Source organism: Arthrobacter sp. 05L421 (genome assembly GCF_056397785.1).
This window is the reverse complement of sequence record NZ_JBFTOC010000015.1, coordinates 55,981-106,577: the sequence shown is the minus strand read 5'-3', so window position 1 is coordinate 106,577 and position 50,597 is coordinate 55,981. Positions and strand designations below refer to the sequence as shown.

The window sequence follows — 50,597 nt, the reverse complement described above, 5'->3', positions numbered from 1 at the left end:
GGCACCACCGGCATCTCCAACCTCGGCCAGCCCTGCCCCAAACACCACCGCCTCAAACACGGCTCCGCCTGGACACCGGCCGGGGCCAGCAAGGACAGCCCGCCGGGCTGGACCTCACCGTCCGGACGGCACTACCCCAGCGAACACCAAGACTGGGAACCACCCGAATGGCCGGACGACATCCCGGTTACGGGCGAAGGACCGGACCACGGCCTGCCCGCGGATCGAGTCCGCCATCCGGACCAGGGCCTTGAACTGGACCCAGGCCTTCAATCGGACCCGGCGCGCGCCAGCCAGGATCCCGGCCAGAACCCCGGTCAGGAAACCTTGGAGAATCCAGATCAGCCATGTGTCCGGGAACCCGGCCCGGATCCCGCACCGGAACTGCCCCCGGACCCCTTCCCGGACTGGCACCAATTCACAGCCGCGCACCCACAGCCCGCCGCGGAAACTGAGGATCCCGGCTGGCCAGAACCCCTCGACGACCCCTACCCGGAAAGCTTCCAGTTCCAATGTGTCTGATCGGCCGGTGGCGGGCCCTCTTAGCGTGATAATCCAATCAAGTTGGGGGCATGCTTCCTGCCGTTTGGTGGCTCGGACGCGGAGGACCAGAGATCACCGACTACAGAAAGAGTCCGGTGCTTCATGCGAAGGAACAAGCCCGCCGCCTCCGAATTCGCTCATTTGAGGTCCGTCCTAACCTCAGAACTGCCAAAGGCCCCCGCGCGGTCTTGGATCCGTGGCCGTCTTCCGTCCAACAGCCACCGGCCGTCCACTGCCCCCTGTCCGTCGCACCCGTGCAGGACTACGATTTTGCCCGTTGACCTAGCACACGGAGACCAGCACAGGCAGGGGCAGAAGCAGAATGAGGAAAACACTGTGACCGAAGGGACGAGGCTAAGCGGGCCGCACTGGCGGCGAGTGATTGCAGCACTCGCCAACAACGACGCGCGGACCGCCTACGCGCAGATCGTCCTGGGCGCCAAGCTCCCCGACGTCGTTGCTCAGCTGAATGACCAACGACGCAACCGGGCCATCACTGCCCTGCTGGAGTCAGGGCTCGTTGAACGGAATGCTGCCGACGAGCTGGAGGCACCTGAGGCGATCTTCCGCGACCTGCTCACGCAGCAACCCCGGCGACAGGCGCAGACCGGATTGGCTCGCTTCATGCGGCTGGGCAGGATCGACAGGTATCCAGCCAACATGACCGAGCGGCGGGAGCTCCTGGCCTGGATTGTCACTGAAGTCATCGAGCCGGGCGAACACCTAACGGAAAGGCAGGTAAACGAACGGCTTCTCAGTTATACCGATGATGTCGTGATGCTCCGCCGCTACATGATCGACTTCGGACTATTGGAACGAACGCCCTCCGGCTCCTCGTACTCGCGGCGCGGCGACACATAGGTCCTAACCGGCGAATGCGCTGATTCTGCGTTCGCAGCCGAACGCTTGAGCCGACGAAAACTATGCCCCGGCACTTTGATAAAGCCTTGCCCGTTCGTCGAGAACGGCCATGGCCGTGACTAGGCGCCCGGGGAGCGGAACCAATGCCTCCCGGAGCCAGAAGGTGTCCGTGTAGGCATGGAACCGGTCCGGCTTGACGTGCAGTTCCTCGGCTACGGCCAACACGTGATTGTGAGCCGCAGAGTAACGTGCCGACGACAGCTGGTTCCGTCGCCGGTGCAGCTCCAAGCGCACGTCCATATTGGCCAGATCGAGGGCCGCCTCTGCTTGGGCTCCCTCGTCAAAATCCAGCAATCCGAGCGGGGACCGGTCATCTGCTGCGATGATCTGTTTGGCGTGCAGGTCTCCGTGGGACCACCCCAGCGGATCCGAGGCCGTCCGAAGCAAATTCCTCGTCACATGCTCTGCCGCGGCCCGTAAGGCGCCGCCTTGGGGCGACATTTCCGGCACGTTTTCAAAGTGACGCAACCAGCGGTTCACGCATCGCCACACATCCGCTGCTTCCACCTCTGCCGAGCGGAGCGGCAGGCTGCTCAGAACGCTGCGTGCGGCGCTGCCGTGCGGTGCGCTCAGCTGGGCAACCCATGAGCGCGCCCATTTCTCCCATGCCGCCACAAACGTTTCATCGCTGGTGGAGTCATCCTCACTCAGCTCGTTCAGGGTCGGTCCCGGGACGGCGCCGAAGACGATGACATCCTCGGAGCTGCGAAGGATCCTTGGGGTCACGAAGGTGCCGGCGGCGCCCAGGAGAATTTCCACGTGTGCGCAGCGCTCGGCGGACGCGATGGCCTGCCCTGGCCGGAAGATCTTGCTGTAACGGTCCCCCGCGCGGACCACCGCACGCCGATGGGGTCGATACGTAACGAGGTCGCCTTGCTGCGCTTCCGCCCGCAAGGCGGGCAACTCAGGATCGTCCAACGGTGCGAGTTCAAAGCGCCCGTGACGCAGATAGGCTCCACGGAGGGCGCGGGTCCGGCCCTGGCTGACGACCTCCAGCAGATAGTCCCCTGGACTTTTGTCGAACCAGGCCCGGCTGACGCGCCAAGTCGTGCCCGTAGCGTCGTCGGCGTATTGCAGACCGGGCAGGTACCACGTCATGGGATCAGCTCCAGCGGTGGAAGTGCCACTACAGATTGTGTGACCAGCATGGACGAAGACAATGAGGTCCAGATGAAAGTCGCATTAAGGAACACTTATGCATGGACGCCGTCATCGGCTGTGGGCTCCAACGGCTTAGCCACGGGAGTCGCTTTCCTTTTTCATGAAGTGGTCCACACCGGTGCATCCCCCATCAGTGATAGATGCCCCGGTGATGAAGGATGCGTCAACGCTGAGGAGAGTGCCGCCTCACGAACGATTTTTTCATCCAGTCCATGCTTGGTTATGCAGGCATTTGCCTGCATGCTGGTGCTATGACTGACGTGTTCCGGGCTCTCGGAGATCCGACCCGCCGCGCGCTGCTTGACCGCCTCCACGAGCGGAACGGTCAAACCCTGTCCGAGCTTTGCCAAGGGCTGGGCATGACTCGGCAGTCCGTAACCCAGCATCTGGAGATCCTGGAGGACGCCAACCTTGTCGCCGTCGTGCACCGCGGCCGGGAACGGCTTCACTACCTCAACCCGGTGCCGCTCCAAGAGATCCAGGAACGCTGGATCAGCAAGTTCGAACGGCCGCGAATGGATACGGTCAGCACCATCAAGAAGCGAGCAGAGGAAACAGCAATGACAAAACGCCCTGATTGCGTCTATGTCACCTACGTCGGCGCATCAGCCGAGACTGTCTGGGACGCACTGACAAGCGAGGAGCTGACGGCGCAGTTCTGGGGCCACAGCAACGTCTCCACCTGGGAGCCGGGTCAGCCCTGGAAGCACGTCCGCACCGGTGGCTCCGGCATCGCGGACGTCATTGGCCGCGTCGTGGAAAGCGAACTTCCCACTCGCCTAGTGATCACGTTCGAGGACCCGGCCGGGGGAACTGCGCCCGCCTCGCTGGTCACCTTCACCGTCGAGGAATACAAGGACATCGTGAAGCTTTCAATCGTGCACGAAAACATTCCCACCGCCGAAGATGCGGAGGCCGCTGCCCTGGGCTGGGCTGCTGTCGGCTCCAACCTCAAATCGCTGCTCGAGACCGGCAAGGTCCTGCCGCGGGCGCCCTGGGATATGCACGCCGAAGTGCGCGACGCCCAGGTGCGCGCCAGGGACTAGACGATATCCAACGGGTCGACTCCATCCGCTCATGGCAGGTGCTGCGTACGACCCGGGCGCTGTCAGCACAGTCGTAGGTTACTTTGGAGACCGGACACTAGTGGCCTGGCCCCGGGCCCCGAAGGAGGACTGAGTGGACAGTGATGCTGGTTCGTGGTTCCTGAGTCGCGCTGAACGGGGGAATCTGGGCACAGAAGTGCATGCGGGCGGCGCCGGCTCCCTGACCTGGTCAGAAGGCAATCTCGTGCGTCCCCTGATTCATGGAGCAACCTACTTCGCCCGGCTGCATGAGGAGTTGACGGCCCTGCAGGCGGGAGACCGCGTGTGGTTCACCGACTGGCGTGGCGACGCCGACGAACGGCTGCTGGCGGACGGACCGTCGATCGGCGACGTGCTCGCGGAGTTGGCCCGTGCGGGAGTGGAAGTGCGCGGCCTGGTCTGGAGATCCCACGGAGAGCGCGTATCGGCCCCGATCAGCGGCCGATCCAACGAGCTCCTGGGTCGTGAAATAAACGAGGCCGGCGGAGAGGTCCTGCTGGATCAGCGTGTACGCCTGTTCGGTTCCCATCACCAAAAAATGTTCATCATCCGACGTCGAGACAATCCGTCGCGGGACGTCGCCTTCGTTGGCGGAATCGACCTTTCCCACAGCCGTCGAGACGATGCCGACCACGCGGGAGACCCGCAGGCGGTCACCATGGATTCCCGGTACGGGAAACGACCACCCTGGCACGACGCCGCCCTGGAACTGCGTGGACCCGTGGTGGCAGATCTGCTGGCAGTGTTCGCCGAACGGTGGAACGACCCCCATCCCCTGGACCGACGCACCCCCTACCGGATGCTGCTGCAACGTCTGGCCCGCATGCCCCGGCACCCCGAGCCGCTACCGGCCACTGCGCCGCCGCCACCACCGGCGGGCCCGCACGCCGTGCAGCTGCTGCGCACCTACGGCGTGAAACGTCCCCCGTTCCCGTTCGCGCCTCAAGGGGAGCGCAGCATTGCCCGCGCCTACGCGAAGGCCTTCGCCCGCGCCCGCTCGCTGATCTACGTCGAGGATCAGTACCTGTGGTCGACAGAGGTGGCGGCCGGAATCGCGGAGGCCCTCGAACGGAATCCAAAATTGAAGGTGATTGCCGTTGTGCCTCGCTACCCCGACTCTGATGGGCCTCTCGCGGGGCCGCCTAGCCGGATCGGGCAACTGCGTGCCATCGGAATGCTGCGCCGCGTCGCCCCTGACAGGGTCGGCGTGTTTGACCTGGAGAACCGCTTGGGAACTCCGATCTACATCCACGCCAAAATCTGCATCATCGACGACACCTGGTTCACCTGCGGCTCAGACAATTTCAACCGCCGATCCTGGACCACCGACAGCGAGCTCACCTGCGCCGTGTTCGACACGACTGCCGACAACCGGGACGCGGCCGCCACAGACAACGGCCACGACACTTCCCGGCCGTTGGCCCTTCGCCTCCGGCTCCAACTGTGGGCCGAACACCTGGGCCTGGACCAGAACGATCCCCAGCTTCATGACCCGGCGGCCGGGCTCGAGCTTTGGAACACGACGGCGGACGCTCTGGACCGCTGGCATGAAGCTGGCCGCCCCTCCCCGCGACCCGCCGGACACGTGCGCCACCACACCCCAGAGCCAGTGTCGGCCCGCCAACGTCTCTGGGCAGATCCGATGAGCCGCCTGATCGTGGACCCGGACGGCCGCCCCCACCGGCTGCGCGGAACTACCCAGTTCTAGGCAAGCAAGTCTGGTGCAAGGGTCGCGCGGACCTCCGACAGCCGACTTCTCAGTCCAACTTCCGGGTACCAGTTCAGGCACGGCGCGGCTCTTCGGATCGATACTTCTCGACCTCCACCGGAGGCGGCGATGGCATGAATCCGCGACCCTCCCCTTTCCTGTGAGAAGCGTCTCAAATAAATACGGCCGCAGCCGGGAACCGGCCACAGACAGGTAAAGTTATCTATTCGTAACATCTCCTGACTGAAATGTGTGTGAATATGCCTGAAGAGTCCGCTAATGACGACAAGCCGAAACAGCTCCTCGGACTAAGTGGCACCCACACTATTGGCTCGGCCTTGGCCGCGGTGACCTCTGCCTTGGTGGGGTCCTTTCTAGGCGTTGCCGGGACGCTTATCGGAGCCGCGCTCGGCTCTATCGTCGCAACGGTGGGCGCCGCTCTCTACGCCCGAACACTCAGTTCGGCCGCCACAGTGGCAATGAAAAAAATCCCCCAGCGCCGCAGAGGCGGACTGCCCGCTGACGACGGGGATCTGCTGGTCGCCAGCGCGCCGGCCGAGAGCCACGAACCTCGAGCCAAACGTGTGAGGAGGCAGCTCACCCCCAAGACCTGGATCAAGGTCGGGGCGGTCAGTGCTGCCGCATTCGTTATCGCGATGGTCGGTGTCACGGCGATCGAATTCGGAACCCACAAGCCCATCTCCAGCCTTGTCTCGTCGACGTCGACATCGAACATCGACGGCGTCGCGACGGGGCAGACGACGACCCTGGGCAAAGCATTGAGCGGCAATGCGACTGTCCCGGACAAGACAGACGAATCGGCTAAGGACCTGAAGGTAGTGCCTGGGCAAGTCAAGCAAGGCGCTAACGAAAAAGGTGGCCTGACCACGGACGGTAGCGCCAGTCGCGGGGACAGCGGCTCGGCCGGAACTGCAGAGCCGGGAGCCGACCAATCAAGCGATACCACGCCGGCGGATCCCGCCCCCGGAACCGAATCGAGCCCGGCGCCTGCCCCCGCGACCGAACAGACCCCGGCGCCCGAGGTGTCCTCGGGATCGGCCGAGCAGCCCGCACCGTGATGGCGAAGTTACGGACGCAGGCCGGATAGGAAACCCCTCTTATTTGGATGGTTCCGAAGGGGTCACCTAGATCACCTCGAGCACGCGTTTGTGGGTGGGCGGGGGATGGGCGCGATCCAGGTCAGCCAGGTCGCGGGGCGTGAGCCGAACGTCGAGGGCTCGGTGGCATTCCTGGACATGGTGCGGGCTTGAGGCCTTTGGAATCGCCAGGACGAGCGGCCGCCTGAGCACCCAGGCGAGGGCGATCTGCGCCGGGCTGGCGCCGTGTTCGGCTGCGATGCGGACCAGCACGGGATCGTCCAGCATTCGACCCTGTTCCAGGGGCGAGTACGCCATCAGCGGGATGCCCCTCCCGACGCAGCGGGGCAACAGATCGAACTCGATGCCCCGGCGGGTCAGGTTGTACAGCACCTGGTCGGTCGCGACCTTCTGGCCGCCGGGCAGGCGCATAAGGTCTTCCAGGTCCGCCACGTCGAGGTTGCTAACGCCCCAGTGCCGGATCTTTCCGGGGCGCTGCAGGTATTCGAAGGCTTCGAGCGTTTCGTCCAAGGGAGCAACGCCCCGCCAATGCAACAGATATAGGTCGATCCTGTCCGTTCCAAGGCGACGCAGGCTGCCCTCGCAAGCCGCGACGGTTCCGCGCAGCGTGGCGTTCTGCGGCAGGACCTTGGTGACCAGGAACGCTTCGTTGCGGCGTGCGCCCAAGGCCCTTCCGACGAGTTCCTCGGCGGCGCCGTTGCCATACATCTCGGCGGTATCGACCGCGGACATCCCCAGGTCCAGGGCCATCTGGATCGCCGCCGTCTCGCGCGCGGCGTCGCCGGGGCGCTCACCCATTCCCCACGTTCCGATTCCGAGCACCGGGACAGCTTCACCGGACGGAAGAACTATCTCGCGCATCGTATCTCCCGTCAGAAGATGCCCGTTCCCGGGGGAAGCACAGCGCCCCGCTTTTCGCAGTGGACCACAGCGGACCGCGCCCCCGGCTGTTCCGGACAGACGAAACATTGTGCCGGCCGCCCGGCCACGGCTCACTTCTACCACAGGTCCACCGGCCCTGCCGGATGGTCGGGCCGTGCTGCTAGCACCACGGACGGTGACCCTGTCCGGCGGCAGCGTGTTTTTTCAATCTACTCCGCCGGAGCAGGACACGATAGGTGGCCTAAATCCGGGATCGGCGCCGCGCGGCTTCTGCGGTCACGGTGGAAGTCCTGGACCGGGCCGACGACGAGGCGACCGTGGGCTCGGAAAATACCGAGCGTACCGAGTGCCAGCCGCTGCATGCGCCCGCTTTCCCCGAATGGGCTAGGCCGCCGCCGCCAGGGCTGCAGCGATGGGCTGGCTGCCGTCACGGAACCCAATAGTCCGGCCGATTGCGGCAGGCAGCTCCAGGGCGGCCGCAGCGACGAGGGCGACGTTGGCGCGGGCGGTTTCGGCAGCCTGCCAGGTCTCGTTGACGTGGACGTCAATCAGGCCGCTGCCCGGCTTGTCCGTGAGCGCGCCGGGGCCGAGGATGGTCCAGTCCAGGCTGGTGCCTCGCAAGTAGGAGTCAGCGGCGGCCTTGGCCTCCGCGTAGTGGAAGAAAGGGTTATCCCGGGGCACTCCGTGGTCCGGTCCGGCTCCAAGATAGGACACCATGACGTAGCGGCCGACGCCGGACTGGACAGCAGCGTCCATGGAGCGGATCGCGGCGTCACGGTCCACGGCGTAGGTCCTCCCGGGGTTTCCGCCGCCGGCACCGGCTGACCATACGACGGCGTCGTGACCCGCGAGCGCCTCGGCGATTTCCGCCGTCGTCGCGTTCTCCACGTCCAGGACGACGGGGGTGGCGCCGGTTGCCGCGACGTCGGACGCGTGGTCCGGATTGCGGAAGATGGAGGTGACCTCCTGCCCGTCCGCCGCCAGGGCCTTGGAGAGTTCCCTAGCCACTTTTCCGTGGCCGCCGATGATTGCGATTCGGGTCATAGACCCATTCTGTCCCACGTTCCGCCATCCCGGCACCCATTGCGCTATCAGATTCGGCGGCGTTGCCGGCGGCTTGGCGTCCAAAAGTGAAAGCGCAACAGGGTTATGTGACAGTGATCACGACGTCGTCCACCCACCTGCCGGGCGCAGTGACGATGCCGGGCGCAGGGTTCTGGTTCTGGCTTGCCCCTGTCTTTGCCCGTGGCACCGCTTTTGGCCTGACCATACTTTACTGTTCCACCTCATACACGGCTGCGACGTCTTCCCGACCGCGACCGGCCCTGACAGTTGCCTTGAGGCGTTCGCGCACTGCTTCCAGGAAAGGCAGCCTGAGTTTCGCGTTCTGCAAGGTCAGCTCGAGGTCCTTGAGGGCAAGGTCGACGGCGAAGCCTGCCGGATACTGCTGCTTCTCCATGAGGTCGATCTTGGCGAACGCATAGGGCATCGCCAACGGGGTGGCTTGAAGGGTTCTCACCAGGGTCTCGTGGGGGACTTCCAGGGCTTCGCACACTTTTAGTACGTCGGCGGTCGCGACAGTTGATGCTGCCAGCCATGTGTTCACGGCCAGTTTGAGGGCGCTGGCCTCCAGCCCGGCCCCGACAACATTAATTTCCTTGCCGAGGACCTTCAGGACCGGGCGGGCAACGTCCACGGCGGCGTCCTGGCCGGAAACCAGCCAGAGCAGCGCCCCCTGCCGGGCCTGGGGGGTGCTTCCCGAGACCGGCGCATCGAGGAAGGTGATGCCGTGGCTGGCCGCAATGTCGCGCAGCTTATGTGCGTCGGCCGGCCCGACGGTGCTGACCTGAACCCAGACGGCGTTGGAGCTCATGGCCGGCAGCATCTCTTCGGCCACGGCGGCCACGGCCGGTCCGTCGCGGAGCACGGTCAGCACGATATCCGCGTCTGCGACGGCCACCGCGACGGTTCGGGCCGCCAGCACTCTGGCCGACTCCGCAGCGACCTCTTCAGCCCGGGCCGCGGTGCGGTTCCACAAACAAACGTCAAAACCACTTTCGGCTAAGCGGGTAGCCATGGCCGCTCCGAGCGCACCTGCACCAATTACTGCAACGGTTGTCATGGTGATCTCCTTTGACGGAATTTTCTTGGAATGAGGAATTTTCTTGGAATGAATTGTCCGGCCGAGGCACGGCCTGTCATAGCGTCGGTGCCTCCGGCACTCCGGGAGCTGCAGTCGGCGGTGTTGCAGCTCAGGGAGGGTCCACACAGCAGCTGGTGGCGCGCAGGGTCGACTTTACCTCGCCACCGCCCTCCAGTGCATTGGCCGCACATGTCGCGGGGCATTGCATTTATAGCGGCATCGACACGAATCCAGCTTGGCTTTATCAGCCCTGCCGGAGCGGACCGGAACCAGTCTCCGTCAATGGCCCCGCGGCAACGTCGCAGGCGACGGGCAGCATGGCGAGTTTCATCGCCACTCTGTCGTCGGCGACCCGGATTGTGTAGGCTCCTGCCATGGCTCGGCGCAGCTTTCTTCAGTGGCCGGTCGTCCGGCAGTTCAGTACGGGCGACCTGCTGGGCCGCGGCCCGGCGGTAACCTCCCCGCGGACGAGGGAGATCACGCCGCGGACGGCCACCGCAGACCGAGTCGTGCAGAGCGTGTGCCCGTATTGTGCCGTGGGCTGTGGACAGCGGGTCTACGTCAAGGACGAAAAGGTCGTTCAGATCGAAGGCGATCCCGATTCGCCTATTTCCCGTGGCCGGTTGTGCCCCAAGGGCTCTGCGAGCGAGCAGTTGGTCAACTCGCCGGGCCGGCAGACCGAAGTGCTCTACCGCGCGCCACGCTCCACCCAGTGGCAGCATTTGGATCTCGAAACTGCCCTCGACATGGTGGCGGACCGCTTCGTCGATTCCCGCCGCAGAACGTGGCAGCAGGAAGACGAAGAAGGCCGGCTGCTTCGCCGCACGATGGGCATAGCCTCACTGGGCGGGGCAACCCTGGACAACGAAGAGAACTACCTGATCAAGAAACTCTTCACGGCTGCCGGCGCAGTGCAGATCGAGAACCAAGCACGTATTTGACACTCTTCCACGGTTCCCAGTTTGGGAGCCTCATTTGGACGCGGTGGTGCAACGCAATCACTGCAAGACATGGCCAACGCCGACTGCATCATCATTCAGGGTTCCAACATGGCCGAATGCCATCCTGTGGGATATCAGTGGGTTGCAGAGGCCAAGGCCCGCGGAGCGAAGGTCATCCACATCGATCCCAGGTTCACGCGCACCTCGGCCGTCGCGGACAAGCACATTCCCATCCGGGCCGGCTCTGACGTCGTCCTCCTGGGCGCGCTGATTAACTACGTCATCACGCACGACCTGTGGTTCAAGGAGTACGTGAGCGCGTACACCAACGCGGCAACGCTGGTTCATGCCGATTACCGCGACGCCGAGGATCTGGGCGGACTGTTCTCCGGCTATGATCCGGAGACGGGAGCTTACGATAGGGCGTCATGGTCGTACGCGGAACAGGGCGGAGGCACTATCGACGACGCTGGGGCTGGCACCGAGCACGGCTCCCATGCGTCGGATCGTGCCGCGGGAGACCAGTTCGGCAGCGGCGGTCCAGCCCTGGAACACGCCCAGGTGCAGCGTGACGATACCCTGCAGGACCTCCGGACCGTTTTCCAGATCTTGAAGCGGCACTACGCCCGTTACACCCCGGAGATGGTCCAGGACATGTGTGGCATCGACGTCGCGGACTTTGAGTATCTGGCCCACGCCATCACGGAAAATTCCGGGCGCGATCGGACAACGTGCTTTGCCTACGCTGTCGGCTGGACCCAGCACTCGCTCGGAGCGCAGTTCATCCGGGCCGCCGCCATCCTGCAACTTCTGCTCGGCAATGTGGGCCGCCCGGGCAGCGGAATCATGGCCCTGCGCGGCCATGCAAGCATCCAAGGTTCCACGGACATTCCGACCTTGTTCAACCTGCTGCCCGGGTACCTGCCAATGCCCAGCGTCGGGCGCCATGACACCTTCAGCGAATACCTGGATGCGGTCGCGTCGAAGAAGCAGAAGGGCTTCTGGGCGGACGCCGACTCCTACACCATCAGCCTGCTGAAGGCCTGGTGGGGCGAGGCCGCGACCGCGGAGAACGACTGGGCCTACGATTACCTTCCCAGGCTGACCGGAGCGCACGGCACGTACCAGACGGTGATGGACATGCTCGCGGACAAGGTGGAGGGTTACTTCCTGCTCGGACAGAACCCCGCCGTGGGCTCGTCCAACGGCCGCATGCAACGTCTGGGCATGTCGCATTTGAAGTGGCTGGTGGTGCGCGACTTGAATCTGATCGAGTCGGCGACCTGGTGGAAGGACGGCCCGGAGATCGAATCGGGGGAACTGCGCACCGAAGACATCGAGACCGAAGTGTTCTTCCTGCCTGCAGCAAGCCACGTGGAAAAGGCCGGCTCGTTCACGCAGACCCAACGGCTGCTGCAGTGGCGGCACCAGGCGGTGGCACCGCCTGGTGAGTGCCAAAGTGAATTGCAGTTCTTCTTCGAGCTGGGCCAGCGGATCCGCGAAAGACTGGCGGGTTCGGAGGACGAACGCGACCGTCCGCTGCTCGACCTCACCTGGGATTACCCCACCGACGAGCACGGCGAGCCCGACGGCGAGGCGGTGCTGGCCGAGATCAACGGCCGCCACCTCAGTGGCCCGGACGCGGGCAAACCGCTCTCCGCGTATACGGAGCTGCGCGCCGACGGTTCCACGTCGGCGGGCTGCTGGATCTACACCGGCGTCTACGCCGACGGCATCAACCATGCCGCCAACCGGAAACCGGGCCAGGAGCAAGGACCTGCCGCCTCGGAATGGGGCTGGGCGTGGCCGGCCAACCGCCGGATCCTCTACAACCGGGCGTCGGCTGACCCGGCCGGTAAACCGTGGAGCGAGCGGAAGAAATACATCTGGTGGGACCAGGAACAGGGACGGTGGGTCGGAGACGACGTGCCCGACTTCCCGGTTGACCGTGCTCCGGGCAGCCAGCCCGACCCCGATCTCGGTGGTCCGGCCGCCTTGACCGGAGATGACCCCTTCATCATGCAGGCAGACGGCAAGGGCTGGTTGTTCGCGCCTTCGGGCGTCGTCGACGGTCCTCTTCCCACCCACTACGAACCGCAGGAATCGCCGGTGGCCAACGGGCTTTACCCGCAGCAGCAAAATCCGGCCCGGCTGGTGTACCCCCGCGCCGACAACCTCAGCGCACCAAGCGCCGGTACCAGTGGCGCGGACGTCTATCCCTACGTCTTCACCACGTACCGGCTCACTGAACACCACACTGCCGGCGGAATGAGCCGCTGGTTGCCGTACCTCTCGGAGCTGCAACCGGAAATGTTCTGCGAGGTCTCTCCCGAGCTGGCCGCTGAGCGCGGACTCGAGCCCTACGGGTGGGCCACGATCATTTCGGCCCGCTCCGCCATCGAGGCGAAGGTGCTCGTCACCCAACGGATGAAACCCCTGGCCGTTGGCGGCCACACCGTCCATCAGATCGGGTTGCCCTACCATTGGGGCGTCGGAGCGGATGCTGTCGTCAGCGGTGACGCGGCCAACGACCTGTTGGGCGTGACGCTGGACCCCAACGTCCAGATCCAGGAATCCAAGGCCGCCTCCTGTGACATCCGCCCGGGCCGCCGGCCGCGCGGGGCGGAGCTCCTTGACCTGGTTGCTGAGTACCAGGCCCGGGCCGGAGCGACGACCGAGACCGGGAACCGACTGGTTACCGATCCGGGCGCAGAAAGCCTGGACCTGGGCCGCCGAGCGGATGGCCGCACCGACGGCCGACCAGGATGATGGGCATCTTCACTGCCGGTCCGGCGGGGCCACACCATGCACCGCCTGCTCCGCCTGCACAGCCGGTGCGCTCTGGCAGCGTTCCGGATACCGACTCGACGTTGGAGGATTAGATGGGCCAGCTGTCCGGACCGACCGACCCCGCCGCCGATGCCCGGTGGGAGGATCTGCAGCCCCGCAAGGGGTTCTTCACAGACACCTCCATCTGCATCGGCTGCAAGGCGTGCGAAGTGGCCTGCAAGGAGTGGAACCACAACCCCCAAGACGGGAACCTGGAGCTGCTGGAATCTTCCTATGACAACACCGGAGGGCTCGGCGCCAGCACCTGGCGGCATGTCGCCTTCGTTGAACAGGGCCAGGAACGTATTACCGAGGCGCGGGAGTCCGGGCGCGCGCTGGTCAACCTCGGCATGCCCCGCATCGGCCCGCCGCCGACGGCAGCGTCCGCCGGGCCGGACCTGGCGAACGTGGATACGACGCCGCCGGACACGGCAGACTTCCGATGGTTGATGTCCTCCGATGTCTGCAAGCACTGCACGCACGCCGGGTGCCTGGATGTCTGCCCGACCGGAGCGCTTTTCCGCACGGAGTTCGGCACTGTGGTGGTCCAGGACGACGTGTGCAACGGCTGCGGAACCTGCGTCGCCGGGTGTCCGTTCGGCGTGATTGAGCGCCGCAGCGACGGCATGGTGGCGGTGGCCGCCCAGCGGGAGGAGCAGCACGCCAAGCATCCGGCCGTCCCCAACGTCGGCGTCGCCCAGAAGTGCACGCTGTGCTACGACCGCCTGGTCAACGATGAGACGCCCGCTTGCGCTAAAGCTTGTCCGACGACATCCATCAAATTCGGCAACCACGACGACATGGTGGAGACGGCCCGGGAACGGGTGGTCTCCCTGCACGAGCAGGGACTCACGGAAGCCAGGCTCTATGGTGCGAACGAACTCGACGGCGTCGGCGGAACCGGAGCGGTCTTCCTCCTGCTCGACGAACCGGAAGTGTATGGACTTCCGCCCGATCCGAGAGTGCCCACAGCCGATCTGCCGCAGATGTACCGGCGGGCCGGTATGGCCGTCGCCGGCATGGTCGCCGCTGCGGCTCTGGCTTTCCTGGGAGGGCGCGCGTGACCCACTCTGAGTTCGACAGCTTTCGGCCGCCCGAGCCTGCCCGCCGTCGCCGGGCTGGCGGCAAGCGCGGCACCGGACGCCGCGACGCCGGTGACGGTTCCCGTGAAATGCCTATGGTCCCGGAGCCGGAATTCACCTCGTACTACGGCCGTCCGGTGGTCAAGCCGGCACCCTGGACCGAAGATGTGGCCGCCTACCTGTTCCTTGGCGGTGTCGCAGCCGGTTCCGCACTGCTTGGTCTCGGCGGCCAGCTGACCGGGCGGCCGACGCTGCGCCGGAATGCCCGGCTGAGTGCCTTGACGGCGGTGAGCTTGGGTGCTGTTGCCCTGGTGAAGGATCTGGGCAGGCCGGAGCGCTTCCTGAACATGCTGCGGACCATCAAGCTGACCTCACCGATGAGTGTGGGCTCGTGGATTCTGAGCGCGTTCAGCGTCGGCACGGCAGTCTCGGCGGCAGCGGAAGTCGATCGAATGACCGGGGCGCGGTTGCCGCTGGGTCCGTTGCGGAACTTGCTGCAAGCGGTCGAGGGACCGGCGGGCTTCGAGGCCGCGCTTTTCGCCGGACCGCTGGCGGCGTACACGGCGGTCCTGCTCGGTGACACGGCCACACCCACCTGGAACGCCGCGCACGAGGAATTGCCATTCGTTTTCGTGAGTTCCGCGGCCCTCGCTTCTGCCGGGCTCGCGATGATAACGACTCCGGTCCGAGAGGCGGGTCCGGCCCGAAAACTTGCTGTGCTGGGCGTGATGGGTGACGTGGTTGCCATGCGGGTGATGGAGCACCGGATGGACCCGGTGGTGGCCGAGCCCCTGCACCAGGGCAAGGCAGGTGTCATGCTGAAATGGAGCGAGCGGTTGGCGGCTGCGGGCGGACTGGGGACACTGCTGGGCGGACGCAACCGGGCGGTGGCCGCGGCGTCGGGACTGGCACTGCTGGCCGCCTCGGCGCTGACCCGGTTCGGCGTGTTCGAGGCCGGCCTGTCCTCGGCTCGGGACCCGCGTTACACGATCGAACCGCAGAAGAACCGCCTCGCCGCCCGCCGCGCCGCCGGCATCACCGGCGACTCGATCACTACTGCCGGCTGACGGGTCTGCCGTGGTACAGGGGATCCTGGGGTCAGCGGATCTCGATGCCCTGGCCGATGACGGTATGCCCGATCACTGGATAGCCGGGCACCTCGCCGACGACGAGCAGGCCGCCGGAGGTCTGTGCATCGGCCAGCAGCAGCAGGTCGTCTTCGGTGACGCCCGCGGCGGGCCGTAGGTGCGGTCGAACCCAATCGAGGTTGCGCCGCGTCCCGCCGGAGACAAAGCCGTCCCGCAACGCCTCCCGGGCGCCCTCGACGAGTGGCACCGCCGTCCGGTCGATCACTGCCCCCACTCCGGAGGCGCGGCACATCTTGTACAAATGTCCAAGCAGGCCGAAGCCTGTCACGTCCGTGGCCGCACGCACGCCCGCCGCCACCGCGGACTCGGCGGCGTCGCGGTTCAGGCGCGTCATCGTCGCTACCGCTTCCGCGAACACTTCGCCGGTCTGCTTGTGCCGGTTATTGAGCAGTCCGACGCCGATCGGCTTGGTGAGCGTGAGCGGCAGGCCGGGCTGGGCGGCGTCGTTGCGCAGCAACCGGTCGGGATGAGCAACGCCGGTGACCGCCATGCCGTACTTCGGCTCCGGATCGTCAATCGAATGCCCGCCAATCACCGGGCACGCCGCCTCGGAGGCGACGCTCAGGCCGCCGCAGAGTACTTCAGTCATCAACTCCAGCGGCAGCACGCCGCGGGGCCAGCCGACGAGGTTGATCGCCATGATCGGGCGGCCGCCCATCGCGTAAATGTCCGAGAGCGCGTTGGCGGCAGCGATCCGGCCCCAGTCAAAGGCATCGTCGACCACGGGAGTGAAGAAGTCGGCGGTGGACAGCACCGCCAGGTCGCCGCGCACCAGGACGGCTGCTGCGTCGTCGCCGCTGTCAAGACCGACCAGCACGTCCGCGCCTGGCTGGCCGGTAAGGCCGCGCACCGCTTCTTCGAGCTCGCCGGGCGGAATCTTGCACGCGCAGCCACCCCCGTGGGCATAGCCGGTGAGCCGGACTGCGCCGACGCCGTCCTCGTTAAGCTGCGGAATAGACGTCTGGGTCTCTTTCACTCCCCTAGGTTACCCCCGTGGGCGATCTGCTAGATTGATCCCGGAGGCGTCCGGGTCCTGGTGGGCCCCCCGGTCTTCAAAACCGGTGAGGCTGAGTATCTCGGCCTGGCGGGTTCGATTCCCGTCCGCCTCCGCCAACCACCGGCACGCAATGCCGCGGAAGGAAGAGGGACTGTGGACCAGGTCGATCCCCGCCGCCTGATTCCGCGCACCGACGATCTGCTGGCCCTGCCGGCCATCCGCGCGGCCCGGAAACGCCTGAGTGCACGGCTCATCCGCGAACTCGTCCGGCAAACCCAGGAGCAGGCGCGGCGCGGTGAACTCGATCCCGGCCAGGTGGAACCGGCCCTGCTGGCCGCCGTCGCTGCCCGCACAGCGACCACCCTGCGCCCGGTACTCAACGCAACCGGCGTAGTCATCCACACCAACCTCGGCCGCGCCCCGCTGTCTGCGGCCGCGGTTGAAGCACTTGTCGCCGCCAGCGGCTACGTCGACGTGGAGCTCGACCTGGCAACCGGCAGCCGCGCCCGCCGCGGCGCCGGTGCCCGGGCTGCATTGCTCGCCGCCTGTCCCGTTGCCGAGGACGCGCTGGTGGTCAACAACGGGGCTGCGGCGCTGGTGCTGGCCACCACGGCCCTCGCCGCCGGCCGGGAGGTGGTGGTGAGCCGCGGCGAACTGGTTGAGATCGGTGCCGGCTTCCGGCTGCCCGACCTGATCGAATCAACGGGCGCGACGCTGCGCGAGGTGGGCACGACCAACCGGACGCACCTGCGGGACTACGCCGACGCCCTCGGACCGGCCACCGGCTGCGTACTCAAGGTCCACCCGAGCAACTTCCGGGTGGACGGATTCACCTCCGCTGTTCCGTTGGACGAACTGAGCCCGCTGGCCGCCGCGCACGGGGTTGCCCTCGTGGCCGATCTCGGGAGTGGACTGCTGGCGCCCGATCCGCACCTTCCCGAAGAACCGGACGCTGCCACCGCGCTGGCCAGCGGGGCCGACGTCGTCATCGCCAGCGGGGACAAACTGCTGGGCGGACCCCAGGCCGGTTTGCTGCTCGGCCGGACGGAGATCATCTCCCGGCTGGCGCGCCACCCGCTCGCCCGAGCGGTGCGGGCCGACAAACTTGCCCTCGCGGCGCTGGAGGCGACGGTCGCGGGCGAAGCACCGCCGGTTGTCCGGGCCCTGCACGCGGACCCGGAGTGGTTGCGGAACCGTACCGACCGGCTCGCCGCGGCCCTCGGGGTACCGGTCGTGGCGCACGACGGCCGTGCCGGCGGCGGCGGAGCACCCGGTGTCGCCCTGCAGGGGTGGGCGCTCCGGCTCCCCGAAGCGCTCGCGGGCCCCTTGCGTACCGGGGATCCGGCCGTACTCCCGCGCGTCCACGACGGTTCCTGCCTGCTCGATCTGCGCTGCGTACCCGAAGAGGACGATGACCGGATACTCGACGCGGTGTGCCAGGCGCTGGCAACCCTCACGGGTTCGGATGCAGGCAGGGAGGGCTGAACCGTGCATGTCGTTGCCACCGCCGGACACGTCGATTGCGGCAAAAGCACGCTGGTGCGCGCGCTTACCGGCATGGAACCGGACCGCTGGGAGGAAGAGCGGCGCCGCGGGCTGACCATCGACCTGGGCTACGCCTGGACTACGCTGCCTTCCGGGCAGGATGTTGCCTTCGTGGACGTACCGGGCCACGAACGATTCCTCGGGAACATGCTCGCCGGAATCGGGCCCGCTCCCGTCGTCTGCTTCGTCGTCGCTGCCGATGAAGGCTGGCAGGCGCAGTCAAGCGACCACCGGGACGCCGTCGCGGCCCTGGGCATCGAGTACGGCGTCGTGGTCATCAGCCGCACCGACCGGGCGCCCGGGCAGATTGGTGAAGTGCTCGCCCGGACCCGCAGAGAGCTGGCCGGGACAGGCCTGGCGGATGCGCCCGCAGTAGCTGTGTCTGCGGTCGAGGGCACCGGCCTGGCCGAACTGCGTGCCACGCTCGACGGCGTTCTGGCCGGGGTGCCCGTCCCCGCCACCACAGGGCGGCTCCGGCTGTGGGTGGACCGCTCGTTTACCATCAAGGGTGCCGGAACCGTGGTGACCGGAACTTTGGCAGCGGGGACGCTCGCTCAAGGTGACCGGCTGCAGCTGCTTGGCCACGATGGTTCGCGGTCCGTGGTGGTCCGAGGCCTGCAAAGCCGCGACACGTCGTACTCCTCGCTGGGGCCGGTCAACCGGGTGGCGCTGAACCTGCGCGATGTTTCCGCCGCCGACGTCCGCCGGGGAGACGCGCTGCTGACCCCCGACGCGTGGCCCGTCACGGGCGTCCTGGGCATCCAGCGCACTACCGGCGTGGCCTATACGGACGTACCGGAGCAGCTCATGGTGCATGCCGGCACTGCTGCCGTGCCGGCCCGGCTGCGCCCCTTCGGTGCAGACCACGCGCGGCTTGTCCTGGACCGGCGCCTGCCGCTCGTTCTCGGAGACCGTCTGGTGCTGCGGGACCCCGGGACCCGCTCGGTGCTGGGTGGCGCGCAGGTGCTCGACGCCGACCCGCCGGCCTTGCGGCGGCGCGGGGACGGCGTCCACTGGGCTGAGCGGCTCGCAGGCATGGACCCCGCCGGAGACGTGCTTGGGGAAGTGGCAGGCCGCGGGGCCGTGCAGGAAGAACACCTGCGTCGGCTCGGGCTGTTGTCTGCGCACGAGGCGGCGCCCCCCGGCGTCCGGGTACTCGGCGACTGGTGGGTGCACGCTCCCCTCTTCGAGGCATGGCAGCGTCGGCTGCGCACGGCACTCGCGGAACTGCATGAGCGCGATCCCCTCGCCCCGGGCCTTTCCCGGGGCGCGGCCCGGGACCTCCTCAAGCTGCCCGATGAGCGGCTACTTGACCCGGTCATCAGCGAAGCAGGCCTCGAACAGGAGGGCGGCCACGTCCGGCTGCCAGGCACCCAAGGCAACCTTGGCGCCGTCGGGCCGGCGGTCGCCGAGCTGGAGCGCAGGCTGACTGCAGACGCCTTCCATGCCCCGGAAGCCGATGAGCTGACCACGCTGGGCCTGGGCGCCCGGGAGCTCGCTGCCGCCGAGCGCGCCGGGCGGCTGTTGCGGTTGCGTGATGGGGTGGTGCTGCTGCCTACAGCACCGGCCTTTGCGATGCGTGAACTGGCCCGCTTGGAGCAGCCCTTCACCACGAGCCAGGCACGCCAAGCCCTCGGCACAACTCGACGGGTCGCGGTTCCGTTGCTTGAATATCTGGACTCACGCGGCTGGACCCAGCGCCTGGATGCCGGTCACCGCACCGTGGTGCGGTGACCTGGGCGCTTAGCCTCTCGATGATGATGCTGCCGTTGCTCCCGGTGGCGTAGATGCCCCCGTAGCAGGAGGAGCCGACGTCGGCTGTGGCCCGGTAGGTTACCGGTTCGATGTCCGTACCGACGGTCCAGGTTCCATCGCCGATGGTGTTGGCCGCCTTCGTCTTCTCGGCGCCGGTTACTGCTTCTTCGCGCTTCTTGACCTCGGCTTCGGCGGTCTTCACAGAGGCTTCGGCCTTTCCGACCTCTGTTTTGCGGAGGCGGCCTTGGCTTCGCGGGCCGTCATGCCGTTCTCCAACGTGTCGTACTTTGATTTCATCGACTCGTAGCTGGACTTGGCCGAGTGGATATCAGTCCCCCAATGCGTGGTTCCCCGCCGCCGTCGCAGCTCCGGAGGGTGCCTTCGCAGCTGCAGAACGAAGGTATGTGCATTCACCCGTTGACCCCAGAGATGACGTTCCCGTGACCGGTTCGTCCCGCCGACGTAGAATCGTGCTGGACAAGGAGCGCCGGCCGGCGCAGCGCCACAGCCCATCCAAGGAGGACCCCTATGAGCCACGCAAAGACCAGCCCTGAGGCTGCCGCCGCCGCACAGACCCTGTTCCGGGTCGCCCTCGGAAGCGTGCTCATCGCTCACGGATCCCAGAAACTCTTCGGCTGGTTCGGCGGAGGAGGAATCGAAGGCACCAGCAAGGGCATGCACGCCATGGGCTTTCGCCCAGCAAAACCCAGTGCCATCCTCGCAGGCGTGGGTGAAGCAGGAGCCGGCCTTGCCCTGGCTCTGGGACTGGCCACTCCGGCCGCCGGCGCCGCCGCTGCCACCACGATGGGCGTCGCGGCCAGCGTCCACGCCCCGAACGGCTTCTTCGCCACCGAGGGCGGCCTGGAGTACCCCGCGGTGCTGGGCCTGGCGGCAGCATCGTTCACCATCGGAGGGCCCGGACCCTTCTCCCTGGACTCGCTCACCGGTCATGTCCTGGACCGGCCCTGGATGCGGGCGGCTGCCTTAGCCGTGATACCGGCAGCCATCGGCATCCAGATCTACCGCCGGCGTAAAGCCCTGGCCAACGACACGTTGGCACCGGATTCCGGATCCCCGGTGGAAGAAGGCTAAGCCCATCCCGTCACGCCTCAGCCACCCAGGCGTTGGCCAACCAGGCCACTAATTCAGCAGTCTCCAAGGGGGAATCTGCCGCGCGGGGTCAGCGCCAGCCGAGCTGCGGCGCCACATACTTCAGGACCGATTCGATGACGTGGGCGTTGTAGTCGACACCGAGCTGGTTCGGGACCGTGAGCAGTAGGGTGTCTGCCGTAGCGATCGCCTCGTCCTCGGCCAGCTTCGCGGCCAGTTCGTCCGGGGCACCCGCGTAGGACCGGCCAAAGACCGCGCGCGTTTTCTCGTCGATGTTGCCCACCTGGTCGGAGCTGTGGCGGTCGCGGCCGAAGTATTGCCAGTCGCGCTCGTCCGTCAGTGCGAAGATGCTGCGGCTGACCGAGACGCGCGGCTCCCGCTCGTGCCCCGCTTCCTTCCAGGCCTGCCGGTAGAGCTCGATCTGCTCGGCCTGCTGGACATGGAACGGCTTGCCGCTCTCGTCATCCTTGAGCGTGGAGCTCTGGAGGTTCATGCCAAGCTTCGCCGCCCAGATGGCCGTGGCGTTCGAGCCGGAACCCCACCAGATGCGCTCGCGCAGGCCCTCCGAGTGCGGCTCCACGCGCAGCAGGCCCGGAGGGTTCGGGAACATCGGTCGGGGGCTCGGCGCCGCGAAGCCCTCGCCAGTGAGCACCTCGAGCAGACGCTCGGTGTGTCTGCGGCCCATGTCGGCGTCCGACTCGCCATCGGCGGGTGCGAAGCCGAAGTGACGCCACCCGTCGATGACCTGCTCGGGTGAACCCCTACTGATGCCCAGCTGCAGCCGGCCGCCCGAGATCAGGTCGGCCGCGCCGGCGTCCTCCGCCATGTAGAGCGGGTTCTCGTAGCGCATGTCGATCACGCCGGTACCGATCTCGATGCGGCTTGTCCGTGCCCCGATCGCAGCGAGCAGCGGGAACGGGGAGGCGTATTGCTGCGCGAAGTGGTGGACGCGGAAGTAGGCGCCGTCCGCCCCCAACTCCTCGGCCGCGACCGCGAGGTCGATCGCCTGCAACAGCGCATCCGACGCGCTGCGCGTGCCGGACTCCGGGTGGTCGGTCCAATGGCCAAAGGACAGGAATCCGATGTTTTTCACACCACAACCAACATGGTGGCGGGGGTTCTTATTCCCGCGGGGCCTCAGCCTCGCGCCTCCTCCCGCGGCGCGGGCGAGCCCGCCCGACAACAGGGTCGGGCATGGCACGTATTGCGTAGCTGACGTGTATTGACATGATTCCCTCCATACCCTTGGATTGATGACCGAAATAGCTCATGGTTCCGCTCGGGGGGTGGAACGACCGACGGATCAGCAGGCAGAGCGAGGAAAACCGTGAAGCAGTGTGATATTTCCGATGACGGCGTTCCGATCTGCCAACGGGTCTTAGATCCGAGCGATTCCCCTGAGACCCTTACGATCAACGAATTACTACTTGAGAGCCGCATGGGGCTCGAGCGTGTTCACGCTTCGGATCTTGAGCGGGAGATGGCAGCGGGCGCCCTTGTTGTCGACACGCGGCCCGTCGATCAGCGAGACCGCGACGGTGATCTTCCGGGAGCGGTCGTTATTGACCGAAACGTTCTCGAGTGGCGGCTGGACCCTTCCAGCCCCCACCGGCTCCCGATCGCTGACGACCCCGCACGGCGGATCGTGGTGGTCTGCAATGAAGGCTACAGCTCCAGTCTCGCTGCACACACCCTGCGACGGCTGGGACTGACCCGTGCGACCGACCTTATCGGCGGTTTCCAAGCTTGGGCAGCGTTGCGCAAATAGTCCCTCCAAACAAGCTGCCGGCGTCGGGAGCCGGCAGGGCTAATGACCACCGCGCATCGCGCGGTAGTTCTTCGTCCTCAGGTTGGAGCAGAGCGCCGTTGGTGGTCTACCACGCGGAACGCGGTAGCGCGTCGGCTGATGCTCACCCGAAGCGCGCGCTGCTGCGGCTCATCCGGAGGGCTCGATCGCGCCGTACCGCCGGTCCTTGCTGGACCCGGCTTGGTGGCCGCGTCCTTGCTCCCACACGGAGGTCAGTGCCCGCAGGGGTTCGACCAAGCCCTCGATGGCCCAGGCCGGGGCTTCGGCGAGTAGGGCATCTTCGAGGGCGAGCTGGGCGGGAATCACCTCGTCCACGAGCGCGGCGCCGGTGTCGGTGAGGACCAGCAGGGACGAGCGGCCGTCGGCCGGGTTGGCCGTCCGGCTCAGCAGTCCCCGAGCCTGGAGGGCGTTCAGCCGCATGGTGATCGCGGAGCGCGGGGCAAGCAGCGTCTGGGCCAGCGTCGTTGGGCTCAGAGGTTCGCCCGTACGGCGCAGCGCGGAAAGCACGTCCAGCTCGCCGCGGGTGAGCCCGTAGTCGGCGAGGAAGGCGTCGCTGGCTTCGAGGATGAGGCGGGAAGCGCGCAGCACGCGGTGGATCACCCCGAGGCTGGTGAAGCTCAGGTCCGGGCGCAGCCGTGCCCACTCACGCTGCATCCGGTCCACGACGTCGCCATGAGCGGGCAGGCCCTCTGCGTCCTGATCCATCCGGCTCCTCCGCGCCCCCGTGGCCGTCGCCTCGGTCAACCACAATAGTAGTTCATAGGTGTAGTAACCTTGAAGTACTTCATTCCTGTACCATCTCGGAAGGTTAAAATGACGCAGGCCACCCCCACGCGGTCCTGGTGGGCGACCGTCTTCGACCTGGGCCCGCATGCCGGCGCCCATTGGACCGCCCTGCGCGCAAGCCTGGCGATCTTCGTGCCGCTGGTGGCTTGCTTGGCGTCCGGTCGCGGCGACCTGCTGCTGTATGCGGCGATCGGTGCCTTCACCGCCCTGTACGGCCGACACGAGCCGGCTCGGGTACGCCTAGCCATGCAGGCGCAGGCGGGCCTGGTGCTGGTGGTCGGCGTCGTCGTCGGCGCCCTAGTGGCGACCGTCCCGTTCCGGCTCTGGCTGCTCGTCCCGGTCGCGGCCGCCTGGGCCGGCGTCGCGGTAGTGCTAGCCGAGCTGGGCCGATGGCATCCGGCCGGAGCTCTCAACCCGGTCTTCGCCCTCACAGCCTCGGCCACGGTCCCGATCGCGCTGAGCACGGTGCCCGCAGCCGCCCTCGCTGCGGCTGGCGCGGCCGTCTTCGCGCTGCTGCTCGCCCTCCCGGGTCGCACCGCCCGCGACGGCGGCGACCCGGTGCGGTATCGGCTGTCGTGGCGCGCCCTACGCCCGTCCGACCCGGTGGGCCGCCACGCCGCCCGCTATCTGCTCGGTATCGCCGCCGCCGGCCTCGCCGTCGCGACCAGCGGCATCGGCCACCCCTACTGGACCTTCGTCACGGCATCCGTCCCCATGTCGGCACCCGACCTGCACGCCCGCCTCACGCGCGCTGCCCAGCGGGTGATCGGCACCGCCGCCGGCCTCGGCGTCGCAGCCCTCGTCCTGGCCGCCCACCCCAGCAGCTATGCCGCGATCATCGTGATCGCCGTGCTCCAGGCGTGCACCGAGCTGACGACCGGGCGCAACTACAGCCTCGGCCTGGTCTTCTTCACCCCGATGGCCCTTCTGCTCGGCGATCTCATGCTGCCAGCCCCGATCGGAAACCTCCTGACTGAGCGCGCCCTCGAGACCGTCATTGGCCTCACCATCGCCCTAGCCGCCACTGTCATCACCCACGAAAGGCGCACTCCTACGAGCCGGACCCCACCGCGCGATCATCTGCTCGACCACGTGTAAAGGCGGCCACGTGGAGGCGAACCTGCCCTCAGCCGCGGGGCTCCTTGTCGCGTGGCGACTTCAGTAGAGGCTCGATCATCGGCAGATGAGTGCACTCACAACCCAAATAGGGACACCCAGTAAGAGGAATAAAAATTGTCCCCGGTTGTGGACAGCGGACAGGATCCTGCGGGCGGTATGCGCTGCTTCTTCGGCGCCGTCGTGTCCTCCGTCAACATGGCATCGATCGCATATTTGAACGCTTCCAGCCGGGGCGACGACCTCACGGCAGTCTTCCGCGCCGGCGGGAGAGGATCCGACAATTCCTGCCGGACGGTTTCCCTGCCGCTCTGATACCGCTTTGCCAGCCCACGGATGGACAAACCCTCAACGCGGGCGTCTCAGCGGATCTTGGCAAACGGCTCCATGCGCACCCTCATCCGGACATCCCAATGCAACACTGCCGGGGTGCGCATCAGCCCTATCCCTCTCCGGCACTCCTGAAAGTCCCCCGGTTGCATCCGGGTCATACCTGAGCTGCCGGGCATACGCTGAGGTGATTGGGGCTTTAGGAAAGGATGAACCAATGACCGGCAGCAGCGAAGACAGCTTCAACGGCTTTATAGTTCCGAACCCGTCAAAGTTCAGCGAGGACGTCCCGGGCGACATCGGCGACGAAGCGAACGAGATCCGCTTCAGCGAAGAGGAAGCCCTGATCGAGGAACAAGCCCACGGCATCTTTCCGGATACTTACAGCGTCCCCGGAATGCCCAATATGTCCGAGGCGATCGGGAACATCGACCTGCCCCCGGAGGACCTCGGCGCAACACCAGACAGCGACGCCAGCGACGACCCCCTGCACGGCGGCGCCGAGCAGTAGCTCCTCCACCGCAGCCCCTTTATAGGACCGGGCCAGGCCGGAATGGCTGCTCGCGCCGGGAGGGCGCCAGGTGGCGTCAAGTCAGGTGGGCGTCACTGGGATGCCGCGAATCCACGGCGGTCGTCCATGCGGCGGCGCTCGTCCTGGGGGAAGAGCCCGGCCAGGATCCGATCGGATTCCGCCTGTGCCGCGACGTCGAAGGCTCCGCCCGTGATCAGCAACTCGTTAGCTCCGGAGGTCGCGAGCAGGTGCTGGACTTGGGTCCGCACCTCGGAGGCCGTGCCGTAGAGCGATGTGGACAGGCTCCTTTCGACCGCTTCCTTTTCCCGGAGAGTCAGCCCGGCCCACTCGGTCGGACCCACGGGCGCCAAGGCAGCGAATTCGCCGGTGGTCCTGGAGCGGGCCAGCGCGACGGCTTCGGGCAGAAGCAGTTCCCTCGCCGCCTGGCGGGTCGCGGCCACCGCTACGTTGGCGGAAACCAGGATGAAGGGCCGCTCGAACCAGCGTGATGGACGGAACTGTGCGCGGTACCTTTCCAGCGCCGGGAGTGTGCCGTTCTGATCCGTCCGGAACACGGCTGGCCCGCCCAGCACCACCGCCAGGCCGGCACGGGCTGCAATATCGATTCCCGAACCGGTGGCCAGCACGAACACCGGTGTAGCCGAATCGTTCCGCGGCCGGGCAGTGATGGGCGCGGCTCCGGACAGGTAAGCAAGCAGTTGGGCCAGCTGGTCTTCAAACCGCTCCGCGTCCTGTTTCCCGGCGCGCAGCGCACTCCGGACTGCCGGGGTGAAACCGACAGACCGGCCAATGCCCAAGTCGATCCGCCCGGGATGCAGAGCCTCCAGCGTGGCCGCCTGTTCGGCCACCACGAGTGGCTGGTGGTTGGGAAGCATGATGCCTCCTGAACCGACCCGGATGGAGTGCGTCCGGGCAGCAACGGCTGCCATCAGCACGGCCGGAACGGAACCGGCAATGCCTGGCACCGCGTGGTGCTCTGCGACCCAGAAGCGGTGGTAACCCCATTCCTCGGCCCGCTGGGCCCGTTCCAGCACCCGGTTCAGGGCGTCCGCAGCAGGAAACCCGTCCCGGGCGTTGGCACGGTCGAGAATGGAAATCCGGGGAAGGGGAAGGGCCATACTGCTGGAACCACTCCGAGCGAGGAAGAATTCCGCTCCGGAACGCGGGTACGGAGTCCGGGACCGACACTGTCCAACCCAATGTGCGGACGGGAGCTCCGGAACAAGCAGGCCCTGTACGAATTGGAACTCGACTAGAGGTCCGGCAAGTTCGACTTCGCCAAGATCCGGGGCATCCTCGCTGGCCGCGTCCAGGACAGATGTCTCGGCCAAAGACTCACTAGCCCGCGCCGCCGGTTGCGGGCGCTGCCAAGGCCATCGCAGTCATGATTGTGGTTGGAGCGTTGATGGCGAGGCCGGACAGTGTGGGGAACCAAAACTTGTCCTTCGCTTCCTGCCACTTGGAATTCCCTGATGCACGACCAGCAAGGTTGACGCTCTTGAAAAGACGTTCCATGGTGGACCGCAACTCGAAGTCCCCAAGAGTCTCGTACTCATCCAGGCAGGTCTTAGCGTGGGCGAGAAGCCCGAAGAGGTGGCGCCGCAAGGGGTTTACTGACGGACGGGCCTTCGCTACCGAGCGCGGTAGCGCAGAGGTGCTTTCCCCCGACTCGCCACCGCCTGAGACGGCCGGAAACGGTGAACTGACCGGCGGCAGACCCGCCAGGCGAAATGGACCACGGCCGTGCCCGGTCCAGCCCGACAAGGTCCCGCACATCCACGGTATGCACTGTAGTTACCGATCGTGTCGGGCCGCTCTCGAGGCTAAGTCCGGTGAACGAGTGGGACACTCGGTGAGCGATGCCCTCGGCGATGTACGGCGAACGGTCAAATTCGAAGCCGTTCCCCGCGCCGCCTCCACGGATGCGCAAGCCGCGGCTATGGGCGCCGTCGAAGGCCGCTCCAGCGCCACGGCTCCGGTTTCGGGACTGCCGAACCTCCACCTATACGCTCGCCTATGCCGGAGAACGGCTGACGGGCTCCTACGCTTTCGGCCCGGAAGCAGGTGAGTGCTGCAGCAAGCAACACTGCGATGCGGGCCCATGTCCCGCTCGATGTCCTGAGCGACACACCATCCAACTGTTCCCGACGTTTTCGGAGATCCACGTCGCCGCACTCAAAGCTCTCCGCGACGAAATCGCGGCCAAGCCCAAACTGGTTGTGGCCTCGCCCTAGCGAGATTCCACCTCGGAGAACAGTCCCGTGAAGGTGCCGCCTGCCTTAGCGAGCGCTTCGAAAAACGCACCCGCAGAAGCTGCTCCCACAGCCTGTGAGGCAGAGTCGTAGTCTTCGAAATAGAGGTCCAGCGTGCGATACGCAGGCGTCGCTGTGCCGTCTTCCTTTGGCCACACTTTGGCGGACTCGAACCGGACGAGCCCGTCCAGCGCTGCGACGCGGTCAAGAATTGTGGGCATTTCCTGTTCGAAGAGTTCCGGCGCGGACGGGTTATCGATGATCAGCGTGATTTTCGTTTGCATTGCTTCGTCCTTACTCGTGGAGATGGTGGGTGAAGCACTCGTGGATGTGATGCGCGAAGCGGACAACATGGCTGCACTTTCACATTAGGAGTCCGCACACAGGGCGTCCATGGCCCAACGAGCATCACTCCGTCTCTACGCGCATATGCGAAAACGTCAAGGGGACTGCCCCGGCTTTTGTTGACTCGGGGTCTTAGGCCGCCGTGGAACTGGGTGGTTGATTATTCGGAGTCGAGGGCGACGGCTGTTGCCCCGGTGATGTTCCTCCCGCGTTGACGGTCACCTTGTAGTCCACGTTGAGCTGGCCGAGGGCGTTCCGCCCAGGCCCGTGCGCCGGGGCGGAACGGATCCTGCGGCAGGAAGTCGTAGTGACCGACGAACGGGGACTCCGCGGTGGCGAGGGTGAACGCTTGGGCGCCGACGGCCCGGCAACTGAGCGTGGTGTTGGAGGCCCGGAGTGCGGCGGCGCCCTTGAGGGTGAGGGTGCCTGCGCCCGAAACGATGGTCCCGGGAATCGGGACGGACACGATTTTGGGGGCCTGGACGGTGGCAGCCTGCGCCGGTGGGGCGACGGTTCCGGTCAGGGCGGCGGCGAAGATCGGGGCCGGGGCCACGCGGAGCAGCGTGGTGCGTTGCATGGGGTCCTCGTGTCATTGCGGCGAATCGAATCGAGAGGCGCCCTCGAGTGGAGGGAGACCAGTGCCTGCGGTTACGGGGCGAACCCTGACAGCGGCCGCAGGGTCGGTCGCTTACTTTGAATGCCGTTCAGATGCGCGGGCCACAGGCTCGGGCACGCGGTCCTGAAGGCGATCATCAACACCGTGGCCAGAGCCACCGCCCTGGTGATCCTGGAGGCGGTCCCCGTCCTCACCGATGACGGACCCATGGAGGGCAGCCCGGAGCACGCAGCGGCGAAGCAAGCCTTGCGCCGGTACTGGGCGGACTATGGCCTCCAGGATGCCGCCGGCGACTACCTCGTGCTCGGTGACATGGCGGACGCCTTCGACGCTTGATTTGGCCATCCGGCCGCGATGACCGCACGATGGTCCCATCATCATCCAAGCAGGGGGCACGATGACGAATTCGAAAAGCGCCGTCCGGGCGGCCGCCGACGGACTGGCAAGTGGTGTTGTCACTGCCGGGATTGTTTGCCTGGTCGCCGGTCTGGTGGTGTTCTTCAAGGGTGGGCAACTGCACGTCCCGTGGTTTTTCACCGCACAGCGCGTCACCGAGAACGGCACCCAAGCGTTGGAGTTCAACATCGCTTACCCCGGTGTCATTGCCGCCGCTCTGGTGTGCTCGGCCGCGGCACTCCTGATTCATCGTCGCTCCGGGCGCCGCTGAACTGTGCCCGATAAGCGCGTCGTAGCTGGTGTGGAGTTCATCTCTGAAATGTGCCGCGACTAAGTCCCAGCGCCTTCGAGAAAGCGACAGCATCAATCCGCGTCATCCTGATGCCTGGCGCCATCGATGGCGACTTAGCCCGTTGACAGCCTGCTCCAAGCGGGAGTATCACGGCCTTGGGCGATACACTCCGTGGCCCAAAGATAATTGTGCCCGCGCCGGAAGGCAGCGCTCGCGACCATTACGAGATTGTGAGCGCTGGCCCGAAGGCTTAGCGCGGCACCCTTGGAAGGAGAAGCATCATGGCCGTTTCAATCGTCCTCCACCGTGTTGCCGACTACGACGCATGGCGCAAGGTCTACGATTCATTTGCCGACGTGCTGAAGGAGAGCGGGGTGAGCCAGGACTCGGTGCACCGGATGGCCGACGACCCGGACAACGTCCTTGTCATCCATCATTTCGACAGCGTGGAGAACGCCAAGGCGTTCTTCGCCCGAGCCGATCTGAAGGACGCGATGCAGCGCGGTGGCGTTCAAGGCGAGCCACGCATTGAATTCTTCGACTAGCTACACGGAGCCCAAGGAACACAACAACGATCGGCGTTCAAGCAATGCCGGACAGCGATGATCGAGCACTCGGCCCAGTCTCGGACCCGCCAGGATCGGCTAGCTACTGGTGACGTAATTGCGGGGGACAATTGTCAATCCCAAAGCGAATACAGCTCGAAAATGCAGTTGGGGTAAAGAGTGCATTGAAACTCAAAGGGGTTCCGAACGCTGAAGCGTGCGGAACCCCTTTGAATGGCCAATCGGCTGCTGAGTGCTCACAAAGCGGGCTCTGCACGATTTACCGTGCAGGGCCCGCTTTAGCGACAGCTACTTGGAAGACTTCCAACTAGACGATGCGCTTCTTCCAAAATGAGTGCCATTCTTCCAATTAGGTCGACATCTCACAAAGACCTAGAAGTCCCAGTCGTCATCCTCAGTATTGACAGCCTTGCCAATCACATAAGAGGAACCCGAGCCAGAGAAGAAGTCGTGGTTCTCGTCCGCGTTCGGCGACAGGGCCGAGAGGATGGCCGGGTTCACGTCGGTGACAGAAGCCGGGAACATGGCCTCGTAGCCCAGGTTCATCAGGGCCTTGTTGGCGTTGTAGTGCAGGAACTTCTTGACGTCCTCGGCCAGGCCGACGGAGTCGTAGAGGTCGTGCGTGTACTGGACTTCGTTCTCGTACAGCTCGAAGAGCAGCTCGAAGGTGTAGTCCTTGATTTCCTGCTTGCGCTCCTCGGACAGGCCTTCGAGGCCCTTCTGGAACTTGTAGCCGATGTAGTAGCCGTGCACGGCCTCGTCGCGGATGATCAGGCGGATGAGGTCGGCCGTGTTCGTCAGCTTGGCCCGCGAGGACCAGTACATCGGCAGGTAGAAGCCCGAGTAGAACAGGAAGCTCTCCAGCAGCGTGGAGGCCACCTTGCGCTTGAGGGGATCTTCGCCCTGGTAGTAGTCCATGACGATCTGGGCCTTCTTCTGAAGGTTCACGTTCTCGGTGGACCAGCGGAAGGCCTCGTCGATCTCCTTGGTGGAGGCCAGAGTGGAGAAGATGGAGGAGTAGCTCTTGGCGTGCACGGACTCCATGAAGGCGATGTTTGTGTAGACAGCCTCTTCATGCGGGGTGATCGCGTCCGGAATCAGCGAGACGGCACCGACGGTGCCCTGGATGGTGTCCAGCAGGGTCAGTCCGGTGAACACGCGCATGGTGAGCTGCTGCTCATCCGGGGTCAGCGTCGCCCACGACTGGACGTCGTTGGACAGCGGGATCTTCTCCGGCAGCCAGAAGTTGTTGACCAGGCGGTTCCAGACGTCCACGTCCTTGTCGTCCTGGATGCGGTTCCAGTTGATCGCCTCGACGTGGCTAAGCAGCTTGACCTTCTCGGTCATGTCATCCCCTAAAAGTTGGGTGTTCGTGAAGTTAAGCGTACGACGGCGGGCGGGCGCCCGCCGTCGTACTGTCAAGATTTAGTTGAAGATTAAAGCATGCAGCTGACGCAGCCGTCCACCTCGGTCCCTTCCAGCGCGAGCTGGCGGAGACGGATGTAGTAGATGGTCTTGATGCCCTTCTTCCAGGCGTAGATCTGGGCCTTGTTGATGTCGCGGGTGGTGGCGGTGTCCTTGAAGAACAGCGTCAGGGACAGGCCCTGGTCCACGTGCTGCGTGGCTGCAGCGTACGTGTCGATGACCTTCTCGTAGCCGATCTCGTACGCGTCCTGGTAGTACTCCAGGTTGTCGTTCGTCAGGTACGGCGCCGGGTAGTACACGCGGCCCAGCTTGCCTTCCTTGCGGATCTCGATCTTGGACGCCACCGGGTGGATCGAGGAGGTGGAGTTGTTGATGTAGGAGATCGAGCCGGTGGGCGGCACAGCCTGCAGGTTCTGGTTGTAGATGCCGTGCTCCATGACGGAGGCCTTCAGCTCGCGCCAGTCATCCTGGGTGGGGATGTGGATGTTCTTGAACAGCTCGGCAACCTTTTCGGTCTGCGGGACCCATTCCTGGTTGGTGTACTTGTCGAAGAACTCGCCGGAGGCATACTTGGACTTCTCGAAGCCACCGAAGGTCTGGCCGGTCTGGATCGCCAACAGGTTGGAGGCACGGACCGCGTGGAACACCACCGAGTAGAAGTAGATGTTGGTGAAGTCCAGGCCCTCTTCGGAGCCGTAGTGGACCCGCTCGCGGGCCAGGTAGCCGTGCAGGTTCATCTGGCCGAGGCCGATCGCGTGGCTCTGGTCGTTGCCGCGGGCGATCGAGGGCACCGAGGTGATGTTGGACATGTCCGAGACGGCCGAGAGGGACCGGATGGCCGTCTCGATGGTCAGGCCGAAGTCCGGTGAGTCCATGGCCTTGGCGATGTTCAGCGAGCCCAGGTTGCAGGAGATGTCCTTGCCGGTCTGGTCGTAGGACAGGTCATCGTGGTACGTGGTGGGCTGGGAGACCTGGAGGATCTCGGAGCACAGGTTGGACATGATGATCTTGCCGTCGATCGGGTTTTCCCGGTTCACGGTGTCCTCGAACATGATGTACGGGTAGCCGGATTCGAACTGGATCTCGGCGAGGGTCTGGAAGAACTCGCGCGCCTTGATCTTGGTCTTCTTGATCCGGGAATCGTCCACCATCTCGTAGTACTTCTCGGTGACCGAGACGTCGGAGAACGGCATGCCGTAGACCTTTTCGACGTCGTACGGGGAGAACAGGTACATGTCCTCGTCCCGCTTGGCCAGCTCGAAGGTGATGTCCGGGATGACGACGCCGAGCGAGAGGGTCTTGATGCGGATCTTCTCGTCCGCGTTCTCCCGCTTGGTGTCCAGGAAGCGGTAGATGTCAGGGTGGTGTGCGTGCAGGTACACCGCGCCGGCACCCTGGCGGGCACCGAGCTGGTTGGCGTAGGAGAAGCTGTCCTCGAGGAGCTTCATCACGGGGATGACGCCTGAGGACTGGTTCTCGATCTGCTTGATCGGCGCGCCGACCTCGCGGATGTTGGTCAGCGCGAAGGCCACGCCGCCGCCGCGCTTGGAGAGCTGCAGCGCGGAGTTGATGGAGCGGCCGATCGACTCCATGTTGTCTTCGATGCGGAGCAGGAAGCAGGAGACCAGCTCGCCGCGCTGCTTCTTGCCGGCGTTCAGGAACGTCGGGGTGGCCGGCTGGAAGCGGCCTTCGATGATCTCGTCCACCATCTGGGTGGCGAGCTTCTCGTCGCCGCGGGCCAGGTGCAGGGCCACCATGCAGACGCGGTCCTCGTAGCGCTCCAGGAAGCGCTTTCCGTCGAACGTCTTCAGCGTGTAGGAGGTGTAAAACTTGAACGCGCCAAGGAAGGTCTCGAAGCGGAACTTCTTCTTGTACGCACGGTTGTAGAGCTCGCGGATGAAGTTCATCGTGTACTGGTCGAGGGTTTCGCGCTCGTAGTACTCGTTCTTGACGAGGTAGTCGAGCTTTTCCTCGAGGTCGTGGAAGAACACGGTGTTGTTGTTCACGTGCTGCAGGAAGTACTGGTGCGCGGCCTCGCGGTCGGCCTCGAACTGGATCTCTCCGTTGGGGCCGTAGAGGTTCAGCATGGCGTTGAGCTCGTGGTAGCCCAGACCCTTGTAGGCGGCCGGCATCTCGTGCTTTTCCTGCTTCTCAGCTGCGGTGGCGGCGCCCGTGGCGGTGGCCGCGTTGGTGCCTGCGCCCTCAGTTACTGCTGTGTCTGCGACAGTCGTGTCCAAAACTCTTCCAATCCTTGTTGTACGCGGTTGACGTCTTCCGGCGTCCCCATGAGTTCGAAGCGATATAGGTGCGGGACCTTGCACTTGGCGGCGATGATGTCGCCGGCCATGCAGTAGTTGTCCCCGAAGTTGGTGTTCCCTGCGCCGATCACTCCGCGGATCAGCTTCCGGTTGCCCGGGTCGTTCAAAAACCTGATGACCTGCTTTGGAACAGATCCCTCTCCCCCGGTGCCGCCGTAGGTCGGCAGCACCAGCACGTAGGGCTCCCGGGCCACCAGTGGAGCGTCCCGCAGGTAGAGGGGGATCCTGGCGGCGTCGACGCCCAGCTTCGCAACGAAGCGTGCCGTGTTTTCGGAGGTGGAGGAAAAGTAGATGAGGCGGCAGTGCGTTAGCTCGGGAGCCGCTGTGCTGACCGCTTCCCCGCTGTCAGCCGCGGCAGCCACCCGATCATCTGTTGTTACAACCATGGTGGTCACCTCATCTACCGTGAATTCTTGCCTGGTAGCGGCGCCCCTGAGCGTTTCAGAGTATTGGGAATTTCAGGCTACGGAGCGTTTCAGGCTACAGCGACGGCGGCGGCCTGCGCCAGTTCTTCGATCTTGTCCGGACGGAAACCGGACCAGTGATCCTGGTCGGTGACGACGACGGGGGCCTGCATGTAGCCCAGGGATTTCAGGCGCTCAAGGGCCTCAGCATCCTGGGAGATGTCGACGCTCTGGTAAGCGATGCCCTTCTTGTCCAGCGCGCGGTAGGTCGCGTTGCACTGAACGCAGGCCGGCTTCGTGTAAACCGTAACGGTCATGGTCCTGTCCCCTTTGTTGAAGTCTTCGTGGAGCGCTATCCCGGCTCCGGCTGTCCCGCCCTGATGCTCTGCTGGAACTGTATGTCGATACTACATGTAGTGCAAGAGCCTCATGCGGACCCCAAGATGATGTATTACAAGTATGTCATTTAACCCACCTTTAATCCACAGGAGGAGGCCCTCCAAATGTCCGGATTTCAGCCATTTTGGCGGACGAAATCCACACCCTGTGCAGTAGTTATTCACATTAATCACCCCCGCGTGTCGCACCGGAGACGGCGTGTCGCGCCCCTCCGCCAGTAGGCACCACGGTGGCGCCGGACACTACATCTGGTGTCCGGGCACACGAAAGAGGCGGGCACCCTGGTGCCCGCCTCAAACGGATCGTGATTGTTCTAACACCCCGCGGTCAAATAGCGCCCTTGGTGGCGGCACTCTTCGTAGAAGCGTGGTCGAGCACGATCTGCTGCACGTCAAGGTAGCCCGTTTCAAAACCTGCCCGGGAGTAGCACAGGTAGAACAGCCACATCCGCTGGAAGACGGCGTCGAAGCCCATGGCCCCGACCTCGTCCGCGCGGGCCATGAACCGCTCCTCCCAGAGCCGCAGGGTCTGGGCATAGTGTTCGCCCATGGCGAGGCGTTCGCGGACCCGCAGTCCGGTCTGCTTCTCGGTGATCTCTTCGATGGCGCGGACGGACGGAATGACCCCGCCGGGGAAGATGTACTTGTGCACCCAGGTGTAACTGGTGCGGGTGGCCATGAGACGGTCGTGGGCGATCGTGATGGCCTGGATGGCCACCTTGCCGCCGGGGGCCAGGACCCGCTCGATGGTCTGGAAGTACGTGGCCCAGTATTCGAAGCCGACGGCCTCGATCATTTCGACCGAGACGACGGCGTCGTACTCGCCCTCCACCGCGCGGTAGTCCTTGAGCTCGATCGTGACGGCGTCGGCGTAGCCGGCCCCGGCCACGCGCTGGCGGGCCAGTTCCTGCTGTTCGCTGGAGAGGGTCACGGAGTACACCGTGGCGCCGCGGGCGGCGGCTCGGAGGGCCAGCTCGCCCCAGCCGGTCCCGATTTCCAGGACGCGGGTGCCTTCCTTCACACCGGCCTTGTCCAGCAGACGGTCGATCTTGGCCTGCTGGGCGGCAGCCAGCCCGTCCCACGGCACGTTCCGCAGGGCGTCGCCGCTTTCGGGGAAGAGGGCGCTGGAGTACGTCATGGTGCTGTCCAGGAACGAGGCGAAGAGCTCGTTGGAGAGGTCGTAGTGCCGCGAGATGTTGGAGCGGGTGTTCTTCTCCGTGTTCCGCTCCCTGCGTGGCTGGTGCGGCAGGTAGAGTCCGCGCAGTTTCTGCAGCGGCTCGGGCACCAGCGTGCCGACGCGGGAGGCGAACACCTCCATGACGGCGGTGAGGTCATCGGCGTCCCAGTCACCCGCCATGAAGGACTCCCCCAGGCCGATCAGGCCGCCGTCGCCGAGCCGGGCGGCGAAGGCTTCCGGCCGGTTGATGGTCATGACGGGGTAGGCAGTGCCCAACCCTTCTTTGCCCAACACTGTGCCGTCCGGGTAGCGGACTTCCAGCGGCAGCCTGCGCACGGCCGCCTTGAAGATGGCGTCGGCAGCGCGGCCGGCCACACGGGCCTTGAGGCTCGAAGGCACGGCCGCGATGCTGGGCCAGACGGCGGCGTCGATGGTGACGGGCGGCTGGGGAACGGTGTACGGCACCCTACCGTTTACGGCCGTGCCGTTTGCCGCGCTGCTGCGCGTGGTGCCCTGTGCCCGACCCGTACCGGATCCGGTCGCTTCGGTCATTGTCACTGAACTGCCTCCTGTGAAGGGTGGTGTGGTTTCTTGATGATGGGCAGGCGGCGCGCCCACAGCCTGATGCCTTGCCAGCGGATCTGCGCCGCGACACGCAGCGGGGCCAGGGGTACCGCGAGCGCCGCGGACGCGATGTTCCGCAGGGTGGCTTCGTGGCGGACGCCGTCCATGGTGGCGATGAAGGGCTGCTGGCCCTCCCGTTCCAGGACTATCGATACGGCGAGCCGTTCGCAGGGTTCGGGGAGCTTCATGCGGTACTCGCCGTCGACGTCATTGAACGGCGAGACGTAAAAGCCCTTCGGGACGCTCGCCCGGCCCGCGCCGTCCGTTTCGAGGAGGTAGCAGTGCCGCTCCCCATACGTGTTGTGGACCTCGACGACGACGCAGCGCAGCTCACCGGCAGCGTCATGGCACCAGAACACGCTCAGCGGGTTAAAGACGTGCCCGAGCACCCGTGCGCTGGCGAGCATGGTGATCCGTCCGCCGTCGAGCCCGTTCCCCTGCGCAGGCCCGATCCCCTGAGTGGCAAGGTAGCGTTCCACGTTGCCGCGCAGGGTGCCGCCCGGATCACCCAGGTGGTCCTCAACCCGGAAGCCGGCCAGCGGCCGGAGCAGGCGCGGGAGCTGCGGGAGGTGGTCGACGTCGACATACCAGCTGTAGCTGCGGTAGGTGAAGGCGTTGCGCAACGGGGTGCGCCGCACATGCGAGATGACCGTGCGGTAGATGGCCGCCTGATGCTTGGAGCCCTGCGCGCTCATGGTGCCTCCGCTGTGGCCGGCTGGACAGTGACCGGGAGCGGCTCCCAGGCGCGGCCCAGCCGGGCGGCGGCCTTGAGGCCGGACAAAGCGCCGTCCTCGTGGAATCCCCAGCCGTGATACGCGCCGGCGAACGCCAGGCGCTCGTCGCCGAGCCCGAGGATCCGCTGCTGCGCCTGCAGCGACTCCGGGGTGTACTGCGGGTGCTCGTAGACCATCCGGTCCAGGACGGCGGCGTCGTCGATCAGTTCGGATTCACCGAGGCTGACGATGTACCGGCCGCCGTCCGCGGGCTCCAGCCGCTGCAGCCGGGTCATGTCGTAGCTGACCAGGACCTTGTCCGGCCGGGCGTCGCAGGACGGCAGCCGGTAGTTCCAGGAGGCCTGGGCGTTGGGGCTGGCGGGCAGCACGGCTTGGTCGCGGTGGAAGACCGTCTGGTTCACCGAGTACGGCATGCCGCCCAGGGCGGCCCGCTCGGCGGCCGAGGCGCCGGTGAGCATGCGCAGGGCCTGTGCCGGGTGCGTGGCGATGACGACGGCGTCAAAGGTCTCCCGCACGGTACCGGCACCCAGCGCGGACGTGACGTCCACGCCGTCGGCGTGCCGGTGCACCGTGGTGACGGGGCTGGCGAGCCGGATGTCCGGCAGGGTCTCGGCCACCTTGTCGACGTAGCTGCGCGAGCCGCCGGTGACTGTCCGCCATTGCGGCGAGCCCTTGACCCCGAGCAGCCCGTGGTGGCCCAGGAAGGTGAAGAGGTAGCGGGCCGGGTAGGCCAGCGCGGTGGTGGGGTCACAGGACCAGACGGCGCTGACCACGGGGGTCATGAAGTGCGAGATGAAGTAGCGGCTGAATTTCTCCCGGGCCAGGAAGTCGCCCAGGGTGAGTTCGTCTCCCGCTGCCGTGCCGGTGCCTATGCCGGCGCCTGTGGCGGGTTCCGCCAGCAGGGCGCGGGCCCGGCGGTGGAACCGGGTGACTTCCAGCAGCATCAGCAGGTAGCGGCCGCGCAGCAAGGTGGCCGGCCGGGGAATGATGCCGCTCCCCTTCGGCCGTGCGCCGGCGTATTCCAGGCCGCAGCCGTCGCAGCGGACGGACATGCTCATTTCCGAGTCCTGTGTTTCGACACCCAACTCAGCGAACAGACGCAGGAGCGTGGGGTAGGTCCGCTCGTTGTGGACAATGAAGCCGGTGTCCACGCCCAGAGTGGGCCCGCCCTGCTGCGGCACATCGTGGGTGTGGGCGTGGCCGCCGAGCCGGTCGTCCGCCTCGAAGAGGGTTACCCGGTCCTGCCCGTTCAGCACGTACGCGGCGGTCAGCCCCGCCACTCCGCTGCCGATGACGGCGACGCGCCGGCCTGCCGGAATCCCTGCTGCTTGCGACACTGGTCTGCTCCTGTTGTTTAGCGCCTGTTGATTAGGGCGAGATGCTGTCTAACCCGAACTCTCTTGTGGGCAATTCGTTGCTGCCGGGCGGCCGGATGAGTATGAATTCCGCATTTTTCGGTTCGGCTTTCAGTGCGGTGCCTGTGGCGCCGGCATCCGAAGCCTGGCTGGGGCCCGGGGACGGCCGGATATGCCACAATGAAGCGGGAATTCCGGTCCCGGCTCCGTGGACCGCTACCAGGCGAAGGGCAGCCCTTGATCAACCCCGTCCATCTGCGGACCCTCGTGGAAGTGATCCGGCTGGGATCGTTTGCGGCCGCCGCGGCCCGGCTCGGCTACACGGCCTCGGCCGTCTCCCAGCAGATGTCGGCGCTGGAACGCGACACCGGCGTCACCTTGTTCCAGCGGGCGGCCCGCAGCATCCAGCCGACGGAGGCCGCCGTCGTGATGACGCGGCACGCTGCCAAGGTGCTGACGGACATCGAGACGCTCATGGCCGCCGCCTCCCGGGCGCAGGAGAGCCCCAGCCAGGAGCTGCGGCTGGGCATCTTCCCGAGCCTCGCCACCTATGTGCTGCCGCCGATCCTGCAGAACCCGGCCTGGAAGAAGCTCGGCATCGATCTGCGGGTCTCGGTCGCGGAACCGGCCCAGACCATCCAGGGGCTGCGGACCGGCGGCGAACTCGACGTGGCCCTGGTGTACCAGGTGGGACAGTCCGGCCTCGCCTGGCCGCACACCGTGGACCGGCAGTGGATCGGCGACGACGACTTCCGGGTGGTGCTGCCGGCGGCCTGGGGCATCGGCACGGATTCCAAGGTGGCCGCGCCGCATCTCTCGGACATGCCGTGGATCATGCACCACCCGGGCACGTCCGACGCCACGGTGATCGAACGCCTCTTCGCGAGCTGCAACCTGCACCCCCGCGTGGTGGCCTACAGCGATGACTTCCACGCCAGCCTGGAGATGGCGGCCGCCGGGCTCGGCGCCGCGCTGGTCCCCGAACTCGCCCTGCGGCACCGGCCGGCCGGCGTGGTGGTCCTCGATGTCCCGGAGATCCGGCTGGCCCGGAACGTTTTCGCCCTGCTGCTCAACGAGAAGCGGACCGCCCAGGTCCAGTTGTTCGTGGAACTGCTGGCCGAGACGATGCACCGGCTCGGCGCCGCACGACAGGACTGAGCCGAACGGGCTCAGCTTAGAGGCCTGCGCTGAAGGGCCTAAAGAGGGTTTCGCTGCGGAGCCCGATCGAGAAGGATGGGGTCCATGAACAAAAGCTATTCAGCCTCCCGGCCTGTCGCCTCCGACAACCCCGAAGTAATCGCCGCGGCCGTCCGCGCCGCCACCGAGGAACTCCGGGACACCCTGAAGCGCCATGGCATCGAGGTGAGCTTCGATGACATAGCCCTGCTGGGCCACTCGGAGTCCTGGGACGACGAGGGGACGCGCTGGGTCGAGGTCGAATGGGACGGCGTGGAAGCCGGCTAGGACCTGATCCGCTTTCCGACCGGCGCCACCAGCGCGTCGATGATCCGGTGCCTGGTCCGGGTGTACGGCGGGTAGATGAGTTCCAGCGTGTCCGGCCGCAGCGGCTTGTCCAAGGTGGAGCGCTCATGCGAGAACGTCCGCACCGAATGTTCCCCGTGGTAGGCCCCCATACCGCTGCCGCCGACCCCGCCGAAGGGCAGCCCGGGAACGGACAGGTGGGCCGCCGGAACGTCGAAGCACAGCGCCCCGGACGAGGTCCGCCCGGCGAAGGCGCGGCGGGTGGCCGGATCCTTGCTGAAGACGTAGAGGGCCAGCGGCTTGGGCCGGCCGTTGACCTCCTCGATAGCCCCGTCCAGCCCGCGCACGGGCACCAGCGGCAGCAGCGGTCCGAAGATTTCTTCCGTCATGACGGCGTCGCCGGGCGCCGGGCGCAGCAAGGTCGGCGCAAAGTAGCGGCTGGCGGCGTCGCGCTGTCCGCCGTGCACCACGGTGCTGGCGTCGGCGAGGGCAGCGAGCCGTGCGAAGTGGCGGTCATCGACAATCCGGCCGTAGGACGGGCTCGCCGAAGGGTCCGTCCCGAAGAGCGCCGCAACGGCCCTGATCAGCTCGGCCTGAAGCGGCTCCAGGACTTCCTCCCGGGCCAGGACGTAGTCCGGGGCGACGCACGTCTGCCCGGCATTCATGAACCGGCCCCAGGCGATCCGCTTGGCTGCCGTGGCCAGGTCCGTGGACGCATCGACATAGGCCGGGGACTTGCCACCGAGCTCCAGCGTCACGGGGGTCAGGCGCTCGGCCGCCGCGCGCATCACCACCTTGGCAGCAGCCTCTCCCCCGGTGAAGAAGATGTGGTCGAAGCGTTCGGCCAGCAGCACCGTGGTCTCCGGGATGCCGCCCTCAACCACCTCGACGGCGCCGGCCAGGTATTCGGGCATCCACCGGGCCAGCACGGCCGACGTGGCCGGGGCGTGTTCGCTCGGCTTGAGCACCACGGTGTTCCCCGCGGCCAACGCGCCGGCGAGCGGACCGAGCAGCAGCTGCACCGGGTAATTCCACGGCCCGATCACCAGCACCACGCCCAGCGGCGTGAGTTCGGTCCAGGCTCGGGCCGGCTGCACCGCGAGCGGCACCGGCACCCGGCGGGGCCGCAGCCAGCCTTCGAGGTGCCGTTCCAGATGTGCCGCCTCGGCGTCGACGAACCCAATCTCCGCCAGTTGCGCCTCCGTGCGGTGCTTGCCCACGTCCGTGGCGAGGGCCTCGGCGAAGTCCCTGTGCCGTTCCGCCAGCAGGCGCCGCAGCTGGCGGAGCTGCTCCAGCCGCCACGTGAGCGGACGGGTGGTCCCGGCGTCGAACACGGCCCGGGCGCGGACGACGGGCGAGGTTACATGCTGCATCCGATCAATGTACAGTCACACGGATGTCCGCCGGTCCGGTACCGGATAAAACCCTTCCAACGCTGGAATGGTCCGGTTTTCAGGACTATGTTGAACATATGAACAAGGTAGCGAGCAAGCACTTCGGCGAGGTCGAGCTCAATCACGGAAGGGACCATAATCTCACCGCCACGCATGAGCTGGCGGGCCAGACCGTGGAACTTGACTTGAATGTCAACGCGCATGACCATTTCGACGAAGCGGCCATGCATAAAGTTGACTACCGCTTGCGCTTCCTACCCGAACTCGTGGACCAGGTCCGCGAAATGATCGCCGAGGAACTGGACCAGGAAGGCACCAGCCCGCAGGAGTACCGCCACTTCCATTGCAACGCGATCAAGGACGAACACCTCAAAAAGGTCTTCGGCGTCGAGAACAAGAGCCAGCTCACCGACGAGGTCTTCCTCAAGGCGCTCAAGCTGGGCCACGTGGGCATCTACCCCGGCCAGCCGGAACGCTACTTCGTCCTGGACTTCACGCTGGGCCAGCACTTCACCGACGAGGTCCTCGTCGCCTCCGCGGACGAGGACGGCGTCGTCGACGACGAAATCCTCTGGGAATCCTGAATCGGGAATCCTGAATCGAGTGCTCCGCAGGCGCCCTTTTGAGCCTTCACAACGGCGGCTACTCAGCAATCGATGACGAAGAACGTACGACGCCGGCCGGCCACCTTGTGAGGTGACCGGCCGGCGTCGTATGTGTGTGGAGCGGGCTTACTTGGCGGCTGCTTACTTGGCGGATTGAAGCAGTTCGGCGCGGACCGTCTTGGTGGCCGTGACCAGGTTGCGCAGGGACTCTTCGGTCTCGGCGTAGCCGCGGGTCTTCAGGCCGCAGTCCGGGTTGACCCAGAGCTGGCGGGACGGGACGTGCTTGACCGCGGTGCTCAGGAGCTCGGTGACTTCCTGCTCGCCCGGGACGCGGGGCGAGTGGATGTCGTAGACGCCCGGGCCCACGCCGCGGCCGAAGCCGTGGGACTCGAGGTCGTGCACAACCTCCATGCGGGAACGGGCGGCCTCGATCGAGGTGACGTCGGCGTCGAGGCCGTCGATCGCGTCGATGATGGCGCCGAACTCGGAGTAGCACAGGTGGGTGTGGACCTGGGTGGCGTCAGCGGCGCCGGCGGTGGACAGGCGGAAGGACTTCACGGACCAGTCCAGGTACACGGCCTGGTCGGCCTTGCGCAGCGGCAGGAGCTCGCGGAGGGCGGGCTCGTCCACCTGGATGACCTTGATGCCGGCGGCTTCGAGGTCGGCGATCTCGTCGCGAAGGGCCAGGGCCACCTGGTTGGCGGTCTCGCCGAGCGGCTGGTCGTCGCGGACGAAGGACCAGGCGAGGATGGTGACCGGGCCGGTGAGCATGCCCTTCATCGGCTTGTTGGTCAGGGACTGCGCGTACTTGGCCCATTCCACCGTGATCGGGGCGCTGCGGGTGACATCGCCCCACAGGATGGACGGGCGGGTGCAGCGCGAGCCGTAGGACTGGACCCAGCCGTGCACTGTGACGTCGAAGCCTTCGAGGTTCTCGGCGAAGTACTGGACCATGTCATTGCGCTCAGGCTCGCCGTGGACCAGGACGTCGAAGCCGAGCTCTTCCTGCAGCTCAACGACGCGCTTGATCTCTTCCTTCATCAGCTGCTCGTACTGCTCCGTGGTGAGGTCGCCGCGGTTGGCGCGGGCCCGGGCGGTGCGGATTTCCGAGGTCTGCGGGAAGGAGCCGATGGTGGTGGTGGGCAGCGGCGGCAGGTGCAGCGCCTTCTCCTGGGCTGCCTCGCGGACGGCGTAGGCGGAGCGGCTGAAGTCGGCGTCGGTCAGGGCGGCGGTGCGGGCCCGGACGTCGCCGCGGCGGACGCCCTCGGCCTCGGCGCGGGAGGCGATGACGCGGGTGGCCTCGTCGATGGCGGGCTGGACGGCAGCCTCGTCGGTCAGCAGACCGGCCAGGGTGACAACTTCAACGGCTTTCTGGTCGGCGAAAGCCAGCCAGCTGCGCAGCTGCTCGGACAGCTGGACTTCCTCGTCGACGTCGTGCGGGACGTGCTGGGTGGAAGTGGACGTGCTGACGGCCAGCTTGGCCACCGACTTCTTCAGTTCGGCGATCTTCTTGGCGGAGCCGGCAAGATCGTTGCGCCAGATGTTGTGGCCGTCCACGACGCCGGCAACGAGGGTTTTGTTGCCCAGCGCGGCGAGGGCCGCGGCGGACGGGACCTCGCCCTTGAAGACGTCCACGTGCAGGGCGTCGATGCCGGTGGCGGCGAGCGTGCCGAGCTGGCCGTTGAGCGCGCCGTACGGGGTGGAGACGAACAGCTGCGGGCGCTGCGCCGCGGCGGCGAGGGCCTCGTAGGAGCGGGCGACGGCGGCCTGGACTTCCACGGCCGGGGTGTCCTGGTCCACCACGAGGGCGGGCTCGTCGAGCTGGACCCAGCTGGCGCCGGCGGCGGCGAGCTTCTGAAGCAGTGCGGTGTAGACGGGGAGGATGTCCTCGAGGCGGGACAGCGGGCTGAAGCCGGCCGGGGCGTCGTCGGAGGCCTTGCTCAGCAGGAGGAACGTGACCGGGCCGACGATGTACGGGCGGGTTTCCACACCGTTGGCGAGGGCGTACTCGAATTCCTCGACTATCCGGTTGGAGGTCAGCGCGAAGTTGGTCTCCGGGCCGATTTCCGGCACGAGGTAGTGGTAGTTGGTGTCGAACCACTTGGTCATTTCCAGTGGCTGCTGTTCCTTGTTGCCGCGGGCCAGGGTGAAGTAGCCGTCGATGCCGAGCTGTCCCTCAGCGTTGAGGAGGTTCCCGAAGCGGGCCGGCACGGCGCCGAGGTGGGCGGCGGCGTCGAGCACCTGGTCGTAGTAGGAGAAGGTGCCGGGGACGGCCGCGGCTTCGGTCAGGCCCAGGCCCTGGAGGCGCTTGGCGGTGCCGATCTGGATTTCCTTGGCGGCGGCGTCCAGGGCTGCGGCGTCGATCTTGCCGGCCCAGTAGGCCTCGACGGCTTTCTTGAGCTCGCGGCGGCGGCCGATGCGGGGGTAGCCGAGGATCGAGGCGGACGGGAAGGGCGTGATGGGAAGGTCAGTCATGGGAAGTCCTTGAAGTTGTCGTTGACAGATGACGAAGGTGGGGTGCTCAGCTGGCGAGCTGGGCGCTGGCGGCACGCCGGGAGGCATTGGCACGGCCGGCGCCGTGCCCGTTCCCGCGGTGCGGCCGGGGCAGGGCGAGTTTGTCCAGCACGTCCAGGGCCGCGGCGTGTTCATTGAACGTGTACAGGTGGATGCCGGGGGCACCAGCGGCCAGGGCCGCGTTGGCGAGGTCAACCGTGGCGCTGACGCCGATCCGGGTCCGCTCGGCATCGGTGTCGGCGGCCGCGAGGCGATCGATGAGTTCGGGCGCCGGTTCCACGCCGGTCAGTTCGCCCAGCCGGGCGAGCCGCCGGAGGCTGGTCAGCGGCATGACCCCGGGAATGATCGGGATGGTCACCCCGGCCCGGCGTGCCCGGGTCAGGAGGTCGGCGTACTGCTCGGTGTGGAAGAAGACCTGGGTGATGGCGAAGTCGGCGCCGGAGCGTTGCTTGGCCAGCAGCACCTCGACGTCGTGCGCCTCGCTTGGGGATTCCGGGTGCCGGGTCGGGTAGGCGGCGACGCCGACCGCGACCTTGCCGGCGCACAGCAGCGCCGAGCGGCGCTGCTCCACCCGGCGGATCAGTTCGATCAGGTCCTGGGCGTAGCGGAGCGATCCCGGCGGCGGGGTGGCGCCGTCCTTGGGCCGGTCACCGCGCAGGGCGAGGATGCCGCGGACGCCGACGTCGAGCAGGTCGCCGATGATCTCCGCCAGTTCCTGCGGGGAGTTACCGACGCAGGTCAGGTGGGCCAGGGGCCGCAGCGTGGTTTCCTGCACGAGCCGGTTGATCAGGTCCAGGGCGGTGCCGTGGTTGGACCCGTTGGACCCGTAGGTCACGGACACGTAGTCCGGGTCCGTGGCTTCCAATTCGCCGATGGTGGTCCAGAGGGATTCGGCGGCCGCGGGCGACCGCGGCGGGAACAGCTCGTAGGACAGCGCGACAGGGGCCGCGCCGGCAAGATTGGGATGGGTATCGATCAGGCTTGGTGGTGACATTTGCGTCCTTGGCTGTGAACACTGCCGACAGAAGACCGGTAACCCGGATGACCGGAAACGGAACCGCCGTCAGTGAATGGAGTTTGGGGAACACGGAGGGAACTTCAGCAGGGCGCAGCCGCGACTGGTACGCCTGAAACGAAGTTGTCCGTGAGCAAATGTCAGGCCCACATGGGGGCACCCACACCCTCCTGGACCGCCCTGGGGACGGCCTTCAGCGGAGGATCGCTGACACGTTACTGAGGTAACTTGTATAGAACTCTAGGCCCGGCCGCGGGGCCCTTCAAGTCGGCGTCCGAATTAAGACGCATCTTTACGGCCGTTTGCGGGGCCGGGCAGAATAATGTTCGCCGCCGAGGCCCTTTCCGGCCGGCGCCTGCGGCTCTCCCCATCGCCCGTGGTCAGGACTATCCTGTTGCCATGATTCAGCTTCCAGCCAGCTACAAGGAATACCTCGCCGGCAAGAGCGAGAGCTTCATCAACACGGTCCGGCCCGTCCTCATGCAGTCGGCGGCAGAAAAGTCGCACGGCGTCCGGGTTCTCGTGCTTCCGCACGGCCATCAGGCGCATCTGGACGACACTATCCCCTATGGCACGGTGGTTGAGGACATCGACTGACGCCCGGTCAGCCCACCAGCGGCGCCTATCCTTCGAGCGCGTCCATCCCTCGAGCCCGATCATCCCTCAAGCAGGAGCCGCTGGGAGCGCGGGGCCAGCGTGTGTTCCAGCACCAGGCAGGCGGCACCGACGGCGCCGACGTCCTCGCCCACTCCCGTGCCCACCACTTCGATCCCGTGGATCTTCCGGGTGGCGCTGTTCGCGTCAACCAGGGCAGGGATCTGCTCCAAGTAAGCCGCTGACAGGCACGTCCAGAACGGGCCCCCGAACACCACGCGGTCCACGTCCAGGGCGTTGGTGAGCGCCGAGACGGCACGGGCCACGAGCACGGCGGACCGGCGGATGATTTCCCTGGCCTCTTCGTTGCCGGCGTCGGCGATCGCGCACAATTCCGCGAAACGTTCCTGGACCGCCGGCGCGCTCTTGTCCTGGAGCGAGCCATCCAGCACCCCGGCCGCCTCGGCCTGCGCCACGAGCACCTGCGGGATGGCGGAGGACTTCACGCAGCCGTGCTGTCCGCAGTCGCAGAGGGCGCCGCCCGGATCCACGATGATGTGCCCGATTTCCCCGGCGTTGCCCGAGGTCCCGCGGACCACTTCGTCGTTGAGGACGATCCCGCAGCCGATCCCGGTCCCCATGTACATAAAGAGAAAGCTGCCCTCGCCGCTGGGGCCGCCGGCCCAGGTTTCGGCCACGGCGGCGGCGGTCACGTCCTTGTCCATCAGCGTGGACAGGCCCGTGGCTTCGGCCAGGGCGTCCCGTAGTCCCACGTGGTCCCAGCCCGGCAGCAGCGGCGGGTCAACGACGGCGCCCTCGTTGAGGTCGATGGGGCCCGGCGAGGCAACCCCCAGCCCGGCGATCCGTTCCGGGTCCACCCCGGAGTCCCGGATGAGCCGCTTGATTTCGTCCGAGATGGTGTCGATGACGGCCCGGGGGTCGGTGCCGGGCGGGGTGCTGATCCGTGAGTGCCTGACGACGGCGCCGAGCAGGTCAAGCACCACGAACGTGAGTACGGCCGGGTCCAGGTGGACGCCTACCGCATACATTCCGGCGGGATTGAGCCGGAGCATGGTCCTGGGTTTGCCCGGTCCGGTGCCTTCCTTGCCTGCCTCGACGATCAGGTGCTGATCCAGCAGGCGGCGGGAAATGTTGGAGATGGTCTGCGGCGAGAGTCCGACGATCTGGGCGAGCTCCACCCGGCTCATGCCGCCCGGGGCGCGGCGGATGGCGTCCAGGATGACCGTGAGGTTGAAGTCGCCCATCTTCGGTAGGTTGGTCCCTCGCCTCGGAGAGGGTTGCCGGAACTCGGTCACTGTTACCTCTAAACGTCTTTGGCCACGCACAGCAGTTGTCAGAATCGTACGTTACGTGCAGGCGTGCGCCCACACTTGCGCTTTTCAGACACAATGTTTCTCCCGCTACGGCCGGCGGGTGCTTGCCGTCACGGTGAATTTCGGATTCCTGCCGACCTCGCGGGTGGGCCCGATCAGGCGTTCGAGGGCCGGCCGGTAGTGCAGGTGGCTGTTGAACACGGTCCAGAGTTCCCCGTCCGGAGCGAGCACCCGGCCGGCCGCTTCGATCAGCTTGATCCCCGCGCCGGAGTGAACGGCCGCTTCCAGATGGAACGGCGGGTTGAGCATGACGAGGTCGGCGCTGGCGTCGGGCAGGGAGCTCATGGCGTCGTCCTGGAGCACGTCGATCCGGCCGTCCAGGCCGTTCGCGCGGGCGGTGGCGAGGGCAGAGTCGACGGCGGCCGCGGACCGGTCGGTGGCGGTGACGCGGGCGCCGGGGTTGGCGCGGGCGTACATCGCCGCGAGGATTCCGGTGCCGCAGCCCAGGTCGACGGCGTGGGCGGCGTGCGGCATCTTGGACAGGAAGTCCAGCAGGAACCTGGTCCCGATGTCCAGGCCGGTGCCGGCAAAGACGGCGCCGCGTGCGCAGACGGTGATGCCCAGTTCGTCATTCACCTCAGTGACCGGGAAGGGCAGCGCGGCCGGGACCGGCTTGGGGCCCCGCGCCAGCAGCAGCCGTGATTTCTGCCGGGCCAGTTGGGGCTGGACGTCGCCGAAGTAGCGCGCTAGCACGGCGTTCATGCCCAGGCTCATGTGCTTGACGCGCCCGCCCGCCAGCAGCACGACGTCGGGCGCCGAGTAGCGGGCTACGGCGTCGGCGATTTCCTCGAGTTCCGCCAGGGACCGGGGCAATTGGAGCAATACCAGGGAGGCGTCAGCCAGGAGCTCCGCGCCCAGCGGGAGGTGTTCGAAGCCGGCCTGGATCCCCAGCGCCGCGGCGTTGGACCGGAGTGCCCGTTCACCGGTGATGAGGTCCTGGTGGACCCGGATGATGGGCGCTCCCCCGGCCGGCGCGGCCCCGGTCAGTGCTTCGAGGCTCAGAGCCCCCAGGGTCAGGGCACCGTACCGGTCCCCCATAACCGTGAGCCGGTGCCCAGGCGGCAGCAGGCCGGCCGCGTGCAGCTCAAGGGCAGTGTCCAGCAGGAGTTTGTCGGTGGCGTCCCAGGCCTGCAGGTTAGCGGCCTCGACGTCCGGGAACCTTCTCAGCCGGGCAAAGAGGGATTCGATGCTGGTGTCCGCCACGCGCGTTGTGCCGCCGTTTCTTCTCAGGCTTGGGTAATGAGCAAGGGGTGCGAGACCGGTTGTGAGGCCGGCGTGGCCAGTCCCCGGATGCTGCACTGCAACGCCTTACGTTATCCCGATTCGGCCGCCGGCGTGACGCTTCCCGTGACGGCGCCCCGGCCGGGCACGGCTAGGGCCCGGGGTCTGGGACAACGCATGGGTGTTCCCCGTGCCTGTGAATTACGTGATCCTGGTGCCGGTGACCGGTGACCAGGAGATCCGTCCTCCCTGATAGTTCTGGGCGACGCTGCCGCCGCCGATGGGGAATTCGTTGGTGGTGGGGTAGCCCAGCCGTCCGTGTTCGTAGCCTTGAGCGCCCCAAGCGGCCCGGATACCGCCCCACGTGGCGAACGCTCCGACGCCCGGGGCGTAATGGATAGTGCCGCCCTGGAAGCCCTGGTAGCAGCCGCCCTTGACCAGCCCGCAGATTTCCTTGCTGACCGGGTACCCGAGTTTGCCTTTTTCGTWGCCCACTTTGCCCCAAGCGGCCCGGATACCGCCCCACGTGGCGAAYGCTCCGACGCCCGGGGCGTAATGGATRGTGCCGGATTGGAACCTCTGGTAGCAGCCGCCCTTGACCAGACCGCAGATGATTGGCGACGTCGACGGTCCGAGGGCCGGCTTCGCGGCCGCCGCTGCTTTGATCGCGGTGGTGGCAGCCGGCGGGACGGTCCCGCCTCCGCCGCCTCCGCCTCCGCCTCCGCCGGGGAGCGTACCCGGCACCGGTCCAGGAGTTTCGGAGCCGCTGTTGATGATCACATCGTCGGCGTAAATGTCGCCCATCTGCTGATCGTGTTCGGCCCCGAGCTGTACTGTGTCGAATGCTGTCGCACTGATGTTGATCGTTTGGGCAAAAACAGACTTGTTGTCCCACCAGATCTGCACCCCGGTTGCCGCACCCTTGGGTACGACGTGCACTACCAGATGATGCCAGGTGCCTAAGGCAACAGTTGGCACCAGAGTGGTGTAAACGAATGCCTTCGCGCCAGTGGTCCGGAGCACCAGCTCATTGGTGACATTGCTCCGGAAGACGTCGACAAACCTGATGCCGCTGGAAAAGAAGCGGAAATATGGGACGTCGTTCCCCGATACGCCCTGCGTGGTGATGTTGAACCAACCGTCCGCGTAAGCTTCCTTCATCCCGGAAGCCAGCCCCACGGACATTTTGGCGATTGAGCCATGGTCCAGGGTTGCATGGAGATGTGCCGAGCAACCCTTGGAGTGCGAAAACGTCGAGGAGACCGACACGGTACCCGTGACCGCGGTGAAGGGGATGAACGGCGACAGGGCGCCCGACTCAAAGTTCGTGGCAGCCGCCTTCGTCCCGGGATAAGGGTCTGCGGGCGCCGGGGTGCCCGATGTGCAGGCCGCGGGGGCCGCCACAGCCGACACTCCATCGAAGGCGATCGAACCCGCCAGCGGTATGCCGAGCGCAATTGCCAGAAGCAGTCGAAAAATCCTTCTCATTGATCTGCCCTCCCACATCTTGATCTGTTGTTCAGCTCCCGGGATGCAGGCGGCGCCATCTCCGATGCTGAATAGCGGGTGGCGTGCGGCTCCCACGCCCAGCCCCGCAACAGGGCGTTACGCCGAAGGAAGTCCTCACGCTGATTCACCGGGCGGCTGCGCCGCGCCATGACGGTGTGCGTCTGGAATCAAGGAATGGCTTGATGGCACATTTGAGACCCGCTTCCGACCGCCAAGTTGTACCAGGCAACTAGTAATGACCATGACCCTAAAGGCCGGGACGCTCCAGCACACGCGTAGCCAATACTCGAGTTTTGGCAACTGCCACGCGGCCGCCACCTGAATGGCGTACAAGGAGGTCCCGGTACTACGTGGGTTGCGCCACCGTTTCTACCCGGCACCGGCCATTGGCCGGGGTCCGCTCTCCGGGTGCTGCGCTGGGGCGCTTT

44 protein-coding genes, 1 tRNA gene and 1 pseudogene are annotated in these 50,597 nt (G+C 66.3%); 22 read left to right on the top strand and 24 right to left on the bottom strand.

What is annotated here, in order from left to right:
- Nucleotides 1-522 (top strand): annotated as a pseudogene (locus AC1DKQ_RS16650) (hypothetical protein); the annotation flags it as partial.
- 357 nt (nt 523-879) lie between these two features.
- Complete coding sequence (locus tag AC1DKQ_RS16645; RefSeq protein ID WP_476919618.1) at nt 880-1,404, top strand: DUF2087 domain-containing protein; 525 nt, start codon at nt 880-882, stop codon at nt 1,402-1,404.
- 60 nt (nt 1,405-1,464) lie between these two features.
- Here AC1DKQ_RS16645 and AC1DKQ_RS16640 read toward each other — a convergent pair whose 3' ends face one another.
- Nucleotides 1,465-2,562, bottom strand: coding sequence for a phosphotransferase (locus AC1DKQ_RS16640; RefSeq protein ID WP_476919617.1), 1,098 nt, complete (start codon nt 2,560-2,562; stop codon nt 1,465-1,467).
- A gap of 275 nt (nt 2,563-2,837) precedes the next feature.
- Between AC1DKQ_RS16640 and AC1DKQ_RS16635 the strand changes: the two genes are divergently transcribed.
- The 3 genes from AC1DKQ_RS16635 to AC1DKQ_RS16625 all read left to right on the top strand — a co-directional run bounded on the left by AC1DKQ_RS16635 (nt 2,838) and on the right by AC1DKQ_RS16625 (nt 6,497).
- On the top strand, nt 2,838-3,671 hold the full coding sequence (locus tag AC1DKQ_RS16635) for an ArsR/SmtB family transcription factor (protein WP_476919616.1): 834 nt from the start codon (nt 2,838-2,840) through the stop codon (nt 3,669-3,671).
- A gap of 244 nt (nt 3,672-3,915) precedes the next feature.
- Nucleotides 3,916-5,418, top strand: a complete 1,503-nt coding sequence (locus AC1DKQ_RS16630; protein ID WP_476919615.1) for a phospholipase D family protein — start codon at nt 3,916-3,918, stop codon at nt 5,416-5,418.
- 260 nt (nt 5,419-5,678) lie between these two features.
- Nucleotides 5,679-6,497, top strand: a complete 819-nt coding sequence (locus tag AC1DKQ_RS16625; RefSeq protein ID WP_476919614.1) for a hypothetical protein — start codon at nt 5,679-5,681, stop codon at nt 6,495-6,497.
- A gap of 66 nt (nt 6,498-6,563) precedes the next feature.
- Here AC1DKQ_RS16625 and AC1DKQ_RS16620 read toward each other — a convergent pair whose 3' ends face one another.
- The 3 genes from AC1DKQ_RS16620 to AC1DKQ_RS16610 form a co-directional block, all read right to left on the bottom strand.
- A complete protein-coding gene (locus tag AC1DKQ_RS16620; RefSeq protein ID WP_476919613.1) occupies nt 6,564-7,397 on the bottom strand; it encodes an aldo/keto reductase in 834 nt (277 codons plus the stop codon).
- A gap of 405 nt (nt 7,398-7,802) precedes the next feature.
- Nucleotides 7,803-8,462, bottom strand: a complete 660-nt coding sequence (locus tag AC1DKQ_RS16615; protein ID WP_476919612.1) for an SDR family oxidoreductase — start codon at nt 8,460-8,462, stop codon at nt 7,803-7,805.
- A 229-nt stretch (nt 8,463-8,691) separates the two neighbouring features.
- Nucleotides 8,692-9,687, bottom strand: a complete 996-nt coding sequence (locus AC1DKQ_RS16610) for an NAD(P)-dependent oxidoreductase (protein WP_476885208.1) — start codon at nt 9,685-9,687, stop codon at nt 8,692-8,694.
- A gap of 248 nt (nt 9,688-9,935) precedes the next feature.
- Here AC1DKQ_RS16610 and fdh point away from each other — a divergent pair, with 248 nt between their 5' ends.
- The 3 genes from fdh to nrfD all read left to right on the top strand — a co-directional run bounded on the left by fdh (nt 9,936) and on the right by nrfD (nt 15,480).
- A complete protein-coding gene (gene fdh, locus AC1DKQ_RS16605) occupies nt 9,936-13,271 on the top strand; it encodes a formate dehydrogenase (protein ID WP_476919611.1) in 3,336 nt (1,111 codons plus the stop codon).
- A 113-nt stretch (nt 13,272-13,384) separates the two neighbouring features.
- Entirely contained in the window at nt 13,385-14,395 is a 1,011-nt protein-coding gene (locus tag AC1DKQ_RS16600; protein WP_476919610.1) for a 4Fe-4S dicluster domain-containing protein, read from the top strand.
- Nucleotides 14,392-15,480, top strand: coding sequence for an NrfD/PsrC family molybdoenzyme membrane anchor subunit (gene nrfD, locus AC1DKQ_RS16595; RefSeq protein WP_476919609.1), 1,089 nt, complete (start codon nt 14,392-14,394; stop codon nt 15,478-15,480). The genes AC1DKQ_RS16600 and nrfD overlap by 4 nt, the downstream gene beginning before the upstream one ends.
- Nucleotides 15,481-15,511: 31 nt before the next feature.
- On the opposite strand, the gene selD is transcribed toward nrfD, so the two are convergent.
- Nucleotides 15,512-16,537, bottom strand: coding sequence for a selenide, water dikinase SelD (gene selD / locus AC1DKQ_RS16590; protein ID WP_476919608.1), 1,026 nt, complete (start codon nt 16,535-16,537; stop codon nt 15,512-15,514).
- A 42-nt stretch (nt 16,538-16,579) separates the two neighbouring features.
- On the opposite strand from selD, the gene AC1DKQ_RS16585 reads away from it, so the two are divergent.
- The 4 genes from AC1DKQ_RS16585 to AC1DKQ_RS16570 all read left to right on the top strand — a co-directional run bounded on the left by AC1DKQ_RS16585 (nt 16,580) and on the right by AC1DKQ_RS16570 (nt 20,950).
- Nucleotides 16,580-16,674 (top strand) — tRNA-Sec (locus AC1DKQ_RS16585).
- A 37-nt stretch (nt 16,675-16,711) separates the two neighbouring features.
- Entirely contained in the window at nt 16,712-18,043 is a 1,332-nt protein-coding gene (gene selA, locus AC1DKQ_RS16580; RefSeq protein ID WP_476919607.1) for an L-seryl-tRNA(Sec) selenium transferase, read from the top strand.
- 3 nt (nt 18,044-18,046) lie between these two features.
- On the top strand, nt 18,047-19,837 hold the full coding sequence (gene selB / locus AC1DKQ_RS16575; RefSeq protein WP_476919606.1) for a selenocysteine-specific translation elongation factor: 1,791 nt from the start codon (nt 18,047-18,049) through the stop codon (nt 19,835-19,837).
- A gap of 549 nt (nt 19,838-20,386) precedes the next feature.
- The gene (locus AC1DKQ_RS16570) at nt 20,387-20,950 is read left to right on the top strand and encodes a DoxX family protein (protein WP_476919605.1); all 564 of its coding nucleotides are present in this window, start codon (nt 20,387-20,389) and stop codon (nt 20,948-20,950) included.
- 88 nt (nt 20,951-21,038) lie between these two features.
- On the opposite strand, the gene AC1DKQ_RS16565 is transcribed toward AC1DKQ_RS16570, so the two are convergent.
- Nucleotides 21,039-22,061 (bottom strand): LLM class flavin-dependent oxidoreductase, encoded by a 1,023-nt coding sequence (locus tag AC1DKQ_RS16565; RefSeq protein WP_476919604.1) that lies wholly within the window; start codon nt 22,059-22,061, stop codon nt 21,039-21,041.
- 234 nt (nt 22,062-22,295) lie between these two features.
- Here AC1DKQ_RS16565 and AC1DKQ_RS16560 point away from each other — a divergent pair, with 234 nt between their 5' ends.
- Nucleotides 22,296-22,736, top strand: a complete 441-nt coding sequence (locus tag AC1DKQ_RS16560; protein ID WP_476919603.1) for a rhodanese-like domain-containing protein — start codon at nt 22,296-22,298, stop codon at nt 22,734-22,736.
- A 168-nt stretch (nt 22,737-22,904) separates the two neighbouring features.
- On the opposite strand, the gene AC1DKQ_RS16555 is transcribed toward AC1DKQ_RS16560, so the two are convergent.
- Nucleotides 22,905-23,480, bottom strand: a complete 576-nt coding sequence (locus AC1DKQ_RS16555) for a MarR family winged helix-turn-helix transcriptional regulator (RefSeq protein ID WP_476919602.1) — start codon at nt 23,478-23,480, stop codon at nt 22,905-22,907.
- A 108-nt stretch (nt 23,481-23,588) separates the two neighbouring features.
- On the opposite strand from AC1DKQ_RS16555, the gene AC1DKQ_RS16550 reads away from it, so the two are divergent.
- Nucleotides 23,589-24,659 carry an FUSC family protein gene (locus tag AC1DKQ_RS16550; RefSeq protein WP_476919601.1) on the top strand — a complete coding sequence of 357 codons (1,071 nt, stop codon included), beginning with the start codon at nt 23,589-23,591 and terminating at the stop codon, nt 24,657-24,659.
- A 565-nt stretch (nt 24,660-25,224) separates the two neighbouring features.
- Nucleotides 25,225-25,518, top strand: coding sequence for a hypothetical protein (locus AC1DKQ_RS16545; RefSeq protein ID WP_476919600.1), 294 nt, complete (start codon nt 25,225-25,227; stop codon nt 25,516-25,518).
- Between the two features lie 92 nt (nt 25,519-25,610).
- On the opposite strand, the gene AC1DKQ_RS16540 is transcribed toward AC1DKQ_RS16545, so the two are convergent.
- The 4 genes from AC1DKQ_RS16540 to AC1DKQ_RS16525 all read right to left on the bottom strand — a co-directional run bounded on the left by AC1DKQ_RS16540 (nt 25,611) and on the right by AC1DKQ_RS16525 (nt 28,713).
- Nucleotides 25,611-26,657, bottom strand: coding sequence for an MsnO8 family LLM class oxidoreductase (locus AC1DKQ_RS16540; protein WP_476919599.1), 1,047 nt, complete (start codon nt 26,655-26,657; stop codon nt 25,611-25,613).
- 220 nt (nt 26,658-26,877) lie between these two features.
- Entirely contained in the window at nt 26,878-27,144 is a 267-nt protein-coding gene (locus AC1DKQ_RS16535; protein WP_476919598.1) for a hypothetical protein, read from the bottom strand.
- A gap of 625 nt (nt 27,145-27,769) precedes the next feature.
- Entirely contained in the window at nt 27,770-28,075 is a 306-nt protein-coding gene (locus AC1DKQ_RS16530) for an EthD family reductase (protein ID WP_476919597.1), read from the bottom strand.
- A gap of 221 nt (nt 28,076-28,296) precedes the next feature.
- The gene (locus tag AC1DKQ_RS16525) at nt 28,297-28,713 is read right to left on the bottom strand and encodes a hypothetical protein (protein ID WP_476919596.1); all 417 of its coding nucleotides are present in this window, start codon (nt 28,711-28,713) and stop codon (nt 28,297-28,299) included.
- A gap of 120 nt (nt 28,714-28,833) precedes the next feature.
- On the opposite strand from AC1DKQ_RS16525, the gene AC1DKQ_RS16520 reads away from it, so the two are divergent.
- The 3 genes from AC1DKQ_RS16520 (at nt 28,834) to AC1DKQ_RS16510 (ending at nt 29,985) form a co-directional block, all read left to right on the top strand.
- A complete protein-coding gene (locus AC1DKQ_RS16520) occupies nt 28,834-29,088 on the top strand; it encodes a hypothetical protein (protein ID WP_476919595.1) in 255 nt (84 codons plus the stop codon).
- Between the two features lie 61 nt (nt 29,089-29,149).
- Nucleotides 29,150-29,419, top strand: a complete 270-nt coding sequence (locus AC1DKQ_RS16515; RefSeq protein ID WP_476919594.1) for a hypothetical protein — start codon at nt 29,150-29,152, stop codon at nt 29,417-29,419.
- Nucleotides 29,420-29,721: 302 nt separating this feature from the next.
- A complete protein-coding gene (locus AC1DKQ_RS16510) occupies nt 29,722-29,985 on the top strand; it encodes an antibiotic biosynthesis monooxygenase (protein WP_476919593.1) in 264 nt (87 codons plus the stop codon).
- 393 nt (nt 29,986-30,378) lie between these two features.
- Here the strand turns inward: AC1DKQ_RS16510 and nrdF are convergent, their stop codons facing one another.
- The 7 genes from nrdF to AC1DKQ_RS16475 form a co-directional block, all read right to left on the bottom strand.
- Complete coding sequence (gene nrdF / locus AC1DKQ_RS16505; RefSeq protein WP_476919592.1) at nt 30,379-31,353, bottom strand: class 1b ribonucleoside-diphosphate reductase subunit beta; 975 nt, start codon at nt 31,351-31,353, stop codon at nt 30,379-30,381.
- Nucleotides 31,354-31,442: 89 nt separating this feature from the next.
- Nucleotides 31,443-33,563 carry a class 1b ribonucleoside-diphosphate reductase subunit alpha gene (gene nrdE / locus AC1DKQ_RS16500; RefSeq protein WP_476919619.1) on the bottom strand — a complete coding sequence of 707 codons (2,121 nt, stop codon included), beginning with the start codon at nt 33,561-33,563 and terminating at the stop codon, nt 31,443-31,445.
- A gap of 74 nt (nt 33,564-33,637) precedes the next feature.
- Nucleotides 33,638-34,135 carry a class Ib ribonucleoside-diphosphate reductase assembly flavoprotein NrdI gene (nrdI, locus tag AC1DKQ_RS16495; protein ID WP_476885158.1) on the bottom strand — a complete coding sequence of 166 codons (498 nt, stop codon included), beginning with the start codon at nt 34,133-34,135 and terminating at the stop codon, nt 33,638-33,640.
- Between the two features lie 89 nt (nt 34,136-34,224).
- The gene (gene nrdH / locus AC1DKQ_RS16490) at nt 34,225-34,470 is read right to left on the bottom strand and encodes a glutaredoxin-like protein NrdH (RefSeq protein ID WP_018773329.1); all 246 of its coding nucleotides are present in this window, start codon (nt 34,468-34,470) and stop codon (nt 34,225-34,227) included.
- Between the two features lie 409 nt (nt 34,471-34,879).
- A complete protein-coding gene (locus AC1DKQ_RS16485) occupies nt 34,880-36,286 on the bottom strand; it encodes a class I SAM-dependent methyltransferase (protein WP_476919591.1) in 1,407 nt (468 codons plus the stop codon).
- Nucleotides 36,283-37,047 carry a DUF1365 domain-containing protein gene (locus tag AC1DKQ_RS16480; RefSeq protein WP_476919590.1) on the bottom strand — a complete coding sequence of 255 codons (765 nt, stop codon included), beginning with the start codon at nt 37,045-37,047 and terminating at the stop codon, nt 36,283-36,285. Before AC1DKQ_RS16480 ends, AC1DKQ_RS16485 begins: the two co-directional genes overlap by 4 nt.
- Nucleotides 37,044-38,423: an NAD(P)/FAD-dependent oxidoreductase gene (locus tag AC1DKQ_RS16475; RefSeq protein ID WP_476919589.1), complete on the bottom strand. Its 1,380-nt coding sequence runs from the start codon at nt 38,421-38,423 to the stop codon at nt 37,044-37,046. Before AC1DKQ_RS16475 ends, AC1DKQ_RS16480 begins: the two co-directional genes overlap by 4 nt.
- A 255-nt stretch (nt 38,424-38,678) precedes the next feature.
- On the opposite strand from AC1DKQ_RS16475, the gene AC1DKQ_RS16470 reads away from it, so the two are divergent.
- Nucleotides 38,679-39,599, top strand: coding sequence for a LysR family transcriptional regulator (locus AC1DKQ_RS16470; protein ID WP_476919588.1), 921 nt, complete (start codon nt 38,679-38,681; stop codon nt 39,597-39,599).
- A gap of 84 nt (nt 39,600-39,683) precedes the next feature.
- The gene (locus tag AC1DKQ_RS16465; RefSeq protein ID WP_476885154.1) at nt 39,684-39,905 is read left to right on the top strand and encodes a hypothetical protein; all 222 of its coding nucleotides are present in this window, start codon (nt 39,684-39,686) and stop codon (nt 39,903-39,905) included.
- Here the strand turns inward: AC1DKQ_RS16465 and AC1DKQ_RS16460 are convergent.
- Nucleotides 39,902-41,296 (bottom strand): aldehyde dehydrogenase family protein, encoded by a 1,395-nt coding sequence (locus AC1DKQ_RS16460; RefSeq protein WP_476919587.1) that lies wholly within the window; start codon nt 41,294-41,296, stop codon nt 39,902-39,904. The two genes, AC1DKQ_RS16465 and AC1DKQ_RS16460, sit on opposite strands and share 4 nt — an antisense overlap.
- A gap of 98 nt (nt 41,297-41,394) precedes the next feature.
- Here AC1DKQ_RS16460 and AC1DKQ_RS16455 point away from each other — a divergent pair, with 98 nt between their 5' ends.
- Nucleotides 41,395-41,901: a DUF2004 domain-containing protein gene (locus tag AC1DKQ_RS16455; protein ID WP_476885153.1), complete on the top strand. Its 507-nt coding sequence runs from the start codon at nt 41,395-41,397 to the stop codon at nt 41,899-41,901.
- A 162-nt stretch (nt 41,902-42,063) separates the two neighbouring features.
- On the opposite strand, the gene metE is transcribed toward AC1DKQ_RS16455, so the two are convergent.
- Entirely contained in the window at nt 42,064-44,397 is a 2,334-nt protein-coding gene (gene metE, locus AC1DKQ_RS16450; RefSeq protein ID WP_476919586.1) for a 5-methyltetrahydropteroyltriglutamate--homocysteine S-methyltransferase, read from the bottom strand.
- A gap of 46 nt (nt 44,398-44,443) precedes the next feature.
- The gene (locus AC1DKQ_RS16445; protein ID WP_476885151.1) at nt 44,444-45,430 is read right to left on the bottom strand and encodes a methylenetetrahydrofolate reductase; all 987 of its coding nucleotides are present in this window, start codon (nt 45,428-45,430) and stop codon (nt 44,444-44,446) included.
- A gap of 420 nt (nt 45,431-45,850) precedes the next feature.
- Here AC1DKQ_RS16445 and AC1DKQ_RS16440 point away from each other — a divergent pair, with 420 nt between their 5' ends.
- The gene (locus tag AC1DKQ_RS16440; protein WP_377984923.1) at nt 45,851-46,048 is read left to right on the top strand and encodes a hypothetical protein; all 198 of its coding nucleotides are present in this window, start codon (nt 45,851-45,853) and stop codon (nt 46,046-46,048) included.
- Between the two features lie 59 nt (nt 46,049-46,107).
- Here AC1DKQ_RS16440 and AC1DKQ_RS16435 read toward each other — a convergent pair whose 3' ends face one another.
- The 3 genes from AC1DKQ_RS16435 to AC1DKQ_RS16425 all read right to left on the bottom strand — a co-directional run bounded on the left by AC1DKQ_RS16435 (nt 46,108) and on the right by AC1DKQ_RS16425 (nt 50,148).
- A complete protein-coding gene (locus AC1DKQ_RS16435; RefSeq protein WP_476885150.1) occupies nt 46,108-47,310 on the bottom strand; it encodes an ROK family transcriptional regulator in 1,203 nt (400 codons plus the stop codon).
- Between the two features lie 156 nt (nt 47,311-47,466).
- A complete protein-coding gene (locus tag AC1DKQ_RS16430) occupies nt 47,467-48,642 on the bottom strand; it encodes a class I SAM-dependent methyltransferase (RefSeq protein WP_476885149.1) in 1,176 nt (391 codons plus the stop codon).
- A gap of 219 nt (nt 48,643-48,861) precedes the next feature.
- The gene (locus AC1DKQ_RS16425) at nt 48,862-50,148 is read right to left on the bottom strand and encodes an LGFP repeat-containing protein (protein ID WP_476885148.1); all 1,287 of its coding nucleotides are present in this window, start codon (nt 50,146-50,148) and stop codon (nt 48,862-48,864) included.
- Between the last annotated feature and the right edge of the window lie 449 nt (nt 50,149-50,597).

Coding starts and splice junctions, on each gene's coding strand:
- metE (WP_476919586.1), bottom strand. CDS start 44,397: ATGACTGACCTTCCCATCACGCCCTTCCCGTCCGCCTCGATCCTCGGC.
- nrdI (WP_476885158.1), bottom strand. CDS start 34,135: ATGGTTGTAACAACAGATGATCGGGTGGCTGCCGCGGCTGACAGCGGG.
- AC1DKQ_RS16445 (WP_476885151.1), bottom strand. CDS start 45,430: ATGTCACCACCAAGCCTGATCGATACCCATCCCAATCTTGCCGGCGCG.
- AC1DKQ_RS16460 (WP_476919587.1), bottom strand. CDS start 41,296: ATGCAGCATGTAACCTCGCCCGTCGTCCGCGCCCGGGCCGTGTTCGAC.
- AC1DKQ_RS16515 (WP_476919594.1), top strand. CDS start 29,150: ATGACGAATTCGAAAAGCGCCGTCCGGGCGGCCGCCGACGGACTGGCA.
- AC1DKQ_RS16625 (WP_476919614.1), top strand. CDS start 5,679: ATGCCTGAAGAGTCCGCTAATGACGACAAGCCGAAACAGCTCCTCGGA.
- AC1DKQ_RS16435 (WP_476885150.1), bottom strand. CDS start 47,310: ATGGGCGACTTCAACCTCACGGTCATCCTGGACGCCATCCGCCGCGCC.
- AC1DKQ_RS16530 (WP_476919597.1), bottom strand. CDS start 28,075: ATGCAAACGAAAATCACGCTGATCATCGATAACCCGTCCGCGCCGGAA.
- AC1DKQ_RS16635 (WP_476919616.1), top strand. CDS start 2,838: ATGCTTGGTTATGCAGGCATTTGCCTGCATGCTGGTGCTATGACTGAC.
- nrdE (WP_476919619.1), bottom strand. CDS start 33,563: ATGCCGGCCGCCTACAAGGGTCTGGGCTACCACGAGCTCAACGCCATG.
- AC1DKQ_RS16440 (WP_377984923.1), top strand. CDS start 45,851: ATGATTCAGCTTCCAGCCAGCTACAAGGAATACCTCGCCGGCAAGAGC.
- AC1DKQ_RS16480 (WP_476919590.1), bottom strand. CDS start 37,047: ATGAGCGCGCAGGGCTCCAAGCATCAGGCGGCCATCTACCGCACGGTC.
- AC1DKQ_RS16555 (WP_476919602.1), bottom strand. CDS start 23,480: ATGGATCAGGACGCAGAGGGCCTGCCCGCTCATGGCGACGTCGTGGAC.
- AC1DKQ_RS16525 (WP_476919596.1), bottom strand. CDS start 28,713: ATGCAACGCACCACGCTGCTCCGCGTGGCCCCGGCCCCGATCTTCGCC.
- nrdH (WP_018773329.1), bottom strand. CDS start 34,470: ATGACCGTTACGGTTTACACGAAGCCGGCCTGCGTTCAGTGCAACGCG.
- AC1DKQ_RS16640 (WP_476919617.1), bottom strand. CDS start 2,562: ATGACGTGGTACCTGCCCGGTCTGCAATACGCCGACGACGCTACGGGC.
- AC1DKQ_RS16600 (WP_476919610.1), top strand. CDS start 13,385: ATGGGCCAGCTGTCCGGACCGACCGACCCCGCCGCCGATGCCCGGTGG.
- AC1DKQ_RS16465 (WP_476885154.1), top strand. CDS start 39,684: ATGAACAAAAGCTATTCAGCCTCCCGGCCTGTCGCCTCCGACAACCCC.
- AC1DKQ_RS16455 (WP_476885153.1), top strand. CDS start 41,395: ATGAACAAGGTAGCGAGCAAGCACTTCGGCGAGGTCGAGCTCAATCAC.
- AC1DKQ_RS16520 (WP_476919595.1), top strand. CDS start 28,834: ATGCCGTTCAGATGCGCGGGCCACAGGCTCGGGCACGCGGTCCTGAAG.
- nrdF (WP_476919592.1), bottom strand. CDS start 31,353: ATGACCGAGAAGGTCAAGCTGCTTAGCCACGTCGAGGCGATCAACTGG.
- AC1DKQ_RS16550 (WP_476919601.1), top strand. CDS start 23,589: ATGACGCAGGCCACCCCCACGCGGTCCTGGTGGGCGACCGTCTTCGAC.
- AC1DKQ_RS16540 (WP_476919599.1), bottom strand. CDS start 26,657: ATGGCCCTTCCCCTTCCCCGGATTTCCATTCTCGACCGTGCCAACGCC.
- AC1DKQ_RS16620 (WP_476919613.1), bottom strand. CDS start 7,397: ATGCGCGAGATAGTTCTTCCGTCCGGTGAAGCTGTCCCGGTGCTCGGA.
- AC1DKQ_RS16510 (WP_476919593.1), top strand. CDS start 29,722: ATGGCCGTTTCAATCGTCCTCCACCGTGTTGCCGACTACGACGCATGG.
- AC1DKQ_RS16615 (WP_476919612.1), bottom strand. CDS start 8,462: ATGACCCGAATCGCAATCATCGGCGGCCACGGAAAAGTGGCTAGGGAA.
- AC1DKQ_RS16570 (WP_476919605.1), top strand. CDS start 20,387: ATGAGCCACGCAAAGACCAGCCCTGAGGCTGCCGCCGCCGCACAGACC.
- AC1DKQ_RS16545 (WP_476919600.1), top strand. CDS start 25,225: ATGACCGGCAGCAGCGAAGACAGCTTCAACGGCTTTATAGTTCCGAAC.